The sequence below is a fragment of the Aquimarina agarilytica ZC1 genome, assembly GCF_000255455.1.
GTDB lineage: Bacteria > Bacteroidota > Bacteroidia > Flavobacteriales > Flavobacteriaceae > Aquimarina > Aquimarina agarilytica.
Map to the genome: position 1 here is coordinate 1 of NZ_JH621267.1, position 57,671 is coordinate 57,671.

Here is a 57,671-nt window from a genome sequence, read left to right on the forward strand (position 1 = left end):
ACTAGCAATCACCATTATATTAATGCTTTTATGCGAAAATATTAAATTAAAATCGTATTAAAACTTCGTCATGAGTATTGAAAGCTTAATAAAATAAAGCATTTTATTGATTTCAGCATAGCACTGCTATGGTTAAATCAAAAAATGCAGCGAAGCATTTGATTTTGCAGAGATTTCGATATGAAATAGATTTTTTAATGCTTAATTCGGGTTTAAAGAACACAAATTTAATGTCACCAAAAATCAACTCCTACTGTTTGTGAGTTCCCTTCATATTCATAGGGAGATCCTAATTCAACAAAACTAGAAGCATTTTTCCATCTACCTGCAGCTACTGCTTGGTAAGCTCGCGCCTGATTCCCTGAAAATAAAGACTTAAAAAGGAATACTAAAAATTAACAAAATCCAAAAAAGACAAAAAAAAAACCATCAAAATACTATTAATTCACACCCCATAAATCACATTCAATATAATTTCAAGTAAGCCTTAGCTGATAATTCAATCTTTATTTACATTAGCATTTTTAGTCCACAAAAAAATGCGACCCCTTTACAAATAAAGAAATCGCATTTTTTAAAAATAGCATGCTACTTTTTATTCTGTTATTGCAGCATTTGATAAGTTATTTAAAGCTCCAGTAATCGTAGTTATAATTTTTTCATTATCAGTAATCCCATGTCTTTTTACCAAATATGCAGGATCATTATATGAAACATGAACAACCCCATCTGCATTTTCCCATACCAACATTTTTTGTGGTAAATCCAAGGCTGTTGTTTGAGCATTTTGCATTAACGGAGTTCCCAAATTTGGGTTTCCAAATATAATTAAACGTGTTGGATTTAATTCCAACCCCACGTTCTCTGCATTTGATTGATGGTTTACCTCTGCTATGATTCTAAGATTAGGATTTCCTGAAATTGCACCTTGTAACTTAGCATAAGTATCATTAAATGATTGCTTACTTATTTTTGTCACCACTCCTTCTGAGTTATCAACTGTACTTTCCTCCGGCATTGAAACCACTTCATTATCTCCAGCATTAGCTGTTAAATTTTTCAAAGCACCAGATATCATTGATAAGGTTGGCGCTTCCAATACATCATGCCTACTTGATAAATATAATGTGTTGTTGTATGACAAAAACACTTCATCTTGATTATCTTGGTAAACTAGTATTTTTTGAGGTAAATCAAGCCCAGCAAGTTGATTTTTTTGCATTAGTGGCGTTCCTAAATTAGGGTTTCCAAAAAAGATAATTCTTGTTGGATTCAACTCTAAATCTACAGATTGCGCATTAGCTTGGTGGTTTACTTCAGCAACAATTTTAATTTTTTCATTTGCTTCTAAACTATTTTTCAAATTTAAATAGCTTTCATCAAAATCATTGTTACTAATTGAAAAGTTCATTCCAACGATGTTCGGCATATGTGGTTTTTTTGGTTCAGTCGGTAAATCGTCATCACTTTTACATGAAAACGGAAAAAATGTCAAAAATAAATAGAGTATTACAAAGACTTTCATAATAGTTAATAATTTAAGTTAGTGATAAATAATTGTGTTGAACATGAATGATATCCTAGCACTCCATAAACTTTCAAGCACCATACCTAACCAATAACTATTAATCTGATTTAATTACCAAGAGTTACCCAATAATTACTTGAATTAGTAAATCAAAAAATGTTACTCATTATAGCTTGAGTTGCCATAAAAAACTAGTATACAATTCATTAAAAAACAGAGAAAGAAAACCTAGAACACGACAGTAATCAATGCTTCTAAAAATTAATTTTTGAAACCTAGTACTAATTTTTAATCCTAAAATGCTTTCTCTATTTTGGTTATGTCTAAATTTACTCCATAAACTAACAAAAATTATCACTTATTTTCAATAATACTATTTGTTGTTTAAAATTACCATAATTCCAAATTGTTAATGAATACAAAACTACCCCTGTTTAATAGATATAAACAGGGGTAGCAATTCGTATTCTATGCACATAAAAATCTAAGAAAGAAATTACATACTTAGCAAATATAGTTTACACTTATTTTACAACAAGTCCACAAACAGACCATCATCATTTTTGGTAACACTTACAAGGGCATTTTTAGTTAAGCCCTTTATCGTTTTGTCCCATTTTTTATTACTTAAACCCGACTGAGCTTTTAGTTCATTTAAAGCTATTGGGTGCGCTCCTTTTAACAATGTAAATACCGCTTTTTCTTCATCAGTTAAGGCTACAGCCTTTTTTTCTGGGCGCATTTGCGGAAAGAATAACACTTCCTGTATCGACTGGTTATTGGTTAAATACATAATTAAACGATCCATTCCAATACCTAATCCAGAAGTTGGCGGCATACCATACTCTAAAGCCCTTACAAAATCATAATCTATAAACTCTCCAGCCTCATCATCGCCACGTTCAGCTAATTTTAACTGAGCCTCAAAACGCTCTAATTGATCTATTGGATCATTTAATTCTGAATATGCATTGGCTATTTCTTTTCCACAAACCATTAACTCAAAACGTTCTGTCAATTCTGGATTATCGCGGTGAGTTTTACACAATGGACTCATTTCCTTTGGGTAATCGGTAATAAAAGTTGGCTGAATGTAATTCCCTTCACATTTTTCACCAAACATTTCATCTATCAATTTTCCTTTACCCATGGTTTTATCTACATCAATCCCCATACCTTTAGCAGCCTCAAAAAGCTCCTCTTCGGTTTTTCCTGTAATGTCAAAACCTGTAAAATGTTTTATGGAATCTGCCATTGTTACACGTGCATATGGCGCTTTAAAATCAATTTCATGCTCCCCAAAAGTGGCTTTTGATGTTCCATTAACAGCTATGGCACAATACTCAAGCAGTTGCTCAGTAAAATCCATCATCCAATTGTAATCCTTGTAGGCTACATAGATTTCCATAGCCGTAAATTCGGGATTATGGGTACGATCCATTCCTTCGTTTCGGAAGTTTTTCGAAAACTCATATACCCCATCAAAACCTCCAACAATCAATCTTTTTAAGTATAACTCATTGGCTATTCGCATATATAGTGGAATATCCAATGAATTATGATGTGTTGTAAACGGACGAGCAGATGCTCCTCCTGGTATCGGCTGCAAAATCGGCGTTTCAACTTCAAAGTATTCGCGTTCATTAAAAAACTGACGCATGGCATTAAACAACTTTGTTCGCTTAACAAAAACTTCCTTTACATGCGGATTCACTACCAAATCGGCATAACGCTGACGGTAACGTAATTCTGGATCATTAAATTCATCATACGTATTTCCTTCGCTATCTGTTTTAGGTAGCGGCAATGGTTTTAAGGCTTTACTTAGTAATTTAAAGTCTTTTACAGCAACGGTAATTTCACCTACCTGAGTGATAAACAATTCACCTTCGATGCCAATAAAATCACCTAAATCTAATAGTTTTTTAAATAACTCATTGTATTGGGTTTTATCATCACCTGTACAAATTTCGTCACGATTAAAATACACTTGAATACGTCCTTCTGCATCTTGAATTTCTGCAAATGAGGCTTTTCCTTGTACTTTTTTACGCATTAAGCGTCCTGCAATTATTACTTTTTTACCTTCGGTATAGTTTTCCTTTATTGATTTTGAAGTATTGTCTAAGGGAAATAAGTCCGCTGGATAGGGATTTATACCCATTTCGCGAAGCGTTTTTAACTTGTCTCTACGTACCAGTTCTTGTTCAGATAATTGCATGCTATAAATTTAAGACTGCAAAGATAGGTAAGTAAATTATGATTTATAAATTATGAATTGTGATTTTTTAGCAAGCTGCAATTTTATATAAATTTTAATTCATGTATTTTTTATTGCGTGAAGGATTGCAGTGAAAATCCCACAGCCCGACGATAGGAGGTGCGAGGAATTGCAACGAAAAGCCTGACCCTTGGGGCACGCCCAAAATATAGTAGATTTTAATACTCAAAACGAAGTTCTACTCCAGAATGGGGATTACAAAAAAAGAGATTACCATGTAAGGCAATCTCTTTTATTAATTACTAGTTTTATGAACAAGACTTATTTTAACAACACTATTTCCACCCTTCGGTTAAGGGCTCTTCCTTGTTTTGTTGTATTGTCTGCTATCGGATTTTCTTCACCATGACCAACTGCTTTTAAACGTTTGGTTCCAATTCCATTTTCGACAAAATAAGCCAATACAGCATAAGCTCTATTTTGCGACAATTTTAAATTTAATGCTGCTGAACCAACACTATCTGTATATCCATCAATTTCGAAATTTGAGTCCGGATACTTGTTTAAAATAGCCAAAATTGAAGTTAATGAAGCAAAAGTTTCCGATGTAAATGTTGTTTTACCAGAAGCAAAATTGATGGTTTTTGCATATTCATTGATCGTTTCTACTACCTCTTTTGCTTTTTCTACATCGTCATTTAAATTTGTGATATTTGGACAGCCATTATTAGCTACTAATCCAAATTTATCTGGACAAGCATCTTTACTATCTTCAATACCATCATTATCGGTATCAATAACTACAGGTTCTATTTTAGGACATCCATTATTTTCAACAAGTCCAAATTCATTTGGACACTCATCAACTGAATCTAAGACCCCATCATTATCGGTATCTAATTCCACTACTTCTTCAACAACCTCCTCTACCACTGGCAATGGACACCCATTATTATCGGCAGGACCAGCCTCTTTTGGACATGCGTCATATTTATCATAAACCCCGTCCTTATCTTTATCCTTTAACTTATTCTGATATATAGGCAATTTTAATCCTGCATATACATCTGCTGTTTTAGATTTACCCATTAAATTGGTCAAAATACTCCCCGAACCAATAAATACAGGCCCTAATCTTATACCTGCACCCCATATAAAACCACCATACTCCCGAATACTTAAAGGAGAATACACACTAGTCCACTTAGTTTCTAAACGTGGTGTTAATGATACCGTATTTGCTATGCGATTAGCATTCGCAGTATCTTCATTAATCAATGATAGGTCGGCATTTAAATTAAGGTAGAATTTTTTGTAAGCATTCCAATCAACATTCACATGCATAGCTGCAGGTAACTTAATTTTTGAACTTATAATTTCTTCAGTAGGATTTAATAACGGTTCTATTTCTTCTTCAAAATTTCCATCCTCAATAGTTTCTCTATCAATAGCCACTCCATTTAAATTGTAATTGGTATTAAGGCCCTCTTTATATTTCAAGCTTCCTATATCGGTAATGGATAACCCAGCCTTTAAATAATACTTGTTTTTATACTTTAGAGGAACTAAATTCCCATTAACATCCTTGGTTTTATACTTATCGGCTTCTGGCCTCCACTCATAAACAAAACCTAGATCAAATCCTACTCCCGATGCTTGTGCTTTGTATGCTATGTCGTCATCATTTTCAAAAGCTTCACCATCATTATCAACATCGAAATTATTACTAAATGCATAATCCCCCGTTCCATTACCTCTAAATTCACCATTAATTGTTGATGGAGGATTTAGTACAAATGGATCATAATCAATACTTGCATTGTTAGTAATAGCTGAGGCATAACCATATCCTTGTAAATACTTAAGTGTAAGTCCTCCTTTTAAAAAATGTTCTCCTTTATCGAACAACACCCTCCCGTAGGTCAATCCATATTCTGCCCAAGCATGTGCTGTAGCATTTACATTTAGGTTAGCAATATTTACTGGTACATTTTCATCTATTTTATCATCAAAAAGATCAATAACTTCTCCATTGATATTGTTTATGCTCCCAAAAACACGCACTCTTGTACTTAAAGCTATGGAATTATTACTGTTGATATTAAACATCAACGATGGTCCTAACACATCCACATTGATTAATCCATTATTGTCATTACTTAAGGTTAATATTCTATCTGCATCAAACTCATAATCATCACCAAAAGAATCAAAAAGACTTATTTCGGCATAGTCATTACCTAAAAAAGCACTTGCCGATGTTAAGTTTAAATCAAACTTAAAACGAGAATCTACTACATTAGCTGGGTTTGCAATTACGCCATGAACCCCGCTGTAATTATCTGTTAAAAACCCCACATAACTTTGTCCATAATTAATAAATGGTATAAGAAATAAAGATAGTTTTAGTAATTTTTGTTTCATATATACTTATTTTAAATTCTTAACACTTGTCTTTTTACAAAAATGCACTTTATCCGATATTTAATGCATTTAAAAGGCGAAAATAATAAATTGTACTTACAAAATAACAAAACAGCAAAAATAATAAATAGATTAAAATCAGTATTTTAACTAAAAAATTATACCCTTACTATTTTTCCTTACCAAACACCCTTATTTCTTACTCAATAAAAAACCTTAATCAAACGGCATATGCTTTAAAAAATTAAATTAGTTATATTTATTACACACAAATTTATAATTCAAATGATCCGTAAAATCCTGTATGCCATAACCTTTTTAATTACTTTATTATTGGCCTATCTGATTTTTAATTTTATCAAATTTTCCTATAAACAAGATCACCTCACGCTTATTAAAGGGACACAAACTACTACTGAGCTCAAAAAAAATATCAACAACTCGTTATCTGAAGTTATGAATGAAGGAGTTGCTTTTAAGCAACTCCTTGAAACCAGAGAATTTTCTTTAGAAGCACTAGAATCATTAATTAAAGAACGTTCCTTTAAGTTAACTACCATATTAGGAATTACGGTGGCTTATGAAGCTTATTCCTTTACGAATACAAAAAAGCTATATGCCCCCTACTATGACAAAAATCAAAACAAGCTTATACAAATAGGTGAGCTATATGATTATACCGACCCTTCATTAGAAACTTCGAGTTGGTATGTAAATGTTGCCCAAAAAGGCCCGCATTGGATAGAACCTTATTATGCCAAAGGTGCGCAAGCTTTGGTATCGGACTACAGCATCCCATTTTACTATACCAATGGCCCTAAAAAAGGTCAATATCGAGGCGTAGTTACTATGACGATTTCGTTAAAAGGCTTTACAGATATGATCCATTCAATAAGCTTAGGGAAAACTGGTTTTGGTTTTGTTACCTCTGAAAAAGGAAAGCTACTCGCACACCCTATAAACGAATACGTTGGTTTAAAAAATATTTATGATTTAATTAAAGAAGAAAAAAATGAAGCGCTAATAAAAGCCTATCAAGGAATACTTGACCATAAAACAGGACATGTTACTTATAATGATGCCTCAAAAAAACAAAAAGCCTTATTTTTTTATGACAATGTTCCTATTTCTAACTGGAAAATTGCTGTTCAATTTTTTAAAAATGACTTACTCAAAAACCAAGAATTATATAAACGAAAGTATATTAATCTCTCCATTGTAACCAGTTTTTTGTTTTTACTATTATTAGCCAATTTTTACAACAGAGATCATTTATCTACTTCCGAAATTTGGTATTTAAGCCTTTTTAGTACTTCTATTTTATTAGCGAATATCTTTTTAATTGGTTATTTACAACACACCAAAGCCAATGCTAATGTAAGAAACGAAAGTCCTCCTATTACGGACAAAACAGCACTAAATAACATTGTAAACGCCCAATTATTTAAGGCGAAAAAATTATCAAAACCACCAAAAAAAGTGGTTCCTACGGGAATATACATTGAGCGCCTTGAATTTAATGATTCTTATAATGTTAATATCAGTGGTACCTTATGACAAAAATATCATACCGATTTTGCTCAAAACGTTTCAAAAGGTTTTAAATTCCCTCAAATAGCGCCTTTTGCCGAATCGTCTTTTATCGAGGAAGTTTACCGAGAACAACAACAAAACCACCTTTTAATTGGTTACAATTTTAGAACTACCATTAGACTAAATTTTGATTATAGTGATTACCCTTTTGACAAACGAAATATAGATTTGGAAATTCAACCTCTTAAAAACAGTGACCACCTCCTTTTAGTTCCCGATTTAAAAGGGTACACCTATACAAATCCCTTACAAAAAAGTGGGATGAATAATAAAATAAGACTTCCTGGAAGCAAAATTTTAGAAACTTATTTTAATTATTCATTTTACACCTATGCTACTAACTTTGGTTTTAAGGACAATACTGACTTTGAAGAAACTCCTATTTTACACTTTAACATTAATGTTCGCGAAGTGCTAATTACTGCTTTCATCACATATCTCATTCCTATTTTTGTCACGTTAGTAATGATTTTTATTTTTATTTATTCCACGCCTCGTTCCAAAGACGGACGGATTGATGGAGGAACTATTGTACAAGGTATGACGGCCTTTTTCTTTGTACTCATATTTTCTCATATCGATCTTAGAAAAAATATTGAAACTGCTGATCTTATCTACATGGAATATTTTTATTTCATCACCTATATCATTATAATATTAGCCACTTATAACCTCATCACTTTTTCTAGAATACCACACAAACTATTCGATTTTAAAGACAATCTTATTGTAAAAGCATCCTACTGGCCCTTATTTTTATTAATGGTTTTAGGGATTAGCCTATTTAATTTTTATTAATATTACACTTTATATCTAATTTAATCAATTTGAATTCTTTAAAAAAAAGAAATTTTGGACTTGATCTTTTGAGAGCCTTATCGATTTGGCTCGTTCTACTTCAACATGCCGGTATTAATATCCCAGGTCTAAAACCGATGAAGATTGGAACCATAGGTGTGGAAATTTTTTTTGTTATAAGTGGCTTTTTAATTGGTGGAATCCTTTTAAAGTCTATTGATGAAAAAAAAGGCATAATAAACACTCTTAAAAACTTTTGGATTCGTAGGTGGATGAGAACACTACCTTTGTATTATACTGTATTATTATTCAAATATATAGTTATCGACAACTCCATTGGTTGGAAGCTTATATATTATATTTTTTTTTTACAAAACAACTTACATCATGGTCCTAGTTTTCTAGGTGTCTCCTGGAGTCTTGTTTTAGAGGAATGGTTCTATCTATTTTGTCCAATATATTTACTTTTTTTAAACCACTTTTTAAAAAAAAGGAATCAAATTATTTTTTTTATAACCCTATTCATAACCAGTATTGTAATCTTACGTACTCGTTGGGTTTTAATTGAAAATGTATCTTTCGATAATGTTAATGCCTATTTCCCTTATCGATTTGACAGTATGTTTATTGGTGTTCTTTTGTCTTATTTAAACATCAATAAACCTTTGTTTTTTTCTGTTTTAAAATCTAAAAAGGTTTTTATAATTGGCCTGTTATTATTCATTTCGTACCTCTTTTTTTACTGGAATCTAGCTGTAAATAATCTCATAAACAAGACTTATGTACCCAGAACTATTGGTTTTTTTATCCTACCATTTTCGATTGGACTCACCTTGCCATATATTTCAACTTTAAAAATAAATTTCTATCAGAATAATTTAAAAAAAATTATCTTTTATTATATAACTTGGACTAGTTTGTTAACTTATTCCATCTATCTTATTCATCCTTTTATTTATAATTATTTCATTGATAATAAAAAAATAACTAATATTTTTTTATTAAATTTTATCTCAGCTATTATCATTACTTACATAACTTCTTACCTAATATTCAAAAACTTTGAAAACCCTATACTTAAACTTAGAGATAAAATATCCTCATAAAATAAACATATATAAATGTTAAAATTTAATTTTGAAACGAACATTCCAATATATTTGTAGTATCATTCAAGCTTATGCCCAGACCCGAAGATTTCCATAGAGAACAAGTTCTAACAAAAATCCAAAATGTATTTTGGATTAAGGGCTATAACGGTACTTCCATGCAAGATTTAGTAGATGCTTCGGGCTTAAACAGAAGTAGTATTTATAATTCTTTTGGAAATAAAATGGAATTATATAAACTAGTATTAAAAAATTACCAACATGAAAATAAAACGGTATTGGATCAAATTTGCTCCAATAAAAATGGTTTAGCTAGTATTCAATCCTTATTTGATGTCACCATTGACTATATGATTAATGACAAAGAGCGTAAAGGCTGTATGTTTATTAATTGTAATACCGAAATGGGCAATCAAAATATCCTGTTACAGGAAATCACAAAAAATAATCAAGAAACTCTTGTTCAATTTTTTAAAGATTTAATTGAAAAAGGAAAAAAAGATGGTAGCATTCAAATCAATAAAGATAGTATAACATTAGCCTACTATTTAGTAAGCTCATTTCAAGGTTTACGTATAACAGGAATGAATACAAAAAATAGAAGTTTTTTAGAAAGCATAGTAGAGAATATCATTAAAACAATCACCTAATATTTTTTTAATCTAATTTGAAACGATCGTTTCATAATAAATTTAACATATGAAAAAGTTTGAAAACAAAGTTGTAGTAGTAACCGGAGGAAATTCTGGAATTGGGCTTGCCACCGTAAAAGGTTTTTTAAACGAAGGCGCTAAAGTGGTATTTTCGGGTCGAAGACAAGAAGCTCTTGACCAAGTAAGTAATGAACTAACGGGTCAATACAAAGCGGTACTCGCTGATCAAGGCAAACTAGCTGATAATAAAAAATTAATTGACCAAACTGTGGCCACATATGGTAAAATTGACGTAGTTTTTGCCAATGCAGGTGTGGCTCAATTTTCTCCAGCAGATCAAATTAATGAAGATTTTTTTGACAATCAATTCGATATTAATATTAAAGGTCCTGCCTTTTTAATAAAGGAAGCCATTCCAAATTTGAATGATGGAGCAAGTATTATTTTTAACACTTCGATATCCAATCAAAAAGGTTTTCAAGGAGGTGCCGTATATAGCGCAACAAAAGGCGCTTTACGCTCCTATGCACGTGTACTTACTACCGAGCTTGCTCCTCGAAACATTAGAGTAAACTCAGTTGCTCCTGGACCAATAACCACTCCTATTTATAATAAAATGGATGGCATGAATGAAGAACAACTTGAACAAATGGGTGCTAGTTTTGCTCAAAGTGTGCCATTAAAACGCTTTGGAGAATCTAAAGAAATTGCTGATGCTGTGTTATTTTTAGCAAGTACCGAAGCTAGCTATGTAAACGGCATAGAATTGGAAGTTGATGGAGGAATGACTCAAATTTAGCATATTATCACAACCACTAAGCTGGATTGACATTTAACAATTCAGCTTAGTTTTGCTCTGACTTCACGAGTAAAACTTACTTTTATTCCAGGTGATAATGTATTTGTATAATAATCTGTAGTAAAATGAAGTAACTCTTCCTTTAATTCTGGGTAATTATCCGAAATTTTTAATAGCATCCAAAAAGCTCTAATTCTGGTTGATGGTATTTTTTTTATGTCTTCCCAAATAGTCATACAACTGTCAAATAGCTTCCCTTCTTGTACTTCGTTAAGTCGCATTTTATCTAAAATAATTAAAAGTTGCCGCTGATGTCCATCATGATTTTTAATTTTAGATAAACATTCAATATACCTATCCACATACTTTAACAAACTAACATCATTTTTTTTCATCATATGTCCCAATAACATAGCACAACGCCAAGCTTGTTTATGTGATAAAGATAATGATGCAGTTATCAGTTCAGCATAAAGCTGTGGATGCTCATGTATGTAAGCAATCATTTGATCATTTTTATTAAAATGATTGAAAATATAATCAATAGAAAAAATCTGTTTTGGCATAATTTTGGATGATAAAATCATTTAATTTTATACTCAAATTTAATCTTATTATTAAATTTTTAACTTAAAACAATTATTATCATGAAAAAAGCAATCATTTGTATCACTCTTGCTAGCACCACCTTATTCACAAGCTGTATTGGTTCATTTAGTGCATTCAATGGTTTACGCGATTGGAACGAAAGTGTAACTGACAATCAATTTGGAAACGAAGTCATTTTTTTAGCACTATGGATTATTCCAGTGTATCAGTTAGCCACTTTAGGTGATTTGATCGTTTTTAATGCCATTGAATTTTGGGGAGGCGATAATCCTATAGCGATGAAAGAAGGTGACTCCGAAACTCGTATTGTAAAAAGCAAAGGAAATACCTACCAAATTACAGCTACAAAAAACAGATTCCATGTAGCCATAATAGAGGGTAAAAGAAAAGGAGAAACTAGCGATTTAATATATGCTCCTGAGGATAAAAGCTGGAGTGCCATTAAAGCAAATGGAGAAAAAGTAAAACTTACTTCATTAAAAAAAGGTTTACGTATGGTTCATTTACCTAATGGAGAAAGTATCCATGTACAACCTGGAATGAGTAAAGTAGCTACTGTAAATTATTTAGATCAAAAATTAGCCACTTATGATTTATGCGAATACGCTGAGTTAGATTAAAACACTTTAAACCTCATTCAAAATGTTATATTTTTATCATTTTGAATGAGGTTATTTTATTAAAAAAAACACTTCCTAACAAACTACTTATCAAATTTATAGATTGAGATTGTTATTACTTTCTAGCGTTGTTTATAAATTATTCCTTAAATTATATCATAATAGGAAAACCATTATGAAATCAATCAGCATGCTTAATCTCTGCTTCCTTTTGTTAATTGGAATATCTTGCTCAAGTAGCGACAACAATGATACAGGAACAGTTCCTCCTGGTATGTCTCAAAATCCTAAACCGGATGAAAAACCAGATCCAGAAACTATAGTGCTTGGGGATTGGAAACTGGAATGGGAAGATAATTTTGACACCAATTTAAATCAATGGGATATATGGGAAGGTGGTGCTTTTAATAATGAAATTCAACTCTACAGAAGCGAACAACTTTCCTTAGCCGATGGCATCCTGAGTATTAAAGCTAATAGGATGGCTATAAGTGGCCCTACAAATCCTTTTGATACTACGGTAAAAGACTTTTCATACGTATCTGGTCGTATTGAAACTAAAGTAACTTATGGTCCAGAAAACACCAATGGAAAAAGAGAATATCGTATTATATCGCGCATTAAACTCCCTAAAGGTTTTGGGATGTGGCCGGCATTTTGGACTTTTGCAGATCCTTGGCCTACAAAAGGCGAAATTGACATTTTAGAGGCCAGAGGCAATCAACCTCACACACTAGCTTCAAATATCTTTTATGGTTCGCAAGCAGGAAATTCTCAACTAAAACAAAGTGATACAAAAAAAGAATATACCGTTACACCCGATACTAGGGCCGATTTTCATGAATATGAGTTAATCTGGAAAAAAGAAGGTCTGCAAATTTTATTTGATGGTGAATTACTTGGAACTTATGAAGCCTCAGAAAAAAATGGTCTTGTTCAATTTTTTGGAAGTAAGCATAAAATTATTTTAAATCTAGCCGTTGGTGGCTTATTTTTCCCTCCAAACAGTGATCCTAAAGATTTTCCAGATACCGCTGTAATGGAAGTAGATTGGGTAAAAGTTTACAAGCGCTAAATACAACTGCTTAACACAATCTTATTATTAAAATTCTAATTTTCCAACCACAATTTAAAATCTTTTACTTTTTCCCTGCTCACAATTACTTCTGAAGCATCAAAATGGTGTAATTTTAATTCTAATCTGGAATTTGTGTACGAAATGATATCTTTAATTGCAGTAATATTTACAAAAAACTTGCGGCTTACTCGGTAAAAAGAAGCTGGATCCAACTCCTCCTCTAGTTGTTCTAAAGTAAGATCCATTAAATAACTCCGATTACTTGAAGTATGTAAATAAGTCCCTTTATTTTCCGAATAAAAACATTCTATATCATTTACATTAAAAATTTTTAAATGCTGCCCTACTCTTATTGTAAAGCGTTGTTTATATTCCTTTTGGTCCGAAAAATTCAACAATGTTTTTAATGCATTATAATCTAACTGTACATTAGACGATCTTAGCTGTGATTTAAACTTCACTACAGCCTGTTCCAACTCATCGGCATCTATTGGTTTTAATAAATAATCAATGCTTTTTAACTTAAAAGCCTTTAATGCATATTCATCATAGGCTGTGGTAAAAATAATAGAACTATCTACGGTAACCTCATCAAAAATTTCAAACGAAAGACCATCACTCAATTGAATATCTAAAAAAACGAGGTCTGGATGCTGCTGTTGCCGAAACCATATAATAGCTTCTTCAACAGAATGAACTACATCCAACACTTTTAAATTAATCGCTTCTACCATACGCTTTAATCTGCGCGCCGATGGTTTTTCATCTTCAATGATTAATGTGGTTATTATTCCCATCTGTCCGTTTTTTCTTTTTTCTGTAAAAACTCCTGCATCTTTCTATCTTCCCAATCCTTATTAAAAAAAGGATTGTAATTAAACGCTGTAATTCCATTTAAAATAACGCCTAAACCCCACCCCATAGCAGGCCAAATTACCCAAGGATAGGCAAGTTTATTTTGATAATAGTTAAGTGCAACCAGTCCTAATATAACCAAAATATAGGTCATTAAATTAGTATAAAATTTCTTAATTTTTTCTACACGTTCCTTCGCCTTATTATACTTATGCTCTTGTAAATTATCCATAATAATGATTTAAAAATTATCCTTTTCCATAAATTCTCTCATCTTACGTTCTTCCCAATTTTTGCCTAAAATCAAATTGCTATTAAATGTATGAAAACCATGCAATATTACTCCCAGCCCCCAACCGAACATTGGAAATAAAAACCAATAAAAGTGTGGCGAGGTGTAATGATTAAAAATAGCTAAACCAGGAATGACAACACAATATGAAATTAAATTGAAATAAAATCCTTTGATGTTTTCTACATACTCTTTTGCTTTTTGATAATCCCGATTTTCCTTGGTTGATATTGGTGTAATTGGCTCCATAACGGCGGTAATTTTTTTGGTTAACATGGGTAATTTTGCTATAAATTCAGTCCGTGTTTTTCGCACACTAAATAGTCTATTTGTTAATAATGCATAACGTTGTGTTATATTTGATAGGCCTACCCCACTATCACTTTGTATCACTTTTTTAGGCTGTAAATTATTTACAACATATAAAAAACCGGCTTCTTCATAAATTTTAATTTTTAGGGGGTTACTTGGCATGACCACATTATGTTTTACCGTGTTTTCTAACAATAGTTGTAATGATAAAGGCACAATTTTAGCTTCAGGATTCGATATCTGTTCTGGCAACAAAAGCTCTATACTGTCTTCGAACCTCATTTGCAATAATGACATATAAGTTTTAGCAAAAACTAACTCCTCATTTACAGATACTAAATCTTTGTTTTTTTGCTCCAATACATAGCGATATACTTTTGATAATGATGTGGTAAATCCCCTAGCTGCATTCGGGTTTTCTTCAATTAATGAGGTCAACACATTTAAACTGTTAAACAAAAAATGCGGGTCCAATTGATTTCTAAGTGCATCAAACTTAGCCGATGCAGTCCCCGCTATAATTTTTTGCTCATTTAACTTTTTCTCTTGATAGGCTTTATAAAAACCAATGGCCTGAAAAAATAAGGATACAGCTATGGTGAAAACTAACGGAAACCCATAATAAACTATACTTTCATTAGCTATAAAATCCTCAAAAGAATACTTCCTTTCAATGCCAACTATATGTATAATTCTACATAAAAAATAAGTGGGCATAACCACAACAATACTTCCTATAACACCCCAAAGTAAATTTTTAACTCCCTGCTCTTCCCAACTTATTTTTTTGTATAAAAAACTAAAAAAAGAAGCACAGGCAATGCTAATTAACCCACTATATAAAAGTGAAATACTAAAGGATTTAAAACTTAACAAAGCATCCAAAAAAGGAATTTTATAAAAGAAAACCACATTAATTACATGTATCACAACACTGACCGTGATACTTACCAAGCCTATTTTTTTTAGTTCTTTCATCCCTTAATAAAATTCAAATCCCTCTTTATAAACAAGGCACTTCCTTTACATTCTATAATTAACACACTAATTATTACATTCTTTTAATAACATTTCTACTCTTTCTTTTCCCCATGTTGGTCCAAAAGGCACTGTTGGTTTGTCCTTTTCAAATAAAAGTAAGCTTTTTTCAAAATCTTTACATAAAGGTGTTGTATCTTCTTTAAAAAACCTAGCAGCCCCTAATTTCCACTCTGCATAACTGGCATTTACCCGTGGGTTTTCAGGCGCTATTGCCATTGCAGTTTCGTAAATTTTAACAATTTTAGGCGCTAATTTTTGTGACAATGCTGCTGGGTTTTCCATCATTTGTGCCGTATACAAAAGCGCTTGGAGTACCATAATTTCTGGATTGTTAGCAGAATAGGTAGTCGCTGAATTTAAATTATTTTGGGCTTTTTCCAATTGCGCATTAATAATTTTTCGATCCTTTGTCCTAAAACTATTGGTAATATTTACGTTAGCCACATAGTAATAAGGCAACCAATTTTCCTTTTCGGCATTTGCAATACGTTCAAATAAATTACTCGCTTCCTCTATTTTATTTTCCTGCCAAAACCCAAAAGCTTTTTGCATTCCCTGTTCATAATTCCCTTGTGCTTTTATTGATAAAACAAGTAAGCATAAACTGATTATTGATATTATTTTTTTCATATTATTTGTTGTTAGTTCCCTTTCGGGAGAATTAAATTACGTTTCTATTACTTATTGATAAACTCTCTTATTTTTCGTTCTTCCCATGCTTTACCAAAAAACAATTGTGGGCTAAATAATTTAAATCCTCTTATGGCTAAGCCTAATCCCCAAAAAAATAATGGATAAAAAAACCACAAATGATAAGGGGCCGTTTTAAAATTAAATATTGCCAAAGCAGTTATTACCACACCATAAACCACCAAATTGTTATAAAACTCCTTAACTTTTTCAACGTGCGCTACTGCGGATTGATACTTTGTATTTTCGTTGTTATTTGATATTGATTCCATAATTGTTCCTATTTTATAGTTTGAATATTTAGTATTGATTTACATGTCAAATATCCTGACATTCAACAGTATTTCTATTTTTAACTTACCGAAGTGTAATTTTTAAAGGATGAATTGTAATTGCGCTAATTTTATTTGTCCTTCACTATAAATTTTCTAACTGATTTTTTTGTTTATTTTCACTAATGGTCCAAAAGAATCCTACAAAAAAGAAACGTTTAGCTGGCTGAGTAATCGCTCTTCGGTTAAAAATCCCATTGGCATCAGGCGAATTTGCATACTGATAATCCAATACATTATTAAAACCCAACACATTTGACACGGAGCAGAAAAGTATTTTTTGCTGACTAATTAAATATGCAAAATTGATACTCAAATCATTAAACGACTTGGTTTTATCATTTAAAAAACCAGTAGTATTAGGATTTGTAAATGACCTTCCTGAAGAAAAATTATAGGTAGCCCCTACTTGAGTACGCCAATCGGATATAAAATATTTGGTCACTAAGGAAAAATTATGGCTGGTTGCAAAAGGTGGGGCAGCAGCTTCGGGATAGTTTCTAAAATTTCTTTTTGTATCCAAATAAGAGTAGCTTACCCAATATTCGAAATTTTTGATACTTTTCCCATCTCTCCAAAACAAATCTAGTCCTTTAGCATTCCCATTACCCGAATTCCTGAAATCAGTAGCCGTAATCACCTGATCACCATTAAATTTAATTAAGTCAGTATATTTTTTGTAAAAAAGCTCTGCTCTAAATATTTGACGTTCTTTTTTATACAAATAATTAAGCAAAAAATGCGATGCCCTTTCGGGAGAAAGTGATTCTTCCATTTTTAATATCGCATTTTGTGGATTTTGATAAAAATCGCCGTAGGCAAATGCTAGTTGACCGTATTCCGAAGTTTTATGTGCCAACGAAAATCTTGGAGCTAGCGTTGTTTTTGAAAAAATGCCCGCATGCGATGCTCGTGCGCCAAACTTAGTTACAAATTTTGACCCGATCCGAAGCTTACCTTCTGCGAAAGCGGCAGAAATATTATTATCCAACGTACTGTTTTGAATCTCTTGATCTGGTACTGCTATTTTATCTTTAATACGAGTAACAAATTGTTCCACACCATAGGATACCTGAAAATTATTATCAAACTTTTTATTCAACTTTAATTTAGCATGTAAACTATTATCATTTGTTTTGATTCTGTTCACATCCTGTTTGGTGTCCGTAAAATCATTGGACAAGCTTATTCCTCCATTGACTTTCCATGAATTTCCCAATTTCCCCTTGTAAGTTGTATTTAGATAACTATTTCTATTTTTAAGTCCCACTAAAACACCCTGTGGCACATTAATATCTTCCTGAGTTAATTCAAAATCAGTGTAACTTAAAGCCGCATAAGTTTTAAGTAATCCTTTTTTGAATTTTTGGGTAAAAACTGTTTCCCCGCTTAAAACCTGAATAGGCTTGGAAAAATTTAATTGTTGCTTTATAATTTCCTGATAAGGCTTTAAATTGAAATAAGAAGTATTAAAAATAAGCGAACTTTTATCCCAAATTTTGGTAAACTGAGCACCTCCACCCACACTCATCAATTGAAGGTTTACTTCCTCCTCGTTAGGCTCATCAACTGTTTCCAAATTTAATATACTGGAAAGTGCCTGACCGTATTCCGCGGAATATCCTCCGGTAGAAAAATTGACTCCTTTAAATACAAATGGGGAATTTCGTCCTCGTGTGGGTGTATTATTTGCTGTGGCTAAAAACGGTTGAAATACTCGAGTACCATCAATAAAAACTTGTGTTTCGCTGGTATCCCCTCCACGGACAAACAAACGACCATCATTGGCATTGCTGGAGGTACCCGGCAGTGTTTGCAATGCGCCTACAGCATCCCCTAAAGCCCCAGCTGTTGTTACAATATCCATGGGAGTGAGCACTGCGGCTTTGCTATTATCACTGGCATCCATACTCCCTGCGGAAAGTACTACTTGCTCCAAACTACTAATACTTTGTTTTAATTTAACCAGAAGGTTTTGCATGACACTCACATCCATGTCTAAATACACATCCTCAAAAGAAATAAAAGAAATTTGTAATTTTTGGGTTCCCTCTAAATCAGTAGTAAAATTAAATTTACCTACAGTATCACTAGTAGCACCATCGTAACTTCCGACAAGGAAAATATTGGCCCCACTTAAAGGGTTTCCTTTTTGATCGGTTACTTTACCTGAAATTTGAGTTTGTGCCGCTATTGATTGGCTGGCAACTAGAACGAAAATAAACAAGACAATTAACTTCATTATTCCTTATGTTTTTGATTTGATACTTCAAAAATGGAATAATTGTATCCTGTATTGAACTAATAACTACTGAACTGTAGTATTTAAAGGTTGAAATGTCATGTCTTGAAGTAATATCGTTTCCAACCTTACTATTTTTTATTCAAAAATGATTCTTTTCCGCTTCGTACTTCAAAATAAAACAACACCGTAACTAAGGCTACGATGTTGTTTTGTTTTACATTCAAACAAAAATTGACTTATTTTAATAGAATGTGTTTGTAGTAAAAGGCTCTTATTTTTTCTTTTTCAAAATAAACTTATCTAAATTCCATTGCCAATCATTGCTTCCCGATGCATGCAATCTTATAGTGTGTGTTCCCGCAGGTAATTTTAGTACACCTCCTGAAAGAGATTTATAATTACTCCATGAACCATTATTTGTTACATCAATATTAGATATTTTATTTCCATTAAGAATGAATTCAATTTTGGCACCATTAGAAGGAGTAGAGATTTTATATTCAACTGCATATTTCCCGGCTGCTCCTATATGAACATTATATTCAACCCAATCCCCTTTGTTTACAAAATTAATATCAGTTCCATTATTTTTAACTCTTTTCCCTGGTCCTCCTGTAGACCTATCATTAAAGTAACCTCCCGTATTTGAAAAACTTTCTGCTTCAATAACAATCGTAGATTTTATGGCCTTTGAACTTGTTACTTTTCCTCTTTTTAATTTATAAGTATGTACCCAATCCACATACATGGTGTTAATCTTATTGTTTTTTAAGTCACTTTTTTCGGCTAGGCCTCCAAGCCATGGTACATCTTTGGTCCATAAATCCCATATTAAATTTAAGTCACGAGAAAAATTACGTCTGGTCTTTACTTTACCTGCTGGTTCACCATCCAAATAAAACTGCACATTATTTTTATCGATCCACCACGCACCCACAGTATGGAATGCTTGATTCCATTTAACACCTTTAAGTGGGTTTTTTGAAGATAATTTTCTATTATCAAAATTCCCTTTTGATCGTTCGTTATTTTTATTTACTGTAATAAAATATTGCGAACTCATTTGCCACGGGTAATCTGGCTGGCATTTACAAGATGGTTTAGAATTATTTTCAATAATATCAATTTCATCTCTATTATCGGCGTTTCCATTATTCATCCAAAACGTATTGTACGCAGAAATATGAGCCGTTCTAATCCGAGACTCGGTATACATGGGGTATTTTATTTGCGCCTTGGATTGTACTCTTGAAGTTTCAAACCATCTTTTTCGATCCCTACCGAGGGTCGCTTTAATCCATAATTTCCCTTTGGATACTCCCGAATTTTGAGCTACCATTTTTACTGGCACTCCATAATTCCATAAAGGCTTAAACCATTTTTTATCATCCCATTTATCAAATTCATCTGATAATTCAGGAACACTTTGCCATATGTAACCTTGAGGTGGTTTTGGCTGAGCAACGAGTGATGTAATTATATACATGTAGCATATAATTATCAATAAAAACTTTGGGGCGGTATTTTTATTCATAATAATGTAATTTACCCCTTAATTTAATGAATATATCGCAAAAATCATAATTTTTTACCGATAAAACTCACTAAAAATACGATAAAATACATATTTTTCTAATTATCAGCATATTAAGATATTTTAGGCATTGATAAAAATTCATAAAACACTGAATTACAACAAACAAAATACAACTCAAATATTACACCTTATAAAAAACAAAGACTCTATACTGACTATTTTCCTACAATACTGTAAATAATCAATAAATTTTATTTACATAAAATTTACAAACACTCTTCTATTAAAAAACATTAGTCATTCCAATGTGCATCAATCACTTTTTGGATATGTGGGTATTTAGTATCCTCTTCATTCAACTCCGCTCTAGTTGCTTTTAGCTTGGCTTTCATATCCTTTATGATTGAAGCATATGTTGGATCATTATAAGCATTATTCATCTCCTTTGGGTCTTTATTCATATCATAAAACTCCCAAGCAACTGGCGTATGGCGTGTAAAATCATTCCCCCAACTTTTTTTGTTCCATTCAGCTTCGGGATTATCGGTATCTACCCAATACTTTCCGTAATAAAAAATAAGCTTATAGTCCTTAGTTCTAATACCAAAATGAGCTGGATTAGCATGCCTATGTGCCATATGCATCCAATAACGGTAATAGGTAGCGTCTCGCCAATTTTCGGGTTCTTTACCTGTTGCTAATATGGATTTAAAACTTTTCCCCTGCATGTAACTAGGCACCTTTCCTCCTGCTAATTCCAACATCGTAGGGGTGAAATCTGTGTTATTAATTAATGCACCATTACGCTGTCCTGGAGTAATCATTTTTGGATATTGAATTAGTAAAGGCATTCGCATCGATTCTTCATACATCCAGCGTTTATCTACATAATCATGTTCCCCCAACATAAACCCCTGATCGCCTGTATAAATCACTACCGTGTTTTCCAACAAGCCTTCGGCTTTTAAATAATCCATAATGCGTTTTACATTATCATCTACCCCTTTAACACATCGTAAATATCGTTTTACAAACTCTTGATAAGTTCTACTTGTATGTGCTTTTTCAAGATTATTATGATTAAATGGCTTGTAAGCATCAGCTTTTAAAGCTTGTGCATTCCCAAAATCCTTCCAATCTTTATCCTTCCATGTACTCATTCCTTTATGGCGTACTATATTTCTTCGGGAAACCGAAGACCCAATTACTCGAGTTAATGAATCGTTTTTACCCCTAGTGGCTACCGACCCATTATTGGCATTATAATACATACTTGCCGGTTCTGGGATCCATTTGTCTTCCAAATACTCTTTGTAACGTGGTGCAAATTCAAAATCATCATGTGGAGCTTTAAACTGCGGCATTAACAAGAAAGGTTTGTTTGGGTCTCGCTTATTTTTTAGCCAATCTAACGTTAAATCAGCTACATTGTCTGATGAATGCCCTTTGCGTTTAATTACATTTTGACCCCAAGGCTTTGGCCCTCGTACTCTAAATTCGGGATCAAAATATTTTCCTTGTACAGGGAATACACAATAATAATCAAAGGCTTCTGGCTCCTCTTCCAAATGCCATTTACCAACAATGGCAGTTTGGTAGCCTAACTTTTTAATTTCGGTAGGTAAGTATTGTTTTTCGGGCGGTAATGAACCTTCTAAATCGATAACTCCATTAGCCTGACTGTATTGACCTGTTAAAATAGCCGCTCTACTAGGTGTACAAATAGAATTGGTTACATAACAACGATCAAAAACAATCCCCGATTTTCCAATTTTATCAATAGTAGGCGAAGGATTTAAACCTGCTAAACGACTCTCATACATCCCTATCCCTTGAGTAGTATGATCATCGGCCATTATATATACAATATTCGGGGGTGTTTGCGCTTGTTTATTTTTTTCAACTTTTGCACATGCTACCGAAATCAAACTTATTCCTACTACTACTAATTTATATATGTGATTCATTTTTGAATTTTAATTCTGCAAAATTATCTTTAATTTTATAGGCTACACCAAGAAGCGCTTTAAAATATTGACTATTTATTTTCTTCTCTTTCTTTTTTGTATGTTTTCACATATTCACTTGGCACCATTCCATATTGTTTTTTAAAACATTTTGAAAAATACGACGCTGTATTAAAGCCAGTCATATACATAATTTCTTTTACAGACATATCACTCTTTTTAATCAACTGAACAGCCCGCTTTAAACGCACACTTCTAATAAACTCACTGGATGAAAGCCCTGTAATTTCCTTTAGCTTAAGGTACAAATTACTACGACTCATCCCCATTTCGGCTACTAATGTTTCCACACTAAATTCGGTATCCATCATATGATCCTCAACAATACCCATGGCTCGTTTCATAAATTTTTCATCGACAGATGTTACTGTTATCTCGCTAGGCTCCAAAGAAACTGTGGTTTTATATTTTTGTCTTAATGATTCTCGTTTAGAAATGATATTATTTATTTTTAGTACCAATACATCTAAATCAAAAGGTTTCCTTACAAAATCTTCAATTCCCAGGGCAAGTGCTTCTCGCTCTGTATCGGTACTGGATTTGGCTGTAAGTAAAATAATTGGAATATGACTTGTTTTTTGATCTAGCCTTAACTGCCTACTCATTTCCAAACCATCAATATTAGGCATCATAATATCACTTACTATTAATGATGGCAATTCTTTTTCTGCCATTTCAAGGCCTTCTTTACCATCAGCAGCTTCGTATATATCATAAGTTTTTTCAAGACCTTGTTTTACAAAAGTTCGAATATCTTCATTGTCTTCAATTAATAACAGCTTAGGCAACTTTGATTGCTTTTCTGCGTCAGCATTTGTTTTACCAAACTCAGCTTTTAATTCTCCCGTAAGGGTATTAGAATCTGGCAGTACATTAGGCATAACATCTCCTTGCAATTCTTGTTCCAAGGCTTCCATTTTTGCTGCCGAATAGGATGCTAACTCTAAAGGAAATAGCACGGAAAAAGTAGTTCCTTTACCGAGTTCGCTCTGTACATTTATAAAACCTTCATGTAATTCAACCAAACTTTTAGTAAACGAAAGTCCAATACCTGCTCCTTGTACATTCTTTTTCCGCTCAACATAATAACGCTCAAAAATATGTGTCACCTTTTCGGGAGGAATCCCTTTACCTGTATCTTTTATTTGAACTACTATGTATCCCGATAAATCTAAGGTTTTATTAAAAATTTGAGGATTTTCAAAATTGGCTCCTTTATGAATTTCTACACTAATTGAATTTCCTTCTGGAGTAAATTTAAACGCATTAAAAAGTAAGTTATTCATTATTTTTTCAAGTGCATCGGGATCAAATGGCAATTCAATATCTTTTTCAGGAGCTATGACATTAAAATCTATTTTCTTTTTATTAGCCATAAATAAAAATGGCCCTGTGGTTTCTTCTATAAATTCAACAATATTTAATTTACTAAAATGAAGCTTTAACTTTTCGCGATCCAATCGCCTAAAATCCAACAACTGATTTACTAAACGCAGTAAATAATTAGCATTTTTATTCATCAAATTGTATTGTTTCATACGATCTTCTGAATTCAATTCCGCTTCGTTTTTTTCTAAATAGTCTAAAGGGCCTTTGATTAAAGTTAATGGTGTTCTAAATTCATGAGAAATATTGGTAAAGAATTCCAATTTCATTTGCTGAAGCTCTTCGGATTTTTCTTTCTCCATTTCATTTACTTGGAGTTGATGTTTTTCTTCTGCTCTTTCAATGGTATTTCTTCTAAAAGCTATTAACAATCCCAACCCAATTAATCCATACACAAAATAAGCGAAGGGAGTTTTCCAATACGGAGGGGTAATTTCAATAGCAAGGGTTTTAATTTTGGGACTCCAAAGTCCATCATTATTTGATGCTTTTAATTTAAACACATAATTCCCATAAGGGATATTCGTATAGGTTGCATACCTTTTTTTGGCATTGGTATTTATCCAATCTTGATCAAAACCTTCTAATTTATATTGAAATTTACTTTTTTCGGGAGCCACATAATGTGCTGATGAAAATTCAATTGAAAAACTATTTTCTTTGTATTTTAAATTTACATTTTGGGTATCGTTTAGTGTGTGTTTTAGTAATACACGTCCTTCTAGCTCCTGCCCTACATCCACTTTTTTATTCAACAGCAATAAATTGGTAAGCAGTGGAGGGGCTAGCGTTTTGTTATCTTCGATTTGTAAAGGATCGAATACATTAAAACCATCAATACCACCAAAAATTAATTGCCCATTATTTCTTTTTAAACTGGATAGTTCCAAAAATTCATTTCCTTGTAAACCGTCGTTAATATTATAACTACGTGTTTTATTTGTTTCAGGATTAAATTTAGTGAGTCCATTGTTTGATGAAATCCAAAGATTATTTTGATCATCCTCTTCAATAGACTTTATAATATCATTTACTAAACCATCTTTTACCGAAAAACGATTAAACCTTCCGGAATCAATCGTATTCCCTGGAACTAATTGATTGACACCACCCCCAAAAGTCCCTACCCAAATACTTCCTTTTTTTGATTGATGTAAAGCCAACACATAATTATGTGACAAGCTGTTATTATCATTCGGGTCATTTTTATATACCACAAATTTTGGATCATTACTCCGCAACTCCGATTGAGGTATCATATTTAATCCATCGCCAGTTCCTATCCATAAATTCCCTTGATCATCTTCTAAAAAACTTCTAATAATACGATTGCTTAATCCATTTAAACGTTGTGGAAAATGACTTTTACTATAACTGCCATCTGTTTGAGGAATCCACCTGTATAATCCGTTACTATAAGATCCAATCCAAATACTTTTATCTTGAGTTTGAGTAATTGAAAAAACCGCATTAAAACCTAAGTCTATTTCTTCAAAATCTTCTATTGAATAACTCCCTTTTTTTAATTTTAATCTACTCAAAAATGGCACTCTTTCCGAACCAAAAAACAAGTAACGCCCATCGGGTTGTTCCACCTCACATATAGCAAAAACATCAATTAATTTATCAAAACTTTTAAACGCATTGTATATTTTGCTTTCATCTCCACTCACACTCACATTTAAAGCCCCATCCTCGGTTCCTACCCATAGCAATCCGTTTGAATCTTGAAAAATAGAACGTACATTATTGTGACTTAAACTATTCGCATTAAGCTTTTTTTGAACGGTCATAAATGGATTCCCTTTAGGATACATTTTATTGACTCCTCCACCTTTAGTTCCAATCCAAACTACATTGGAACGATCAATAAAAACATCACGAATGGTATTTCTATTTATACTTTTTAAGTTAATGATATCGCTTTTAAAGCCTTTTTTATCATAAAATTTTTTGCCCACCGGGTCATACTTAAAACAAAATAATCCATCGGGACTACCTGCCCATAGCTTATTATCGGTATCAATGGCAAAATTTATAAATGTTCCTTGATCCACTAACTCAAACTTACTTAAAGCATCTTTTTTATAAAATAAACTCTCTGGTGCTGCCGCAAGGATTCCACCATAATTATCCTCAATCACTTTTGTTATCACCACCTCTTTCCATAAACCTTCTTGTTCGGTAACATTAATAAAAGTCATTTTTCCTCTATCATTAGTAAAAGCTTTATACAAACCCGATCTACTTCCTATCCATATTTGTTCCTTACTATCCTGAAAAATTGATGTGGTAAAACCAAATTCATAATTTGAATTTGTTTTTCCGGGGATATCATAATAATGTTCAAATTTCACCTCATTAGGGAGTGCATTTATATTTAATACATCGACTCCCAAAGGAGTTATTATCCATAATCTATTTTGATGATCAATATACATTGAAAGTACCCTATTCGAATTTATTGAATGTTCATCATTTGGGTTATTCCTAAAATTAACGGCTGTTTCTGTTCGAGGGTCAAATCGAGAAATTCCCATATCCGTATTTAATGTCCAAATAAACCCATCATTATCAACAACAAGTTTATTGATCAAATTGGTAGGTAAACTTTGTTCATTTTCGGCAGATGATCTGTATGTGATAAAAGAATAGCCATCATATTTATTCAATCCATCGTGAGTGGCTAACCAAATAAAACCATTATTATCCTGACAAATACTGTTTACATCATTTTGCGAAAGTCCCTGTTCCGATGTAATATGTTCAAAAGTGATATTTTGTTGCGCCTTTATGGAAATTAAAGCAAGTACCATAAAAAAAACACTGCTTATGCTTTTCTTTTTATTAAAACGATTATAAATCATAAATAATGGGAGGTTTATTCATAAATATACAACAAGCATTCAACTATTCGCTTATAATTATTGCATAGGGGCTAATTACTCTAGCCTTGCAAGTAATTACATAAATTTTGATTTTTCACAGTGATATGTGTAAATCTATTGTTCATATGTATAAAATAGGTTTAAATTAGAGCCTTTACACATCAGCTTACCTCATACTCCAATTACAACTTAAAACAAGCTTAGTAAACGCGTCCATCTCATTTTATACATCTTTTACTCAAAATTGATATTTTTTAATAAGTGAAAAATGAATGCTAATTTTCATAAGCTAATTCATACTACTAAAAAGGATAAATAGTACTTTTATAGTCGAACTTCATTCCTATATATGCAGTCATTTTTAGATCAAGTTGTTTCTTATTTAATCGCACTAAAACCTACTGATTTTAATCAGTTAGTCGTGGTGCTTCCTAGTCAACGTGCAGGCCTTTTTTTAAAAAATAAATTGGCACATGCCCTTGCGGGAGAAACTAGAATTTTACCCGAAATTAATAGTATTGAAACATTTATTACTGAATTATCGGGCTTGGAAACGATTGATAATAACGAAATTTTACTCTTGTTTTATGAAGCTTACCTAGAAAAATGCCCCGAAGAGGAGCAAAAAGACTTTGAAAATTTTATGTCCTGGGGACAAACCTTACTTCAGGATTTTAATGAAATTGATCGGTATCTTGTAGATCATGATGCTTTTTTTAAATACTTGTATTACATCACAGATCAAAAACACTGGTTTTTACAAGAAAATAAAACACATTTAATTGAAAATTACATTCAATTTTGGGAACGCTTACAACTATATTATACCGCTTTTGCGGAAAAATTAAATAACATAGGAAAAGGCTACCAAGGCTTACAATATCGCCAAGCTGCCGATTATATTGAAACCTATGCTACCGAAAATAATAAAAATTTCCTATTTGTTGGTTTCAATGCCTTAAATGCCGCAGAACAAAAAATTATAAAAACCTTAATCAACGAAAATAAAGCACATTGCCTTTGGGATGCTGATGCTTATTTTATGAATGATTATGACCATGATGCGTCTTTGTTTTTAAGGACTATTCAAAAAGAATGGAAAGGGATCGATGCCATTGAACAAAGTATCCACCATAGTTTTGAAGCCAAGAAAAACATACATATCACCGGAGTTCCAAAAAATATAGGGCAACTAAAATACGTGGGACAATTGCTTCAGGATTTTAGCCCCGAGCAATTATCAAAAACAGCATTAGTCCTCGCCGATGAAACTTTATTACTCCCTGTTTTAAGTTCTTTGCCTCAAAATGTTCAACATGTAAACATTACCATGGGATTGCCTTTAAATCAACTCCCTTTTGCCGCATTTATTCATCAATATTTTACTTTAAAAAGCAGCTTACAAACTGCTGCTACTTTTTATTACAAAGATCTTATTTCTGTATTACAAAGCCCTTATACCAAAGTACTTTTAGGAAAAGATCAATGCAATCAATTATATGACACTATTATAAAAAACAATTGGGTATATATTAATCCCAAAATGCTATTTGAAGACTTGCATACACAAAATAGCGCTGCAGCTAAACTTTTGTTTTCAGTATCTAAAAACAATACACAGTTAGTAACTGATTTGTGTCAAATTACTGATAAGCTTTGTAATCATTATAAAGCTATTGACAATACAGAACAACTTGGTTACACACATAAGTTTCTCATTATTTTTGAAGAACTCCTTGATTTAGTGTCCGAATACCCAAATATCAACACTTTAAAAGTAGTACAACAATTACTGAATGATAAAACAAAAAATGAAAAAATCGACTTTCGGGGTGAACCTTTCCAAGGTTTACAAATTATGGGGGTATTAGAATCCCGTTGTTTGGATTTTGAAACAATACTAGTAACATCGGTAAACGAAGGCATTTTACCATCGGGCAAAAAAGGAAACTCTTTTATTCCTCACGACCTTAAACTAGATCTTAAACTACCTACTTTTAAAGAAAAAGATGCCATTTATGCCTATCACTTTTACCGTCTTTTACAACGCTGTAATACGGCGCATTTACTTTACAATACCGAAGTTGATGAATTCAATTCGGGAGAAAAAAGCCGATTTATACAACAATTAGAATTAGAAACACATCCCAATCATCACATTACCCATTCCATTGTATCCACAAACAATGCCCCTAATTATACACCCATAACCGAAATTGAGAAAGACATAAACGTCATTAATAAATTAAGCCAAATAGCTCACAAAGGATTTTCGCCTTCGGCTTTAGGCGCCTACTTACGTGATCCTTTAAGCTTTTATGAGCAATATATTTTAGGCGTTCTAGAAACCGAAGAAGTTGAAGAAGAAGTAGCTGCCAACACTCTTGGAACAGTAATTCACAATGTTTTAGAAAATTTTTACAAACCCTTAACTGGTCGCCTTGTTGCTGCTCATGATATCCTTGAAATGCAAAAAAACATACGTACTGCAGTTGAAAAAGAGTTTCAAGCCACCTACTCCACCAACCAAATTAGTACCGGAATCAATTATATTACATTAGAAGTAGCTATTGAATATATCTCTAAATTTTTAAAACTAGAATTAGCAGAAATCAAAGCGGGTAACGAAATTCATATTGTTGCTATAGAAAGTGATATTGCCACTCAAATAGCAGTGCCAAACTTACATTTCCCTATTGCTATTCGCGGAAAAGTAGATCGAGTTGATCGTTATAATGGTCAACTTCGAATTGTGGATTACAAAACGGGTACCGTAAATGCCGCAGATTTAAAAATTAGAGACTGGAATGGCTTATTAGAGGATGACAAACGTAGCAAAGCATTACAAATACTCATGTATGCCTATATGTATTGCTCCAAAAACTCGATTACCGAGCCTGTTCACGGAGGTATTATTTCATTTAAAAAACTAAACGACGGCTTTTTATCATTTGCTAAATATCCAGAAAAAGGAAGAACAAGTGACCCTAATATAACATCTGAAATTTTTAAGAATTTTTTAGAACAACTTCAGCAATTAATCACTGAAATTTGCGACATAAATACTCCTTTTATAAAAAAAGAGCCTAAAACATTTTTTAAATGACCTTAACCATCCATAAAAATATTCCTCTGGTAGGAAAACACAAAAAAGCCATAGTTACCGATTTTATATATAAAAAATCAAACACTAAATTACCCGTTCTTATTTTTTGTCATGGATATAAAGGTTTTAAAGACTGGGGCCCTTGGCAGCTTATGCTAAAAAGCATAGCTAATAATGATTTTTTTGTGGTAGCATTCAATTTTTCACACAATGGAGGTACTATTGAACAACCTATTGATTTCCCAGATTTAGAGGCTTTTGGTAATGATAATTTTTCAAAACAACAGGATGATTTACAAGCTGTAATTGACGAAATAACCGCCTCCAATTTCAAATTTAACGAATTGGTTGACACCTCTAACATTACCCTTATGGGCCATTCACGCGGAGGCGGTGTAGTTACCATTAAAGCTTCCAATGAATCAAAAGTCACCAAAATAATTACCCTAGCCGCCATTGCCTCGTATAATGACAGCTTACCTGCTAAAGAAAAGATTGCTCAATGGCGTAATGAGGGCGTGCTATATGTTAAAAATGGACGTACCAAGCAAGACATGCCTTTGCATTATCAATTATTCGAAGATTATCAAGCAAATCAATCTGCATTGGATATTTCTGCTGCGGCAAAAAAATTAACCATCCCTCATTTAATTATTCACGGAAAACAAGATCCTACTGTACCTTATAGTAAAGCTGAATTATTACACCAATGGAGTCAAAAAAGCAAATTACTGCCCTTAGATACCGATCATGTTTTTAATGCCAAACACCCTTGGTTAAACGATCAAATGCCTCCTGCCCTAACACAAGTCACTCAAGCTATTTTAAACTTTTTAAAATAAACTAATACGTGGAGTTAACCAGCTTTAAAAAAATTCACAATATTGCAGTCCCAGCTATTATTGCCGGTATTGCCGAACCCATCCTATCATCTACCGATGCTGCCATTGTGGGTAATATCCCCTTACATGCTAAAGCATCCTTAGCGGCGGTGGGTGTAGTAGGTGCATTTTTATCCATGCTCATCTGGGTACTTGGACAAACACGAAGTGTTATTTCATCTATAATTTCGCAATACTTAGGCGCTAATAAAATAAAAGAAATTGCTACGCTTCCTGCGCAAGCTATTTTAATAAATATAGGACTAAGTATCCTTGTTTTAATGAGTACTTATTTTTTTGCTGCCGATATTTTTAGACTTTTAAAAGCAGAAGGACAAATATTAGAATTCAGTTTAAAATACTACAATATTCGCGTATGGGGATTCCCCTTTACCTTATTTGTTTTTGCTGCTTTTGGCATTTTTAGAGGCCTACAAAATACCTTTTGGCCCATGATAGTTTCTGCCATTGGCGCCTTATTAAATATTATACTAGATATCGCTTTTGTTTACGGAATTGAAGGCTATATTCCTGCCATGCATATTGAAGGAGCCGCTTGGGCAAGTCTAATTTCGCAAATAATGATGGCAATTTTAGTGGGAATTTTACTGGTTCGAAAAACAAGGATTAGTTTTAAAATTGGCAAAAAACTACATCACGAAGTCCCAAGATTACTTAGTATGAGTGGTAATCTTTTTTTAAGAGCCATTTCATTAAATATTGCCTTACTTACTGCCGTTAGAGTTGCTACAGGTTTGGGGGATGCTTACATTGCTGCTCATGCTATAGCTATGAATATCTGGCTGTTTACTGCCTTTTTTATTGACGGCTATTCCTCCGCCGGAAACATCTACGGCGGACGCTTATTGGGTGCCAAAGATTATCCTCAATTAAAAAAATTGGTTCACCAGGTAATGAAATATGGCATTATTGTAGGCGGTATACTTATGGCCTTAGGTGGCTTACTCTATGAACCTATTGGATTACTTTTTACCAAAGAAACTGAAGTATTAGCGGCTTTTTATAGCATGTTTTTTATGGTAATTATTGTACAACCTTGTAATGCTGTTGCTTTTGTATTAGATGGTGTTTTTAAAGGTTTAGGCGAAATGAAATACTTAAGAAACTTACTCTTCTTTTCCACTTTTCTAGGTTTTTTACCCACACTTTTTATTACCCAATACTTTAACCTCAAACTTATAGGTATTTGGATGGCTTTGGGTGTTTGGCTTCTTTTTAGATCTGTGGGTATGTATGTTAAGTTTAAAAGGAAGTATATTAGCCTCAACACTTAATTCAACACACAAAATGAAGCGCTCGATCTCAAAAAAACATAACCTATTGTTGTTCATCATTTATGTTATTTTTTTTCAAATTAATGCCCAAAACGAAACCTGGCTATTTAAATTGCCCGATAGCATTCCCCCAAAGGATCGAATTTGTTTTGCTTTATATACAGTACACGAAAATACCTTAAAGCTAACGGCTCAATTTTACCCGATTAAAAACTACGAACCTTTTGAAGCTAGTTTACAGCTAAAAGAAAATGGCAAATGGGTAGACAAAGCGACCACCAAAATTATTTATCCAGGCTATACCGCTCCTTTTAGAATAGACAATTGGGACGATACAAAAGCATATGAATACAGGGTAACTCATAACAATACCGCCTTTTATGAAGGAACCATACAAAAGAACCCCATACAAAAGGACGAAATTGTATTGGCTGCCTTTACCTGTAATTCTATTTACCCCAAATATGGCGGAGACATTGAACGGAAGGACATTGTTGAAAACATGAAAAAGCTAAAACCCGACGTACTCTTTTTTTCTGGAGATCAAGTATATGATCATAGCGAGCATTATTTGTATTGGTTAAAATTTGGAAGAGATTTTGGTGATATCATTAAAAATACCCCCACTATTTGCTTACCCGATGATCATGATGTGGGCCAAGCAAATTTATGGGGTGCAGGCGGCAAAAAAGGAAAAGCACGTAATGGCGAAAGTGGCGGCTATTATATGCCTGTCGAATATGTAAAAGAAGTAGAGCGTGCGCAAACATCACACCTACCCGATCCTTATGACCCTACTCCTATAGAACAAGGTATAGGTGTATATTATACCGACTTAAAATGGGGAGGTATCAGCTTTGCTATTTTGGAAGATCGTAAATTTAAAACTGGACTAGAAGGTTATGTAAAAGATGAAACCACATACTTCCCTAAAGTAACCGATGCCAATATTGATAATAAACCTTTTAATGTTAATGGAGCTACGCTTTTAGGAGAACGCCAATTAAAATTCCTTGAAGATTGGACTACAGATTGGGAAAATGCTGAAATAAAAACAGTGCTTTCGCAAACCATTTTTGCTATGGGAAACACTCATTCGGGCAAATACGATAAACCGATAGGCTTAGATTTTGATACTAATGGTTGGCCGCAAGCCAAAAGAGACAAAGCCCTTTCGGTAATACGTAAAAGTTTTTCATGTATGATTGCTGGTGACCAGCATTTAGGAACCGTAATTCAACACGGAATTGATGACTGGAATGATGCTGGCTATTCGTTTTGTACCCCTTCAATTGCTAATTTTTGGTTACGCTGGTGGTCTCCCGAAAAAGCGGGAGCAAATAGAAAAAAAGGAGCTCCCGAATATACAGGTGAATTTTTAGATGGATTTCAAAATAAAATAACCATGCAAGCCACTGCAAATCCGACCATACAACACAAAAAAGCCTCCGGCGGAAAGCTAACTACTACGGCTGCAGGTTTTGGTGTAATCCGTTACCATAAAAATAAGCGTGAAATTACTTTTGAGTGCTGGCCCAGAAATGTAGATATCACCAACTCAACAAGCAAACAATATAAAGGTTGGCCTATCACCATATCTCAATTTGATAATTATAAAATTGATAATGGCTATAAACTACCTCTATTCAAAACATCCAAGAATAATCAAGTCATTACTGTACTAAATGAAACTAATGACGTAGTTTCTTCTGTAAGAATAAAAGGCAGCACCTATCAACCAAAAACACACAAAAAAGGAACTTATAAAATAGTTATTGGGGAAGGAAATACTACCAAAGAATTCACTTTCCCATCCTTATTGAAGAATAAAAAAGTGGTTAATGTAAAATAAACTTCATTTCCACTCAATTGTAATAAACACACAAAAGCCTCGAATTTTCATCGAGGCTTTTGTGTGTTATAATTTATTTTTCTTAAGGAAGAAGCTATTCTTCAAACTCAACGATGTGATAATTAGATTTACTCAGCGTATTTAAATAACTCAAATATATTTATTATTATGATAAAATACATTTTTCAACTTCATTCTGGGTGTTATCTTACCAAATTGATCCTCCTTTTTTATATTCTTATTATTAGAAAAATAATTTTCAACAAAATTATCTTCAAAAATTTTTATTTTATCAAATGCATTTTCTAAGCGATCTCCTTCAATATGCTTAAAATCTTTATCAAATTTACAATCGATGTATGTTGACTTAGTAGAACTGTAAGCACCATAAGCTCCAAAAGTCGGATTAAATGCAGATGACAAAGCAAATGCTGCCCCACTGATTGCACCTCCAATTGCCCCTCCTCCACCGACTAATATAGGAGCTCCACTAGACTGAACCACTATATAACCTCCAATAGTTAGCTGAAGTGTATCTGATTTTTTATATGCGGTAATCCCCACATCACTATTTCCTACTTTTCTTAAAAATTTTGAAGTTTTTTCAAGCTTCCTTATTCTGGCTGATTGAAATGAAGATCCCCCTTCTTGTATAATAGGTCCATTTTTAAAAGTTATACTATCTTCTTTTTTTAAATTAATTTCTTTAAGTTTAGTTTTTGAATCGAGACCAATTGCAACAAATTTCATTTCCTTACTATTGATACTCAATTGATACAATATCCCATTATGTATAAACGAATTATGCTTGTAAGATACTGGAAATCCAGGTTCGGTTGGAAATATTACTGGTTTTTCAAATGAACTTGATGTTACCGAAAAATCATTCATATCAACTTTTATAATCCTTGTCTCTCCTTTTAGCACATCGGTTGTAAAAATTAACTCATTTTTAGTTTGATAAAGTTTATTTTTTGAAGACGTATTTTCTATAGAATTTGGACTATTCGAATCTATTCTAACTATTGAACCTGAACCAAACCATCCAACTGATCTAAATAAGTCAACTGGATACTTTTTATAATTTTGATCATTGGCAAAAACAAAATGATCAAACGGTATTGTTTTCTTTTTAAAAGTTTTATCATTTGACAAAGAATAGAAATGGACTTTTTCCGATTTTTTTGATGCAGTAATAATATAAAACGTATCATTATGAGTTAATGACTTTATATATTTTTCCTTTTCAAAATCAACAACTAATTCATCTTGATTTAAAGTTTTAGTTTTGAAATTAAACGATAATATACCAAAACGCTTTATCTTATTATCTGTAAACACAATTGAATACACATCATTATCTATGCTATAACCTACAAAACTTTTAAAATTCTTTTGCAATCTATCTGTTTTTAACTCTGCTTTTAATTTAAAATTAGTATCAAACAGATATAATTTTGTGTATTTAGAATCCTCCACTAAAATTACTAGCTCGCCCGTATTTTTATTTGAAATTGCTAATGATTCTTTATTATTAAAACCACTCCCTTTGAAATTCGTTTCAATTACTTTAACTTCTTTCTGCGCAAGCAAAACCACACTACATAGCATTAAAAAAATGCTCAAAAAAACCTTCTTCATAAAAATATATTACAACAATAACCTACTAACTAATCGTTTCCCCATTAGGCACACCATCCTCATCTGGATTGAGGAACACCAATTTTCCATCGGCCTGTTGGGTCATTAAAATCATTCCTTCGCTTTCTACACCACGTAATTTTCGAGGTGCTAAATTAACTAACACGGTTACTTGTTTCCCTATAATGGCTTCGGGCGCAAAATGTTCTGCTATACCCGACACTATGGTACGCACATCAATCCCTGTATCTACTTTTAATACCAATAGTTTTTTCGCTTTAGGCATTTTTGTCGCTTCAACAATAGTTCCAACGCGCATATCCAACTTGCTAAAATCTTCAAAAGTCGTGGTATCTTTTTGTGGCTCCACCTCTTTTGCTGCTGCTTCGTTGATTTTTTTGGTATCTTCTAACTTTTGCAATTGTGCCTCTATAGTAGTATCCTCAACTTTAGAAAATAACAACTCACCCTTTTCTATTTGATGCCCACTAGGCAATAAAGCTTCCGCGGAAGCAATACTTTCCCATGCGACAAAACTAGATTCAATAGCTAAAATGCTTTTTAATTTTTTACTTGTAAAAGGTAAAAAAGGCTCACATAAAGTAGCTAAAGCTGACGCTATTTGTAAAGCCACGTACATAATTGTTTTTGTTCGTTCTTCATCCACTTTAATCGTTTTCCAAGGCTCTAAATCTGCTAAGTATTTATTACCTAAACGCGCTACATTCATCATTTCTTGACTTGCTTCGCGAAAGCGATAACGCTCCAAAGAGCTTGCTATAACAGCTGGGTAGGCCTTCAATTTTTCTAAAGTTTCAACATCAATAGCCTCAAACTCATTTGGTGCTGGTATTACGCCATTATAGTATTTATTTGTTAACACTACGGCACGATTAATAAAGTTTCCAAAAATGGCTACTAATTCATTATTATTTCGTGCTTGGAAATCCTTCCAGGTAAAATCATTATCCTTAGTTTCGGGTGCATTTGCTGTTAACACGTAACGTAGCACATCCTGTTGTCCAGGAAAATCCTCCAAATATTCATGTAACCAAACCGCCCAGTTTTTACTGGTTGATAATTTATTTCCTTCTAAATTTAAAAACTCATTGGCTGGTACATTTTCGGGTAAAATATAACTCCCTTCTGCCTTAAGCATACTCGGAAACACAATACAATGAAATACTATATTGTCCTTACCAATAAAATGCACTAGTTTGGTATCGTCTTTTTTCCAGTAATCTTCCCAATTTTTTCCTTCGCGCTCGGCCCATTCTTTTGTTGATGAAATATAGCCAATTGGCGCATCGAACCACACATACAATACTTTACCTTCGGCACCCTCACATGGCACAGGAATTCCCCAATCTAAATCACGTGTTACTGCTCTTGGCCGTAAACCATCATCAATCCAACTTTTACATTGTCCGTATACATTGGTTTTCCAATCTTTTTTATGCCCTTCTAAAATCCATTCTTTTAAAAAATCCTCATACTGATCCAAAGGCAAAAACCAGTGTTTTGTACTTTTTGTTATTGGTTCTGCTCCAGAAATGGTAGACTTAGGATTTATTAAATCGGTGGCGTTTAATGAACTTCCACATTTTTCACACTGGTCACCATAAGCCTCATCATGATTACATTTGGGACAAGTACCCGTTACAAAACGATCAGCTAAAAATTGATTCGCCTCTGGGTCATATAATTGTTCTGTTACCTCTTCAATAAATTGCCCCTTTTCGTGCATTTTCATAAAAAATTCCGAAGCAGTATCATGGTGTATCTTTTTAGAAGTACGCGAATAATTATCAAATGAAATTCCAAAATCTTCAAATGAATTTTTGATAATATTATGGTACTTATCAATAATTACTTGCGGCGACACCCCTTCTTTTTTAGCACGCATAGGAATGGCCACTCCATGCTCATCACTTCCGCCAATTAACACCACATCCTTACCTATTCCACGTAAATAACGTGTATAAATATCCGCAGGTACATACACTCCTGCCATATGTCCAATATGTATTGGACCGTTAGTATAAGGTAATGCGGTAGTAATGGTATATCTTTTTGGCGTACTCATAATGCTTAATTTCTTTAAAGGGGCAAATTTAGGAAAAAGAGACAGTTTTTTAGACTTTTAACCTGTTGCTTTTAGCAATTTGCTTTTATTTCAATTAATATCTTAAAATTAGATACTTTTAAGCCTATAAAACCTTTACCAAATGCAAAAATCAATTACAATCCCTGCTCCATTAAAAAAAGGGGACACTGTTGCTATTGTGGCTACAGCTAGAAAAATTTCACTTTCTGAAATTGATTTTGCTATAAATTGGCTAAAAAGCCTAGGCTACAAGGTACTATTAGGCAAAACTATTGAGTTAGCGCATCATCAATTTGCCGGAACCGATGTCCAGCGTGCTACTGATTTACAAAACATGCTGAATAATCCAGAAATTAAAGCCATATGGTGTGCTCGAGGCGGTTATGGCAGTGTTCGAATTATTGATAAAGTTGACTTTTCCGTTTTAACAAGACAGCCTAAATGGCTTATTGGATATTCCGATGTTACTGCAATACATTCACATTTAAACCAACTTAACATGGCTACTATCCACGCATCAATGCCAATTGATATTGAAAAGTCGAGTATACAAGCAAAAGAAACATTAGTCCATTTATTGCAAGGAAAAAATAATTTAATTGATTTTGGCGCTACTCCTAAAAATAAAATAGGCCAAGCTAATGGAATAGCTATTGGAGGGAATCTTTCCATGCTTTATTCATTATGTGGCTCTATTTCTGCTATAAATACTAAAGGAAAAATCTTATTTTTAGAAGACTTAGACGAATATTTATACCACATAGACCGCATGCTTCAGAACCTGGATAGGAATGGATTATTTAAAGATTTATCTGGTCTTGTTATAGGTGCCATGACAAATATGCACGACAATAGCATTCCGTTTGGGTATACTGTAAAAGAAATGATTTTAGAAATTACTAAAACATACGATTACCCTATCATTTTTGATGCTCCTTTTGGACATATAAAAGACAACCGAGCTATTGCTTTTGGAAAAGAAATTAGTTTAGAAGCTACTAACGAAAAAAGTGTATTAATTCAACAAATGAACTAACTAAAACAACCCATGGCAGATCATAACGAATTAGGTAAGGAAGGCGAAAAACAAGCGCTTAACCTTTTAAAGCAAAAGGGATATAAAATTCACAAAACCAATTTTAGATACTTAAAACACGAAGTGGATATTATTGCCGAATTCAATAATGAAATCATTGCCATAGAAGTTAAAACTAGAAGCACCCGTGATTTTGGTGATCCGCAGGATTTTATAAAACCTACACAAATAAAATCTATTGTTACTGCTTTAAATTTTTACATTCAAAAAAATGACATTGATTTAGAAGCCCGCTTTGATGTTATTGCTATTGTTGCTATCCACGGAAAATTTGAAATTGAGCATATCGAAGATGCTTTTCTTTCTTTTTAAAAAAACCTTGTTCGAATAAAATATAATTCTTTCGAACAAGGTTTTCATAATACAATTACTGTTCAATATCTTCAGCTAAAAAACTGACTAATTCATTTGCTTCAAAAACGGGTGTCAACTGTATAGGATTACAACAGACTTCACAGTCTTCAACATAGGTTTGTTTGGTGATACTAGGATCGAGTAACATCGAAATATTTTCCCAACAATATGGACATTGAAAAAAATGTTCAAACATTATTTCAAACCTTGCTTTTCAGCAATTTCAGCCATTCTGGCCTTTACTTTTTTTAAAGCCTCAACAAGAATATCTCTTTCTTGAATACTTAAACTATCCTGTACTTCTGGAATAAGTTGATACATAATAGGCAATACTTTTTGGATAACTTTTTTTCCGTACACCGTTAAAAATATACGATTAACACGCTTATCCACCTCGTCGGTTCTCATGATAATGAAATCCTTTTTTACCATTGAATTTACCACACGCATCATAGAAACTTTATCACGATGTGTAATAAAAGCCATATCATTCATACGCTGACCATCATTTACATTTAACCGTTTTAAAATGCTCCATTCTTCTTTGGTTAAATTAAGGCCATTCTTTTTAAAAGCATTCTGAACAATAAATCCAAAATCATAATGAATTTTCCCAACCCATGAAAGGGCATGTGAGTTGATATCTATTTCTTCAAATTCCATCTTATTTTATATCTTAATTAAGCCAATTCTTCAATTTCTAATTGTAAATTTTCCCATAGGTCCAAAGCTTCTTGAAGCTGTTTTTTCTTGGCATCATAATTTACAAAAAAATCAGGCTTTGCCATAGTTTCTTCATAATTTGATTCCAATTCTTCGTCTAACTTTTTAATTTCTCTTTCAAGTGCACTTATTTTACTTTCGGAATTACTGATTTTATTTTGAAGCGATTTTAACCTCTTCTGCTCCTCATAACTTTTCTGTTGCTTCACTTTTTCCTTAGGAACTATTTTTTGAGGCTTATCCGTTTTTTCAATTTCACGCATATCCAACGCCTTACGCTCTTCCAAATAATAATCAATATCTCCTAAATATTCTTTAATTTTTCGACTCTTAAATTCATAAACTTTATTGGTTAAACCTTGTAAAAAATCCCTATCGTGTGAAACTAATAATAAGGTGCCTTCAAAATTTTCTAAAGCCGACTTTAATACATTTTTAGATTTAATATCCAAATGGTTGGTTGGCTCATCCATCACCAACACATTAAACGGCTGTAACAGAAGTTTACAAAGAGCCAGTCGATTACGCTCACCTCCCGAAAGTACTTTTACTTTTTTATCTACATCATCACCTCTAAATAAAAAGGATCCCAACATATCACGCACTTTAGAACGTGTTTTTTCGTCGGCAGCATTAATCATGGTTTCCTCAATAGTAATTTCTCCATCTAGATATTCTGCTTGATTTTGGGCAAAATATCCAATTTGCACGTTATGTCCCAGCTTTAAATTACCTGTATGTGATAACTCATCCACTATAATTTTAGCCAAGGTTGATTTCCCTTGCCCATTTTGTCCCACAAAAGCAGTTTTAGATCCACGTTCAATTAATAAATCAATGTTTTCTAAAATCTTCTTTTCACCATATGATTTACCAATATTTTCGGCCTCAATAACCACCTTACCTGGTTGTATACTTATGGGAAACTTTATATTCATTACGGCATTATCATCTTCATCGACAACAATACGCTCTACTTTATCTAACTTTTTTATTAAGGACTGCGCCATGGAAGCTTTAGTTGCTTTGGCTCTAAATTTTTCAATTAACTTCTCCGTATGTTCAATTTGTTTTGCTTGATTTTTTTGAGTTGCTAATTGTTGTTCTCGTAATTCCTTGCGTAGCACCAAGTACTTTGAATAGGGCTTATCGTAATCATATATTTTACCTAACGAAATTTCTATGGTTCTATTGGTTACATTATCCAAAAACATTTTATCATGTGATACAATAACCACGGCACCAGAATAATTTTTCAAGAAATTCTCTAACCAAATAATCGATTCAATATCTAAATGGTTGGTTGGCTCATCGAGCAATAAAATATCATTACTTTGTAATAATAATTTTGCCAACTCAATACGCATACGCCATCCACCCGAAAAGGTATCGGTAAGATTATCAAAATCTTCTTTTTTAAACCCCAAACCTAAAAGGACTTTTTCTGTTTCACCTTGATAATTATAGCCCCCTAAAATCTCATAATGTGACGTAGCATCACTCACATCCTCAATAAGCTTTGCATAAGCCTCACTTTCATAATCTGTTCGTTCGGTAAGCTGCTTATTTATTGCTTCTATCTGACGCTCTAGGTCTTTAATATCCTCAAAAGCCTCGTAGGCCTCCTCTAAAACTGTTCTTCCTTCAACAAAATCAATATCTTGTTTTAAAAAACCAATTTTAGCATTTTTATCCATCGCAATTTGACCAGTATCAGGCTCTTGCTCTCTGGATAAAATTTTTAACATCGTTGATTTTCCTGCTCCATTTTTCCCAACTAAACCTACTCGATCTCCTGGAACGATTTTAAAAGTGATATCTTCGAAAAGATATTCCCCCGCGAAAGAAATTGACAGATTATGTATATTCAACATTGCTAAAAATTTGTGCAAAGATGCTTATTTTTACGTTAGTAAAAAAGCTTGTTAACGTCATAGTTGACAGTAGGTACTTTTATTTACAAATCGTTAACAAACGAATAATTTTAAACACCCCCTAAATTATGAAATTTTTGAAAGGCACATCAATTTACAGCATTTTGACTGGCAGTTGCCCTGTTTGTCATAATGAATCCATGTACAAAAACACGAGCGCTTTTGCCATAAAAAATGTATTAGGAATGAATGAGCGCTGTAGTCATTGCCACACTAAATACAGTATGGAGCCCTCATTTTTTTACGGAGCTATGTATGTTAGTTACGGAGTAGGTATTGCATTTGGAGTTGCGGCTTTTGTTATTTCGTATTTTTTTTTACATCTCAATTTACTTATGAGCTATATTGTTATTGTCGCGACAATAATAGGTTGTTTACCAATTATACTTCGCTTATCACGCAACATTTGGATTAACTTATTTATGAGTTATGATTCCTCTAAAAACAATTAACAGTTTCTGAATAAAATGACTTCAGATTTAAAATTAACACGAATCTGTAGTCTTTTATTTAAAACTAAAAATCTTGAAAATACACTTAATTTTCACCTGTACTTAACATTATTTAGAGCTATAACGACTACAATCAATTTCTTTACGTAATTCTGTCCCATTTTCCATAAACTCCACCAACTCTTTTGCAACAGTTGGACCTATCATTACCCCTCTTGTGCCTAAGCCATTAAGCACATATAGATTTTTATGTTCATTATGTTGACCAACTAAAGGCCTTCTGTCCCTAACAGTGGGACGCACCGCTGTAACTTGATCAATAATTGTATAGGGTACAGAAATTAAATCATTCAAATAAGTAACCAACTGATCCCTTACTGCCTGTTCATAATTATCTTTTGGCACCTGTTGCTCATATGTCGCTCCAAATTTGTACCTATTACCCCCTAATGGAACAATAAAAAAATGTGATTTAATTGCTTGTTTTAACTCCAAAGCTTCACTTTCGATAATAAGATAAGTTCCTTTATTCCCAACTAGAGACAACTGATTAAAGAAAGGATTTTTTGTTAATCCAAAACCTTCACAAAAGACTATTTTTTTAGCCTTAATACCTTTATAAATAACTCCATCATTATTAATTTGTAGTAAACTATGATCAAAATCCTCATTTAAATAGGCCGATTTATTTTTTAACTGCTCTTCATAAGCTTCCAACATTTTTCGTACTAAAATACGTCCTGTTTTCATTACCTGCCCATATTTATACGGAGCTTGTATTGCATTTGTTGGATTTTCCACTAAATAAGGAGACAAATAACGACTCAATTCTGGTTTGTCTATTTTCTCGAACCAGTTATTCTGTTCTTCGGCGGAATGAAACCTTCTTAACACCGGCAACTCCTCTATAATTGCTGTTTTTAAATTAAATGCTAAATCATTATAAAAAAGTTTTGCATAACTCAGTTGTTCATGCCCATCCCACGCCATGGTATAGCGTTTTAAAATCACAGGATTAAACAAACCTGCAGCCACCACCGAAGCTTTTACATCCGATCCATCAATCACATAAACTGACTTCCCTTCGCGTTCTAAATGCGCAGCCAACACACAACCTCCAATACCAAATCCAACAATAATATAATCCACCATAGGGAAGCAAAGTTACTACATTTGTTTTGGTTTAAAATAGCACTAATTTATAATCAAAAAAAAAATGCCTTTGGATTTCCAAAGGCATTTTCAAAATTATATAAAATACTAATAACACTAGTAATTCCACATATCTTGTTCAAAATCACGAATACTTTCTTTTATTCTTTGACTTTCTAATAACTGTAGTAAAGCATTATCATTAATATAATCCTCAACCTTACGGTCACCTTGTTCGTTATCCTCTTTGTAAATCACACTACTAAATCTTCGTGAATTTAACAAGTGATCAAATGATATAGGCATGTACGTATTTTTACGGTTAAAAGCTTTAGCCTTGTGTAAAATCTCTCTTACTTGTGGGTAATATACCCAAAATAAAGGAACTAAATCAGGCTCTTCGTCATCGATAAAGTTAACATCCGGTGCTACTGGAGCAATACCTAATAAACGATATTTCAATTCTCCTTGTCTTTTATCAAAGTACCACAGACCCTTAACATGGTATTCGGCAATATCTTGCGCAGTTAAATCTCTAGTCTCAATAAATTCTTGAGATACTAGTTCACCTGCATTCAATTGCTCAATACCTAAATCTGTTGTATCTACTTTTCTAATAGTAGCACTTAAATCTTCAAGTGTTCTTTTTTCTGTAAAATATGAATCTGAGTATACATTCTCTAACTTCCCATTTTTTATACTACTCAATAGTACGTCAAATAACGATCTTCTATCAGATCCGATATTTACAGTATCAATTGGATAGTATAACGGAAAATTAACTCTTTCATCAAGGTCAATAATTTCCCAAGTGGTTTTAGCCCAAAGTACATCTCTATCATCCACATATCCATATTCCAATGGATTGTCGTTGTCATTCTCAATCTGCTGAGCAGTCTTTACACCGATGTCCTCAGGGTTTTGAGAATTTAGCGCATTTGCTTGACCCATTACAGAAGCCGAAACAACAATACTAAAGGTTAAAGCTATAAAATTTCTCAAATTCATAATTACGATAATTAATTATATTAGTTTGTTAACTCAACTATCACAGGAGATACCTTTTTTACACGGTATGAGCTTCCTGAAGCCAACTTAGCATTAATATCAAATATTTGAACAGACTCTCCACGCTTAGCTCTTTTTAAAGCGGCACGAGCAGCACTATTTAATTTACTTCCAGACACACGTGATGTAGGCTGTCCTGGTACTTTAATTTTAAATCCTGTTACTTTTAATTTCAAATTAAAATCAAAGTCAGGTAATATTGCTCCGATTGTTGAAACTGCCAGTGAACTTTTAGACATTTTTATTGATCCATCCTCACCACGTACTGTTCCTACAGGTCTTGGAATATCCTTAATACGGAATGTTTTGCTATCGCTAACTACTTTTCCATTTGGTAATTTACCACTAACATTAATTTTAACTTCTCTCTTTTTAACATTAGTAACATTCATAGTATACTTTCCTGCTCCTTTTCCTGGCTTTAATCCTGGTGCTTTTGCACTTACAGAAGCCACACCTGGAATAGAAATTGTCATCGGGTTTGTTACACCACGATATACTACATTCATTTTATCTGCAGATATTACTGCCGAATTAGGTAATGGAATTACAGAATAAGATCCTTTAATATCAATAGGTATAATAGAATCTCCTTCTTTAAATTGGAATAAACCTTTAATTTCATGCTCACCAACATTACCTGCAGGGAAGTCTAAAATTGTTTGCCCTTCTTGCATAGCATCTGCTGGAAGCTCTTTTCCATTAACAACTACTTTATGCGCTTTTAAAGTTTTATCTTTTTTACCTAAGATAATTTTCCCTGTAAATTTCTCACCTGAAAAATAAGCTGTTTTATCTGCAACAACTATAGCTTCGAAGTTAGATAAAGAAACCTCGCTCTTTAATTTACCTCCAAGTATAGCCGATAATATTTCAGATTCGTCTTTCTTAACATCGTTTTCCATTTGAGTTAACTTTGTTAAAGAAGCTACCATTGGAAAACCTTCGTAGTTGTAACGTAACCAATCTACTTTTAATCCATCTCTATTCTCAACTGGTTCAGTAGAAAAATCAGCATTTACAGATTTAATAATTTCAGTAAAGTCGGTAGTCCCTCCTTTAAGCTCTGCATTAATTCCATTACGGTAAGCATTTATTTTTTCAACAAATTCTTTACCTGCTGAAGTTATTTTACCTCCTGCAAAGAAATGCTCATCTAAAGGCATTGATTTATCCATAGTTTGGTAATCCACCTTTTGCTCATCATTCATACCTGCTAAAATAACATCCTTAGTTTCTTCTAAGTATTTAATTAAATCATCAGATAATTTAGCTATCTTTTTAGTCTTTTCAAGCTCAGGCTTGTACTTTTCTGGTTGCTCTTCTACTTTAGCTTGTAAGTCCTCCATAAAGGCTTCATTTCTTTCTGAAGCTCTTACATTAGATTTCTCCAATTTTTCGTTCATTAACCCGAACGCCGAAAGTACTTCTTTCGACATATTTAGTGCCATCATCGCGATGAATACTAAATACATCAGGTTAATCATCTTCTGTCTAGCGGACAATTTTCCTCCTGCCATTTTAATTAGTTTTTAAGGTTAGTAATCTTAGTTATAAAAACTAATTAATTTCTGTTCATAGCAGTTAACATTCCACCATACACTCCATTTAATGAAGACAAGTTTGCTGCTAAACTTTCCATTTGTTCCTTTAACTTTCCAGCGTTATCCGCAATTGCTTGATTTGCATCAGCTTGTTTTTGAGAAGATTCTAACTGTATTTTATATAAGTTATTCAATGATTCCATTTGCGTTGCAGCAACAGACATTTCTTCACTATACTTCTTTTGAGAAGCAATACTATCAACTGTAGGGCTAATTCCTTTAGCAGCGCCTTCAAAGTTACGTATACTCTGACCTAAGCTTTCCATTAGGCTTCCATCAATACGTGCTTCTTTAAGCATAGCATCTAACTTTTGAGAAAGCATCCCTTGTTGATCTAATACTTCTTCTTTTTTCTTTCCTTTTGACTGACCTCCTGATAATTCAGGATATACTAGTGACCAATCTAATTCGTCATCTACTGGTTCAAATGCTGAAACTACGAATACAAGCGCTTCAGTAATTAATCCGATGATAAGCATCTCATTACCGAAAGGCCAGTGCATTATCTTAAATAATGCTCCGATAATTACAACGGCCGCTCCGAGACCGTATACCATATTCATTACCTTCTTACTTCCTTTTGACTGTGCCATAATAAATTTTTTAGTTTAAGTTTTAAAGTTTAATTGGTTAAATTGGGGCAATTTTTTTTGTTAAATTATCTTTTGGTAGTTGTATTTCCTGTAACGTCTGTTCCCATATAATCTTGAACAGCACGGAAACCGATGTAACTACGTGCAGAATCCGCATATTCATAGTCACGTGTACTTACTTGTAAAAAGTATGCTACATCTTTCCAAGAACCTCCACGTACTACTTTACGCTTATTTTCATCATCACTTGAATTCGGGTTCATTGAAGAAGTGTACTCGTATGACGCCGGATCATACGTTGAACCAACCCATTCCGATACATTTCCAGCCATATTATACAATCCATAATCATTTGGATCATATGAATTTGCTTCCACTGTATATAGCGCTTGATCTGCTGCATAATCTCCTCTCATTGGCTTAAAGTTTGCTAAAAAACAACCTCTATCATTTTTAGCATAAGGGCCTCCCCATGGGAATGTTCCAGATTCTAAACCACCACGAGCTGCATATTCCCACTCCGCTTCCGTAGGTAGACGGTAGCGAGACACTAGATCTTTATTTTTCTTTTTTCTAAGTGCATCGTTATGATTCTTAGTTCTCCAATCACAAAAAGCTTTTGCTTGTTTCCATGTCACACCTACCACTGGATAATCGTCATATGAAGTGTGCGTAAAATACATATCGTGCATTGGCTCATTGTAAGAATAACTAAAATCTCTTATCCACACTGTAGTATCTGGGTAAATTTTAAGCGCTTCTCTTTTTAAGAATTTTTTAGAATCCTTACTACGACTACGTGCCATAGCTTCAACATCGTACCATTTATAGTCATACACTAATTTTTCAGTTTTGAAAGTACGTACACCATTATGAGCTTCTTCTGCTCTCACATACAAACTATCCATTACCTCAGCATAATATTCGTCTGGATATTCATTTAAATCAGTGATAAGATCTACATCTTTATTAAGGGCTTTTCCTTCATAACCAGTCTCACCTAGACCTTCGTAATTATCTCTTACATATTTCTCATATACAGACAATTCCTCTTCATCCTCAGTGTTTCTGAAAGCAAATTGACCGATACCGTCCTCGTCTGATCCTGTTTGACCAACCTCATCGGCAGTAATAGCTAATTGAGTTCTTACAACTGAATCTTTTACCCACTCTGTAAACTGACGGTATTCAGAGTTTGTAATTTCAGTTTCATCCATATAAAAAGAACGTACGGTAACTGTTTTTGGAGGGGCATTTAATAGACCTGCTTTATCATCATCGGATTTACCCATAATGAATGCACCACCAGGGATTAAAGTCATACCGTATGGCTTTTCAGGATGCCAAGCTTTCCCCTTCACACCAGTCAACTGACCATTACTTGATGGAGTACAACTAATCAAGGCTGCTAGGGCAGCAGCAAACATTAATAGTTTCTTCATAACTTATTTTAGGTTAAGATCTTTTAAATTCAAGGTAGTAAACCTATTTATTAATTTTTAAAAAAACAATTAAATACTTAAAAAAATATCTATTGTTCGACAAAATCACATTTCAAACTTCATTTTCGCATTATACCATCTTTCAGGCAAAATTTGATCACAAGCTTCGATATAATCTTCGTATGTGCATGGTAATAACGCATTAGAAATTAAATTATTATTCAATCTACTAGAATATGTTATTTCCATCCACCATCTTTCGGTTATTCTGCTCTTATAAAACGACACGACTTCCTCATTTACAGGGACTTGATAATGAATCACATCCATCGTCTCCACCACACCACTTTCATTCCAACGCACACTAACCCCTTCTATGAAATACCAGACCAATTGGGCTATTAGCTGATCACCAGAAGGATAGCAAATATCTGAATTATATTCGTATATTCCAAAACTTGAGACCTTATTACTTATACCGGCGTATCGACTAAGTGCACAAATCTCTCGACCAGTGAACCCATTTGGATTCACCCCATAATAAGCCGAACTCACTGAATTACAGTCGATTCCAACGATATTAGCATCTCTCATTATCGGTTCAGCCATCCTTAAATTACCCGCAACTTCCCCCAATCTATAGCCATCAAAAAACATTCGATTTAACAAATCTAACTCCTCTGGAGCCACATAATAACTCTGATATCCTAGATTTGTATAGTTAAATAAGTTATAAGGTTGATCTACTACGATCTTCCCAACATAAGATTGATTGGTTATCGGCAGATCCACATTTCCTAAATCAAAACAAGCATCTATGTTCACCAAATTCACCATACCTTGTTCTGGGTCATACGCTCGGTATTGCGCATACATAAGATCCTGACTACCACCTAACATTATCGGAATACACTTTTTAGAGTGCAACTGCTTTGTCAACTCTTTTACCGCAAAATAAGTATCACTTACAGTCTCCCCAGTTAAAATTTGACCAAAGTCATAAACTAGCACCTCCCAATTCCCTTTTGCTAAGCGATAAAATTGCTTTCGGATTTGATCAAAATTTAATTTATTCAACGCACCATTAGGGTCATTCCTATTTTCAATTACCGAAAACAACACCAATCCTCCTTCTTTTAATTCTGGCTCATTATCTAGCGTATAAAAATCCAGTTGTTTTCCAATGGCGTGCTCAGGCAATTCATTTACAAACTCCAACAAGTCTTCCGACACTGGTTTCAAAAACTCAAACATCTATTTATTAAGTCTTACAAATGTTATTTACTCGTTTTCTTTTTCGTCGCAGGCTTCTTTTTTACAGCGGTCTTTCGCTTTGCAGGCGCCTTTTTCTTTGGCGCATTCTTTTCTATAATTGCCTGTACTTTTTCTAGCGTAAGCTTTGTAGCATCAACAGTTTTAGGTAATTCAATTTTTATTTTACCCTTTATCACATTACTACGACCCCACCTTGCTTTTTCCACTCGAATACCTTCATCTTCCCAATGATGTATTACTTTATCAATTTCTTTTTGTTTCTTTTCTTCAATTAATGTTACAATATCGTCATCTGACAAATTATCAAAATCATATTTTTTATTCACATTAATGAACAATCCATTCCATTTCAAATAAGGACCAAAACGACCCGTTCCTTTTTGAACAGGCAAGCCATCGTGGTGATACACCGGAGCATCCGCCTTTTCCTTGGCATCAATAAGCACTTGAGCACGCTCCATATTAACACTCATAGGATCCTCCCCTTTTTCCAATGACACATATTTATCACCATACTTAATATACGGACCAAAACGACCATTAGAAACCACTACAGGCAATTCTTTATATATCCCTAAATCTTTTGGAAGCTGAAATAACTCCATAGCCTCTTCAAAAGTCAAATTACTCAAGGTTTGACCTGGACTTAAACTCGCAAAACGTGGTTTTTCCTCATCTTCTACCGAACCAATCTGTACCATCGGTCCAAATTTCCCTAAACGAACACTCACTGGTTTACCCGTATCTGGATCTTTCCCCAAAATTCGCTCTCCTACTTCGCGCTCCGCATTTTCTGCTACATGTTGTACCGTAGGATGAAAATCTTCATAAAAAGACTTCATCACACCAGTCCACTCTTCATTTCCAGCAGCAATTTCATCAAAATCCTCCTCTACTTTCGCGGTAAAATTATAATCCAATATATTAGAAAAATGAGCTACTAAAAAGTCATTTACCACCATACCAACATCGGTTGGCACTAACTTGCCTTTATTACTCCCTACTTTTTCCTGAAGTTGACTTTCTACAATTTCATCATTAGACAATACAATCTCTGCATACTTTCTAAAATCACCCTCATCTGCTCCCTTCTCAATATATTTTCTGTTCTGAATAGTTGAAATTGTCGGCGCATACGTAGAAGGACGTCCAATACCCAATTCCTCTAATTTCTTAACCAATGAGGCTTCGGTATACCTACTTGGCGGTCTAGAAAAACGCTCTGTCGCTTTTATAAAATTATTACCCAAAAGCTCACTCACCTTCATGGCTGGCAAAATACCATCCTGCTCTTCATCCTCATCATCATTTCCTTCTAAATACACTTTTAAAAAACCTTCAAAAGTGATCACCTCGCCATTTGCCGTAAATACTTCATTATGTTTATCAGCCTCTATGCGTACATTAGTACGCTCCAATTGTGCATCACTCATTTGAGATGCAATAGCACGTTTCCAAATCAACTCGTACAAACGCTGTTGATCACGCTCAGCATCTACCGAATGATTCGCAAAGTTAGTTGGCCTAATAGCCTCGTGAGCTTCTTGCGCCCCCTTACTTTTTCCCTTATACTGTCTTGTTTTACTGTACTCATTCCCATATGCCGACACAATTTCTGCCGTTGCTCCGTCCTGTGCTTGTTTAGATAAATTTACACTATCCGTTCTCATATAAGTAATATGTCCAGCCTCATACAAACGCTGTGCTAAATTCATTGTTTTCGAAACTGAAAAATACAGCTTTCTTGCTGCTTCCTGTTGCAATGTTGAAGTGGTAAATGGAGCTGCTGGTGATTTTTTTGCTGGCTTTTTAGTTAAATCGGCTACATTATAAACAGCACCAACATTTGTTGCCAAAAAAGCTTCCGCCTCAGCTTTACTTGAAAAGTTTTTAGGCAATTTTGCTCTAAAACTTTTGCCTTTAAGATTACTAAATTCAGCATCTATTCGGTATGACTCTTTAGTTTCAAATCCTAAAACTTGACGTTCACGCTCCACTATTAAACGCACAGAAACCGATTGCACTCGTCCTGCCGAAAGCCCTCCTTTTACCTTACGCCAAAGCACTGGAGATAATTCATATCCCACCAAACGATCCAATACACGTCTAGCCTGCTGCGCATTCACTAAATTATAATCAATTTCGCGTGGATTATCAATCGCCTTTAAAATAGCTGCTTTGGTAATCTCGTGAAAAACAATACGTTTTGTTTTGTCCTTATCCAAATCTAAGGATTCTGCTAAATGCCATGCAATAGCCTCTCCCTCGCGATCCTCATCACTAGCCAACCAAACTGTTTCTGCTTTTTTAGATAAATTTTTCAGCTTTTTAACCACATCCTTTTTATCATCCGAAACAATATATTTAGGTTTAAAATCCCCCTCAACATTCACTCCCAATTCCTTAGAAGGTAAATCTGCTATATGTCCAAAACTAGAATGAACAACATAATCCTTTCCTAAGAATTTTTCAATGGTTTTTGCTTTTGCAGGGGACTCAACTATTACTAAATTTTTTGCCATTTCATGTATTTTAACAAAAACAAAAGTAGCTCAATTTTTTTTACTTATTCAAATTTCAGCACATTGACCTATATATAGCACCCTATTTCACCTTATATACAGTTACATTAAACACCTAATATTTAAAAGGCTTACGCCAGAAATAACCTCATCCACAATTAGCATAAATTTAACTTACGTAGTATTGTAAATTCAAACTGACACAATGTCATAACTAGCAAAATATGCACTATATTTGCAATCCCAAAAACTTAATATAGTCAGAGTTAACAAATGGAAAAGACGATTGATGAAGCCAAACAAGGAGAAGCCCTAGTATTAGCTACTAACTCAAACAACAAGCGCAAATTATTTATTGAAAGCTATGGCTGTCAAATGAATTTTAGCGACAGTGAAGTAGTAGCCTCAATATTAGCAAATAATGGCTTTAACACCACAAACAAGCTCGAAGATGCCGACTTAGTTTTAGTTAACACCTGCTCTATTAGAGATAAGGCCGAACAAACTGTTCGAAAACGCCTAGAAAAATATAATGCCGTAAAACGAAACCAAAATCCCAAAATGAAAGTAGGCGTATTGGGATGTATGGCAGAACGCTTAAAGGAAAAATTTCTTGACGAAGAAAAAATAGTAGATCTTGTTGTTGGACCAGATGCTTATAAAGACTTACCCAATCTTTTAAATGAAGTTGATGAAGGTCGTGATGCTGTAAACGTTATTCTTTCTAAAGACGAAACCTATGGAGATATTTCACCAGTTCGCTTGCAAAGCAATGGTGTTTCTGCTCTTGTATCCATAACCAGAGGTTGCGACAACATGTGTACATTTTGCGTAGTTCCTTTTACCAGAGGACGTGAACGAAGTCGTGATCCACAAAGTATTATGCAAGAAGTTGCCGACTTAATTAGCAAAGGATATAAAGAGGTCACCTTACTTGGTCAAAATGTTGATAGCTACCTGTGGTATGGAGGAGGACTAAAAAAGGATTTTGAAAAAGCAAGTGAAATTGCCAAAGCTACGGCTACCAATTTTGCCAAGCTATTGGATTTAATTGCTACAAAACACCCCAAATTGCGTATTCGATTTTCCACTTCGAATCCTCAAGACATGACCATGGACGCTATTGATGTAATGGCCAAACATAAAAACATTTGCAATTATATTCATTTACCCGTTCAAAGCGGAAGTAATCGAGTTTTAAAGGCCATGAATCGTCAACATACGCGTGAGGAATATTTTGAGTTAATTGACAATATCAAAACACGTATTCCAGACTGCGCCTTTTCTCAGGATATGATTACGGGTTTCCCTACTGAAACCGAAGAAGATCACCAGGACACCTTAAGCTTAATGGAGTATGTAAAATACCATTTTGGATATATGTTTGCTTACAGTGAACGCCCTGGAACGCTTGCCGAAAGAAAATTAGAAGACGACATCTCCGAAGCAATTAAAAAACGTCGATTACAAGAAGTAATTGACAAACAGCAAGCACACGCCAAATTACGAACCGCAGAATACCTTGGAAAAACACTTGAGGTACTTGTTGAACGTACCTCTAAAAAATCTGCCGAACAATGGAGTGGTCGCTCAGAATACAATACTGTCACAGTGTTTAATAAAGAAAGTTATAAAGTTGGAGACTTTGTAAAAGTAAAAATAACAGATTGCACTAGCGGAACCTTAATTGGTGAAGCTATTGGTCTTTCTGAAAACAATTAACAAACAAAATGGAATCTGTTCAAGCCACAAAACAACGTTTTGGAATTATTGGGAATGACCCCGGACTTAATCGTGCTATTGAAAAAGCCATTCAAGTTTCGCCAACAGATATATCTGTACTTATTACTGGTGAAAGTGGTGTTGGTAAAGAGAGTATTCCAAAAATAATTCATTCGCTTTCGCATCGAAAACACGGTAAATTTATAGCAGTGAATTGTGGTGCTATACCCGAAGGAACAATTGACAGTGAACTTTTTGGACATGAAAAAGGAGCCTTTACTGGAGCTACCAGTACGCGTAGTGGTTATTTTGAGGAAGCCGATGGTGGAACTATTTTTTTAGATGAAGTTGGTGAACTACCACTCACCACTCAAGTACGTTTATTGCGTGTATTGGAGAATGGAGAATTCATTAAAGTTGGATCTTCAAAAGTGCAAAAAACCAATGTACGTATTGTTGCAGCTACTAACGTACAAATGTTTGAAGCTATAAAAAAGAACAAGTTTCGCGAAGATTTGTATTATCGTTTAAGCACTGTTGAAATCAGCCTTCCTCCGCTAAGGGAACGCAAAGGAGATATTCATTTATTGTTTCGAAAATTTGCTTCTGACTTTGCTTCAAAGTATAAAATGCCTACTATTCGACTTACCGATGAAAGTATTTTTTTATTAGAAAAATACCATTGGAACGGAAATATTCGTCAATTACGCAATGTTGCCGAGCAAATTTCGGTTTTAGAAGAAAACAGAAACATTGTTGCCAATACACTTAGAGGCTACCTTCCTAATATGGGAGGAAATTTACCCGCCATTATTGACGACAAGGAAAAGGAAAGTGATTTTAAAAATGAACGCGAAATTTTATACAAAGTACTCTTTGATATGAAAAGTGATTTGAGTGATTTAAAAAAGCTAACACTCGAATTAATGAAAAGCGGCAATGCCTCGGATGTCCAAAAAGACAACGAGCATTTAATCAATAAAATATACGGAGACTCTCCGCATGAAACTTTGCTCACTGAACCCGATTTTCCTAAACCGGCACAACTTAGCACACCTCCCGAATCAAGTAAGGAGGAATATTTGCAAATTGAAGCTACTCCTTATTCCGAACCACCTTCTGACGCAAGTCAAAAAGATGATAAATATCATTTTGCCGAAGAAATTGAAGAAGAAGAAACCTTATCATTACATGACAAAGAGCTTGAGTTAATTAAAAAATCACTCGAGCGTCATAAAAATAAACGAAAAGCTGCCGCCGAAGAACTTGGCATTAGCGAGCGCACCTTATACCGTAAAATAAAACAATTTGACTTGTAATGAATTATATTAAAACAATCCTACTGGGAATACTTATTAGCTTTTTATGCCATGGATGTGGTATATATTCATTTAGTGGAATTTCAATTAGTCCCAATGTAAAAACTTTTGAAGTACGTCAATTTTCCAACCAAGCCCCTATTGTTGAACCAGGCCTGGATCGAAGGTATACTACCGAACTACAAGATTTTATTTTAAATCAAACCAATTTAGATCTAGTTACTAGCAATGGTGATATTGTTTACGAGGGAGAAATTGTTCAATTTTATGTTGCCCCTAATACAGCTACTGCCGATCAAACTGCTGCAGAAAGTCGTATAACAATTGCTATACGATTGCGCTATATTGACACTAAAAACGAAGAAAATGATCTGGAACAAACCTTTTCTTTTTTTTACGATTACCCAAGTTCACAAGTATTAACTGGGGACACTGCCGAAACTGCTTATACTGAAATTTTTGAACGTATAACTCAAGATATGGTAAATGCCACCTTAGCCAAATGGTAAACTATGGATTCTAAAGCATTAATAAATATACTTAACACCCCACAGCAACTACAGCTATCTGATTTATCAATGCTCACCGAAGTCATTGACAAGTACCCTTATTTTCAATCGGCCAGAGCAGTACAATTAAAAGCATTAAAGGATCAAAGCAGTTATTTATACAATCAAAAATTAAAGGAAACAGCTGCTTACACTACTGATCGTGAGGTTTTATTTCATTTTATTATTTCAAAAACATTTATTACACCTTCTATTTCCACTACTGTAGAAGTAACTGCGGATTCCACCGAAATACTTCAAAAAAACGAAAAAGAAGCTACTGATAACACTTTTGAAGAAAATCAAGAAAAAGAAGATGCTATAAAAATGACCTCGGAAGAGGCCTTACAAATTACCGATCCCTTATTATTTGAAGCTAAAATTTCAAAAGACACCACAGAGGAACCCATAAACTCAAATGCCCCATTAGAGTTTGATGAAAAAGAAACACATTCTTTTACAGAATGGCTACGTTTGGCTACGTTACAGCCTATTGACAGAAAGGATATTCCTACCACTCCACCAAAAAAGAAGCTTATTGAGAGTTCACTAATTGATAAATTTATAAAAAACTCACCAAAGATAAGCCCAGTAAATAAGACCGCTCCAATAGTTAACCTTGCTAAACAAAGCAACATACCTACTGAAGATCTTATGACCGAAACATTAGCCAAAGTGTATTTGGCACAAAAAAATTACAAAAAAGCAATACAAGCATATAAAATTTTAATTTTGAAAAATCCCGAAAAAAGTGGTTTATTTGCAGACCGAATTCGAGCAATCGAAAAATTGACGGATAATAAACAATAGATTATGAGTACATTTTCAATATTCTTAGCCCTTATAGTAGTAGTAGCACTATTACTTATTTTAGTAATTATGGTACAAAACCCTAAAGGAGGAGGATTATCATCTTCTTTCGGTGGTGGCGGTGGTCAACTGGGAGGTGTACAAAAAACAACTGACTTCCTTGATAAGAGTACTTGGGCATTGGCCACACTTTTATTAGCCTTAATCTTACTTTCTAATGTTTCAATTATGGATGGTAAAGGTGCACAAGAGTCTAAAATATTAAGTGACGAAGAAGTTATTGATATTGACGAAGAAGAAATTCCAACAATAAACGAAGAACCTGCTAAGTAATTTTTAGCTAAATAATCATAGGCTTACTTTATTTGAATTAGTATACAGTACTAATCAAAATAAGCACCTATCAAAAAAATGCCGATTTGTAACTGACAAGTCGGCATTTTTTGTTTCAATTTGTCAGTGTAAATTTACATGGCACAATTTCTGAAAACAACGTTATCGTTAATACTAATTTTAATTAATTAAAACATATAAAAATGGGAGTAACTATTAAACCATTAGCTGACAGAGTGCTTGTGGAGCCTGTTGCAGCAGAAACAAAAACAGCTTCAGGACTTTATATTCCAGATACTGCAAAAGAAAAACCTCAGAAAGGAAAGGTTGTTGCCGTAGGAAGCGGTAAAAAGGATCACGAAATGACGGTTAAAGTTGGTGACACTGTTTTATATAGTAAATATGGTGGTACCGAACTTAAACTAGAAGGTAACGACTACCTAATTATGCGTGAAGATGACATTTTGGCGATAGTATAATTAGCTATTGGCTATTGGCTATTGGCCTTTAGCTTTTTATCATTTTACAATAAACAATTATTTAAATACAACCTAGCCATTAGCTAATCGCTAAAGGCTAAAAGCTAAAAAGAACATGGCAAAAGATATAAAATTTGATATAGAAGCTCGCGATGGTATTAAACGCGGTGTGGATGCATTAGCAAATGCAGTTAAAGTAACTTTAGGACCAAAAGGTCGTAATGTAATTATTAGCAAAGCCTTTGGAGGACCAACTGTAACTAAAGATGGTGTTTCTGTGGCTAAAGAAATTGAATTAGAAGACGCTCTTGAAAACATGGGAGCAC

General features: G+C 33.6%; 46 protein-coding genes (1 of these 46 running past the window's edge). 21 read left to right on the forward strand and 25 right to left on the reverse strand.

Going from position 1 to position 57,671, the window contains the following annotated elements:
* Nucleotides 1-595 precede the first annotated feature (595 nt).
* The 3 genes from KQA_RS0212035 to KQA_RS0212045 all read right to left on the reverse strand — a co-directional run bounded on the left by KQA_RS0212035 (nucleotide 596) and on the right by KQA_RS0212045 (nucleotide 6,173).
* Complete coding sequence (locus KQA_RS0212035; protein ID WP_232285896.1) at nucleotides 596-1,429, reverse strand: DUF302 domain-containing protein; 834 nt, start codon at nucleotides 1,427-1,429, stop codon at nucleotides 596-598.
* A 628-nt stretch (nucleotides 1,430-2,057) separates the two neighbouring features.
* Nucleotides 2,058-3,749: a lysine--tRNA ligase gene (lysS, locus tag KQA_RS0212040; protein ID WP_010181461.1), complete on the reverse strand. Its 1,692-nt coding sequence runs from the start codon at nucleotides 3,747-3,749 to the stop codon at nucleotides 2,058-2,060.
* 321 nt (nucleotides 3,750-4,070) lie between these two features.
* Entirely contained in the window at nucleotides 4,071-6,173 is a 2,103-nt protein-coding gene (locus KQA_RS0212045) for a DUF5723 family protein (protein WP_010181463.1), read from the reverse strand.
* Nucleotides 6,174-6,458: 285 nt separating this feature from the next.
* On the opposite strand from KQA_RS0212045, the gene KQA_RS0212050 reads away from it, so the two are divergent.
* The 5 genes from KQA_RS0212050 to KQA_RS0212070 all read left to right on the forward strand — a co-directional run bounded on the left by KQA_RS0212050 (nucleotide 6,459) and on the right by KQA_RS0212070 (nucleotide 11,125).
* The gene (locus KQA_RS0212050) at nucleotides 6,459-7,730 is read left to right on the forward strand and encodes a PDC sensor domain-containing protein (RefSeq protein ID WP_029209576.1); all 1,272 of its coding nucleotides are present in this window, start codon (nucleotides 6,459-6,461) and stop codon (nucleotides 7,728-7,730) included.
* 204 nt (nucleotides 7,731-7,934) lie between these two features.
* Nucleotides 7,935-8,564, forward strand: coding sequence for a hypothetical protein (locus KQA_RS0212055; RefSeq protein ID WP_029209577.1), 630 nt, complete (start codon nucleotides 7,935-7,937; stop codon nucleotides 8,562-8,564).
* Nucleotides 8,565-8,593: 29 nt separating this feature from the next.
* Nucleotides 8,594-9,670, forward strand: a complete 1,077-nt coding sequence (locus KQA_RS19635; protein ID WP_010181464.1) for an acyltransferase family protein — start codon at nucleotides 8,594-8,596, stop codon at nucleotides 9,668-9,670.
* Between the two features lie 74 nt (nucleotides 9,671-9,744).
* A complete protein-coding gene (locus tag KQA_RS0212065) occupies nucleotides 9,745-10,323 on the forward strand; it encodes a TetR/AcrR family transcriptional regulator (protein WP_010181467.1) in 579 nt (192 codons plus the stop codon).
* Nucleotides 10,324-10,372: 49 nt separating this feature from the next.
* Nucleotides 10,373-11,125: an SDR family oxidoreductase gene (locus tag KQA_RS0212070; protein ID WP_010181469.1), complete on the forward strand. Its 753-nt coding sequence runs from the start codon at nucleotides 10,373-10,375 to the stop codon at nucleotides 11,123-11,125.
* A gap of 41 nt (nucleotides 11,126-11,166) precedes the next feature.
* Here the strand turns inward: KQA_RS0212070 and KQA_RS0212075 are convergent, their stop codons facing one another.
* Nucleotides 11,167-11,691 carry a hypothetical protein gene (locus KQA_RS0212075; protein WP_157366686.1) on the reverse strand — a complete coding sequence of 175 codons (525 nt, stop codon included), beginning with the start codon at nucleotides 11,689-11,691 and terminating at the stop codon, nucleotides 11,167-11,169.
* Between the two features lie 81 nt (nucleotides 11,692-11,772).
* Here KQA_RS0212075 and KQA_RS0212080 point away from each other — a divergent pair, with 81 nt between their 5' ends.
* Complete coding sequence (locus KQA_RS0212080; RefSeq protein WP_010181473.1) at nucleotides 11,773-12,354, forward strand: DUF3332 domain-containing protein; 582 nt, start codon at nucleotides 11,773-11,775, stop codon at nucleotides 12,352-12,354.
* A gap of 175 nt (nucleotides 12,355-12,529) precedes the next feature.
* Nucleotides 12,530-13,429 (forward strand): glycoside hydrolase family 16 protein, encoded by a 900-nt coding sequence (locus tag KQA_RS18945; RefSeq protein WP_081483263.1) that lies wholly within the window; start codon nucleotides 12,530-12,532, stop codon nucleotides 13,427-13,429.
* A 35-nt stretch (nucleotides 13,430-13,464) separates the two neighbouring features.
* Here KQA_RS18945 and KQA_RS0212090 read toward each other — a convergent pair whose 3' ends face one another.
* From KQA_RS0212090 to KQA_RS0212130, 9 genes are all read right to left on the reverse strand, one after another.
* Complete coding sequence (locus tag KQA_RS0212090) at nucleotides 13,465-14,220, reverse strand: LytR/AlgR family response regulator transcription factor (RefSeq protein WP_157366687.1); 756 nt, start codon at nucleotides 14,218-14,220, stop codon at nucleotides 13,465-13,467.
* Nucleotides 14,220-14,519, reverse strand: a complete 300-nt coding sequence (locus KQA_RS0212095; protein ID WP_010181480.1) for a 2TM domain-containing protein — start codon at nucleotides 14,517-14,519, stop codon at nucleotides 14,220-14,222. The genes KQA_RS0212090 and KQA_RS0212095 overlap by 1 nt, the downstream gene beginning before the upstream one ends.
* Nucleotides 14,520-14,528: 9 nt before the next feature.
* The gene (locus KQA_RS0212100; protein ID WP_010181482.1) at nucleotides 14,529-15,869 is read right to left on the reverse strand and encodes a 2TM domain-containing protein; all 1,341 of its coding nucleotides are present in this window, start codon (nucleotides 15,867-15,869) and stop codon (nucleotides 14,529-14,531) included.
* A 66-nt stretch (nucleotides 15,870-15,935) separates the two neighbouring features.
* On the reverse strand, nucleotides 15,936-16,562 hold the full coding sequence (locus KQA_RS0212105; protein ID WP_010181484.1) for a tetratricopeptide repeat protein: 627 nt from the start codon (nucleotides 16,560-16,562) through the stop codon (nucleotides 15,936-15,938).
* A 47-nt stretch (nucleotides 16,563-16,609) separates the two neighbouring features.
* Nucleotides 16,610-16,894 carry a 2TM domain-containing protein gene (locus KQA_RS0212110; protein WP_010181486.1) on the reverse strand — a complete coding sequence of 95 codons (285 nt, stop codon included), beginning with the start codon at nucleotides 16,892-16,894 and terminating at the stop codon, nucleotides 16,610-16,612.
* Nucleotides 16,895-17,039: 145 nt separating this feature from the next.
* Nucleotides 17,040-19,196, reverse strand: a complete 2,157-nt coding sequence (locus KQA_RS0212115) for a TonB-dependent receptor (protein WP_010181488.1) — start codon at nucleotides 19,194-19,196, stop codon at nucleotides 17,040-17,042.
* Nucleotides 19,197-19,470: 274 nt separating this feature from the next.
* Nucleotides 19,471-20,733, reverse strand: a complete 1,263-nt coding sequence (locus KQA_RS0212120; RefSeq protein ID WP_010181490.1) for a carbohydrate-binding protein — start codon at nucleotides 20,731-20,733, stop codon at nucleotides 19,471-19,473.
* Nucleotides 20,734-21,029: 296 nt separating this feature from the next.
* Nucleotides 21,030-22,703 (reverse strand): sulfatase family protein, encoded by a 1,674-nt coding sequence (locus KQA_RS0212125; protein WP_010181493.1) that lies wholly within the window; start codon nucleotides 22,701-22,703, stop codon nucleotides 21,030-21,032.
* A gap of 71 nt (nucleotides 22,704-22,774) precedes the next feature.
* The gene (locus KQA_RS0212130; protein WP_010181494.1) at nucleotides 22,775-27,016 is read right to left on the reverse strand and encodes a hybrid sensor histidine kinase/response regulator transcription factor; all 4,242 of its coding nucleotides are present in this window, start codon (nucleotides 27,014-27,016) and stop codon (nucleotides 22,775-22,777) included.
* 370 nt (nucleotides 27,017-27,386) lie between these two features.
* Here KQA_RS0212130 and KQA_RS0212135 point away from each other — a divergent pair, with 370 nt between their 5' ends.
* From KQA_RS0212135 to KQA_RS0212150, 4 genes are read left to right on the forward strand one after another with little or no spacing between them, the layout of a single operon-like run.
* Nucleotides 27,387-30,143 carry a PD-(D/E)XK nuclease family protein gene (locus tag KQA_RS0212135; RefSeq protein WP_010181496.1) on the forward strand — a complete coding sequence of 919 codons (2,757 nt, stop codon included), beginning with the start codon at nucleotides 27,387-27,389 and terminating at the stop codon, nucleotides 30,141-30,143.
* A complete protein-coding gene (locus KQA_RS0212140) occupies nucleotides 30,140-30,985 on the forward strand; it encodes an alpha/beta hydrolase family protein (protein WP_010181499.1) in 846 nt (281 codons plus the stop codon). Before KQA_RS0212135 ends, KQA_RS0212140 begins: the two co-directional genes overlap by 4 nt.
* An 8-nt stretch (nucleotides 30,986-30,993) precedes the next feature.
* Nucleotides 30,994-32,319 (forward strand): MATE family efflux transporter, encoded by a 1,326-nt coding sequence (locus tag KQA_RS0212145; RefSeq protein WP_010181501.1) that lies wholly within the window; start codon nucleotides 30,994-30,996, stop codon nucleotides 32,317-32,319.
* A gap of 13 nt (nucleotides 32,320-32,332) precedes the next feature.
* A complete protein-coding gene (locus KQA_RS0212150) occupies nucleotides 32,333-34,171 on the forward strand; it encodes a metallophosphoesterase family protein (protein WP_040396338.1) in 1,839 nt (612 codons plus the stop codon).
* 150 nt (nucleotides 34,172-34,321) lie between these two features.
* Here the strand turns inward: KQA_RS0212150 and KQA_RS0212155 are convergent, their stop codons facing one another.
* Nucleotides 34,322-35,812, reverse strand: a complete 1,491-nt coding sequence (locus KQA_RS0212155; protein ID WP_010181505.1) for a hypothetical protein — start codon at nucleotides 35,810-35,812, stop codon at nucleotides 34,322-34,324.
* A 25-nt stretch (nucleotides 35,813-35,837) separates the two neighbouring features.
* On the reverse strand, nucleotides 35,838-37,898 hold the full coding sequence (metG, locus tag KQA_RS0212160; protein WP_010181507.1) for a methionine--tRNA ligase: 2,061 nt from the start codon (nucleotides 37,896-37,898) through the stop codon (nucleotides 35,838-35,840).
* Between the two features lie 142 nt (nucleotides 37,899-38,040).
* On the opposite strand from metG, the gene KQA_RS0212165 reads away from it, so the two are divergent.
* Both KQA_RS0212165 and KQA_RS0212170 read left to right on the forward strand, forming a co-directional pair.
* Complete coding sequence (locus tag KQA_RS0212165) at nucleotides 38,041-38,955, forward strand: S66 peptidase family protein (protein ID WP_010181509.1); 915 nt, start codon at nucleotides 38,041-38,043, stop codon at nucleotides 38,953-38,955.
* Nucleotides 38,956-38,967: 12 nt separating this feature from the next.
* On the forward strand, nucleotides 38,968-39,327 hold the full coding sequence (locus KQA_RS0212170; protein WP_010181511.1) for a YraN family protein: 360 nt from the start codon (nucleotides 38,968-38,970) through the stop codon (nucleotides 39,325-39,327).
* Nucleotides 39,328-39,382: 55 nt separating this feature from the next.
* Here the strand turns inward: KQA_RS0212170 and KQA_RS0212175 are convergent, their stop codons facing one another.
* Genes KQA_RS0212175 through KQA_RS0212185 form a run of 3 tightly spaced genes read right to left on the reverse strand, consistent with a single transcriptional unit; the run spans nucleotide 39,383 to nucleotide 41,966 of the window.
* Complete coding sequence (locus tag KQA_RS0212175) at nucleotides 39,383-39,565, reverse strand: CPXCG motif-containing cysteine-rich protein (protein WP_010181513.1); 183 nt, start codon at nucleotides 39,563-39,565, stop codon at nucleotides 39,383-39,385.
* The gene (locus tag KQA_RS0212180) at nucleotides 39,565-40,032 is read right to left on the reverse strand and encodes a MarR family winged helix-turn-helix transcriptional regulator (protein WP_010181516.1); all 468 of its coding nucleotides are present in this window, start codon (nucleotides 40,030-40,032) and stop codon (nucleotides 39,565-39,567) included. Before KQA_RS0212180 ends, KQA_RS0212175 begins: the two co-directional genes overlap by 1 nt.
* Before the next feature lie 17 nt (nucleotides 40,033-40,049).
* Complete coding sequence (locus tag KQA_RS0212185) at nucleotides 40,050-41,966, reverse strand: ABC-F family ATP-binding cassette domain-containing protein (protein WP_010181518.1); 1,917 nt, start codon at nucleotides 41,964-41,966, stop codon at nucleotides 40,050-40,052.
* 128 nt (nucleotides 41,967-42,094) lie between these two features.
* On the opposite strand from KQA_RS0212185, the gene KQA_RS0212190 reads away from it, so the two are divergent.
* Nucleotides 42,095-42,478: a DUF983 domain-containing protein gene (locus KQA_RS0212190; RefSeq protein ID WP_010181520.1), complete on the forward strand. Its 384-nt coding sequence runs from the start codon at nucleotides 42,095-42,097 to the stop codon at nucleotides 42,476-42,478.
* A gap of 108 nt (nucleotides 42,479-42,586) precedes the next feature.
* On the opposite strand, the gene KQA_RS0212195 is transcribed toward KQA_RS0212190, so the two are convergent.
* From KQA_RS0212195 to topA, 7 genes are all read right to left on the reverse strand, one after another.
* Nucleotides 42,587-43,630: an NAD(P)/FAD-dependent oxidoreductase gene (locus KQA_RS0212195; RefSeq protein WP_010181522.1), complete on the reverse strand. Its 1,044-nt coding sequence runs from the start codon at nucleotides 43,628-43,630 to the stop codon at nucleotides 42,587-42,589.
* 117 nt (nucleotides 43,631-43,747) lie between these two features.
* Nucleotides 43,748-44,638, reverse strand: a complete 891-nt coding sequence (gene porN / locus KQA_RS0212200) for a type IX secretion system ring subunit PorN/GldN (protein ID WP_010181524.1) — start codon at nucleotides 44,636-44,638, stop codon at nucleotides 43,748-43,750.
* A 20-nt stretch (nucleotides 44,639-44,658) separates the two neighbouring features.
* Nucleotides 44,659-46,218: a type IX secretion system motor protein PorM/GldM gene (gene porM, locus KQA_RS0212205; RefSeq protein ID WP_010181526.1), complete on the reverse strand. Its 1,560-nt coding sequence runs from the start codon at nucleotides 46,216-46,218 to the stop codon at nucleotides 44,659-44,661.
* A gap of 44 nt (nucleotides 46,219-46,262) precedes the next feature.
* Complete coding sequence (gene porL, locus KQA_RS0212210) at nucleotides 46,263-46,895, reverse strand: type IX secretion system motor protein PorL/GldL (protein WP_010181528.1); 633 nt, start codon at nucleotides 46,893-46,895, stop codon at nucleotides 46,263-46,265.
* A 65-nt stretch (nucleotides 46,896-46,960) separates the two neighbouring features.
* The gene (gene porK, locus KQA_RS0212215; RefSeq protein ID WP_040396334.1) at nucleotides 46,961-48,337 is read right to left on the reverse strand and encodes a T9SS ring complex lipoprotein PorK/GldK; all 1,377 of its coding nucleotides are present in this window, start codon (nucleotides 48,335-48,337) and stop codon (nucleotides 46,961-46,963) included.
* A 105-nt stretch (nucleotides 48,338-48,442) separates the two neighbouring features.
* On the reverse strand, nucleotides 48,443-49,591 hold the full coding sequence (locus KQA_RS0212220) for a formimidoylglutamase (RefSeq protein ID WP_010181531.1): 1,149 nt from the start codon (nucleotides 49,589-49,591) through the stop codon (nucleotides 48,443-48,445).
* A gap of 23 nt (nucleotides 49,592-49,614) precedes the next feature.
* Nucleotides 49,615-52,134, reverse strand: coding sequence for a type I DNA topoisomerase (gene topA / locus KQA_RS0212225; protein ID WP_010181533.1), 2,520 nt, complete (start codon nucleotides 52,132-52,134; stop codon nucleotides 49,615-49,617).
* A gap of 273 nt (nucleotides 52,135-52,407) precedes the next feature.
* Here topA and miaB point away from each other — a divergent pair, with 273 nt between their 5' ends.
* The 7 genes from miaB to groL form a co-directional block, all read left to right on the forward strand.
* Nucleotides 52,408-53,856 (forward strand): tRNA (N6-isopentenyl adenosine(37)-C2)-methylthiotransferase MiaB, encoded by a 1,449-nt coding sequence (gene miaB, locus KQA_RS0212230; protein ID WP_010181535.1) that lies wholly within the window; start codon nucleotides 52,408-52,410, stop codon nucleotides 53,854-53,856.
* 8 nt (nucleotides 53,857-53,864) lie between these two features.
* Nucleotides 53,865-55,175, forward strand: a complete 1,311-nt coding sequence (locus KQA_RS0212235; protein WP_010181537.1) for a sigma-54 interaction domain-containing protein — start codon at nucleotides 53,865-53,867, stop codon at nucleotides 55,173-55,175.
* A complete protein-coding gene (gene lptE / locus KQA_RS0212240) occupies nucleotides 55,175-55,684 on the forward strand; it encodes an LPS assembly lipoprotein LptE (RefSeq protein WP_010181539.1) in 510 nt (169 codons plus the stop codon). The genes KQA_RS0212235 and lptE overlap by 1 nt, the downstream gene beginning before the upstream one ends.
* A 3-nt stretch (nucleotides 55,685-55,687) precedes the next feature.
* Complete coding sequence (locus KQA_RS0212245; RefSeq protein ID WP_010181541.1) at nucleotides 55,688-56,533, forward strand: hypothetical protein; 846 nt, start codon at nucleotides 55,688-55,690, stop codon at nucleotides 56,531-56,533.
* A 3-nt stretch (nucleotides 56,534-56,536) separates the two neighbouring features.
* Entirely contained in the window at nucleotides 56,537-56,866 is a 330-nt protein-coding gene (secG, locus tag KQA_RS0212250; RefSeq protein ID WP_010181543.1) for a preprotein translocase subunit SecG, read from the forward strand.
* Nucleotides 56,867-57,069: 203 nt separating this feature from the next.
* Nucleotides 57,070-57,345 (forward strand): co-chaperone GroES, encoded by a 276-nt coding sequence (locus KQA_RS0212255; protein WP_010181546.1) that lies wholly within the window; start codon nucleotides 57,070-57,072, stop codon nucleotides 57,343-57,345.
* A 115-nt stretch (nucleotides 57,346-57,460) separates the two neighbouring features.
* Nucleotides 57,461-57,671: the 5' portion of a chaperonin GroEL gene (gene groL / locus KQA_RS0212260; protein ID WP_010181549.1), read on the forward strand. The gene runs 1,421 nt beyond the window's last position; 211 of the gene's 1,632 nt are visible here — the first part of the coding sequence; it begins with the start codon at nucleotides 57,461-57,463; its stop codon lies off the right edge, out of view.

What these genes read in the sequence shown, in the direction of transcription:
- KQA_RS0212195 (WP_010181522.1), bottom strand. Translation starts at nt 43,630, where the DNA reads ATGGTGGATTATATTATTGTTGGATTTGGTATTGGAGGTTGTGTGTTG.
- KQA_RS0212080 (WP_010181473.1), top strand. Translation starts at nt 11,773, where the DNA reads ATGAAAAAAGCAATCATTTGTATCACTCTTGCTAGCACCACCTTATTC.
- lysS (WP_010181461.1), bottom strand. Translation starts at nt 3,749, where the DNA reads ATGCAATTATCTGAACAAGAACTGGTACGTAGAGACAAGTTAAAAACG.
- porM (WP_010181526.1), bottom strand. Translation starts at nt 46,218, where the DNA reads ATGGCAGGAGGAAAATTGTCCGCTAGACAGAAGATGATTAACCTGATG.
- lptE (WP_010181539.1), top strand. Translation starts at nt 55,175, where the DNA reads ATGAATTATATTAAAACAATCCTACTGGGAATACTTATTAGCTTTTTA.
- porN (WP_010181524.1), bottom strand. Translation starts at nt 44,638, where the DNA reads ATGAATTTGAGAAATTTTATAGCTTTAACCTTTAGTATTGTTGTTTCG.
- miaB (WP_010181535.1), top strand. Translation starts at nt 52,408, where the DNA reads ATGGAAAAGACGATTGATGAAGCCAAACAAGGAGAAGCCCTAGTATTA.
- KQA_RS0212185 (WP_010181518.1), bottom strand. Translation starts at nt 41,966, where the DNA reads ATGTTGAATATACATAATCTGTCAATTTCTTTCGCGGGGGAATATCTT.
- KQA_RS0212150 (WP_040396338.1), top strand. Translation starts at nt 32,333, where the DNA reads ATGAAGCGCTCGATCTCAAAAAAACATAACCTATTGTTGTTCATCATT.
- KQA_RS0212115 (WP_010181488.1), bottom strand. Translation starts at nt 19,196, where the DNA reads ATGAAGTTAATTGTCTTGTTTATTTTCGTTCTAGTTGCCAGCCAATCA.
- KQA_RS18945 (WP_081483263.1), top strand. Translation starts at nt 12,530, where the DNA reads ATGAAATCAATCAGCATGCTTAATCTCTGCTTCCTTTTGTTAATTGGA.
- KQA_RS0212180 (WP_010181516.1), bottom strand. Translation starts at nt 40,032, where the DNA reads ATGGAATTTGAAGAAATAGATATCAACTCACATGCCCTTTCATGGGTT.
- KQA_RS0212100 (WP_010181482.1), bottom strand. Translation starts at nt 15,869, where the DNA reads ATGAAAGAACTAAAAAAAATAGGCTTGGTAAGTATCACGGTCAGTGTT.
- KQA_RS0212095 (WP_010181480.1), bottom strand. Translation starts at nt 14,519, where the DNA reads ATGGATAATTTACAAGAGCATAAGTATAATAAGGCGAAGGAACGTGTA.
- KQA_RS0212165 (WP_010181509.1), top strand. Translation starts at nt 38,041, where the DNA reads ATGCAAAAATCAATTACAATCCCTGCTCCATTAAAAAAAGGGGACACT.
- KQA_RS0212065 (WP_010181467.1), top strand. Translation starts at nt 9,745, where the DNA reads ATGCCCAGACCCGAAGATTTCCATAGAGAACAAGTTCTAACAAAAATC.
- KQA_RS0212050 (WP_029209576.1), top strand. Translation starts at nt 6,459, where the DNA reads ATGATCCGTAAAATCCTGTATGCCATAACCTTTTTAATTACTTTATTA.
- KQA_RS0212235 (WP_010181537.1), top strand. Translation starts at nt 53,865, where the DNA reads ATGGAATCTGTTCAAGCCACAAAACAACGTTTTGGAATTATTGGGAAT.
- KQA_RS0212035 (WP_232285896.1), bottom strand. Translation starts at nt 1,429, where the DNA reads ATGCCGAACATCGTTGGAATGAACTTTTCAATTAGTAACAATGATTTT.
- porL (WP_010181528.1), bottom strand. Translation starts at nt 46,895, where the DNA reads ATGGCACAGTCAAAAGGAAGTAAGAAGGTAATGAATATGGTATACGGT.
- KQA_RS0212255 (WP_010181546.1), top strand. Translation starts at nt 57,070, where the DNA reads ATGGGAGTAACTATTAAACCATTAGCTGACAGAGTGCTTGTGGAGCCT.
- KQA_RS0212140 (WP_010181499.1), top strand. Translation starts at nt 30,140, where the DNA reads ATGACCTTAACCATCCATAAAAATATTCCTCTGGTAGGAAAACACAAA.
- metG (WP_010181507.1), bottom strand. Translation starts at nt 37,898, where the DNA reads ATGAGTACGCCAAAAAGATATACCATTACTACCGCATTACCTTATACT.
- KQA_RS0212045 (WP_010181463.1), bottom strand. Translation starts at nt 6,173, where the DNA reads ATGAAACAAAAATTACTAAAACTATCTTTATTTCTTATACCATTTATT.
- KQA_RS0212190 (WP_010181520.1), top strand. Translation starts at nt 42,095, where the DNA reads ATGAAATTTTTGAAAGGCACATCAATTTACAGCATTTTGACTGGCAGT.
- KQA_RS0212070 (WP_010181469.1), top strand. Translation starts at nt 10,373, where the DNA reads ATGAAAAAGTTTGAAAACAAAGTTGTAGTAGTAACCGGAGGAAATTCT.
- KQA_RS0212125 (WP_010181493.1), bottom strand. Translation starts at nt 22,703, where the DNA reads ATGAATCACATATATAAATTAGTAGTAGTAGGAATAAGTTTGATTTCG.
- KQA_RS0212155 (WP_010181505.1), bottom strand. Translation starts at nt 35,812, where the DNA reads ATGAAGAAGGTTTTTTTGAGCATTTTTTTAATGCTATGTAGTGTGGTT.
- KQA_RS0212245 (WP_010181541.1), top strand. Translation starts at nt 55,688, where the DNA reads ATGGATTCTAAAGCATTAATAAATATACTTAACACCCCACAGCAACTA.
- KQA_RS0212130 (WP_010181494.1), bottom strand. Translation starts at nt 27,016, where the DNA reads ATGATTTATAATCGTTTTAATAAAAAGAAAAGCATAAGCAGTGTTTTT.
- KQA_RS0212120 (WP_010181490.1), bottom strand. Translation starts at nt 20,733, where the DNA reads ATGAATAAAAATACCGCCCCAAAGTTTTTATTGATAATTATATGCTAC.
- KQA_RS0212220 (WP_010181531.1), bottom strand. Translation starts at nt 49,591, where the DNA reads ATGTTTGAGTTTTTGAAACCAGTGTCGGAAGACTTGTTGGAGTTTGTA.
- KQA_RS0212105 (WP_010181484.1), bottom strand. Translation starts at nt 16,562, where the DNA reads ATGAAAAAAATAATATCAATAATCAGTTTATGCTTACTTGTTTTATCA.
- KQA_RS0212110 (WP_010181486.1), bottom strand. Translation starts at nt 16,894, where the DNA reads ATGGAATCAATATCAAATAACAACGAAAATACAAAGTATCAATCCGCA.
- KQA_RS0212175 (WP_010181513.1), bottom strand. Translation starts at nt 39,565, where the DNA reads ATGTTTGAACATTTTTTTCAATGTCCATATTGTTGGGAAAATATTTCG.
- KQA_RS0212135 (WP_010181496.1), top strand. Translation starts at nt 27,387, where the DNA reads ATGCAGTCATTTTTAGATCAAGTTGTTTCTTATTTAATCGCACTAAAA.
- porK (WP_040396334.1), bottom strand. Translation starts at nt 48,337, where the DNA reads ATGAAGAAACTATTAATGTTTGCTGCTGCCCTAGCAGCCTTGATTAGT.
- KQA_RS0212075 (WP_157366686.1), bottom strand. Translation starts at nt 11,691, where the DNA reads ATGCCAAAACAGATTTTTTCTATTGATTATATTTTCAATCATTTTAAT.
- KQA_RS0212170 (WP_010181511.1), top strand. Translation starts at nt 38,968, where the DNA reads ATGGCAGATCATAACGAATTAGGTAAGGAAGGCGAAAAACAAGCGCTT.
- topA (WP_010181533.1), bottom strand. Translation starts at nt 52,134, where the DNA reads ATGGCAAAAAATTTAGTAATAGTTGAGTCCCCTGCAAAAGCAAAAACC.
- secG (WP_010181543.1), top strand. Translation starts at nt 56,537, where the DNA reads ATGAGTACATTTTCAATATTCTTAGCCCTTATAGTAGTAGTAGCACTA.